This is a genomic window from Nitrosomonas aestuarii (assembly GCF_003046585.1).
In the GTDB taxonomy this organism is placed as follows: Bacteria; Pseudomonadota; Gammaproteobacteria; order Burkholderiales; family Nitrosomonadaceae; genus Nitrosomonas; species Nitrosomonas aestuarii.
The window spans coordinates 57,672-115,342 of the sequence record NZ_QAAE01000009.1; the positions used below are offsets into that span (position 1 = coordinate 57,672).

A 57,671-nucleotide genomic window follows, 5' to 3' on the forward strand; every position below is an offset into this window, starting at 1 on the left:
CTGGCTGTAAAGACCTGTTCTTGCGTTACCTTGGTGAGGACAGGCGCTTCTTGATGATTAAGTGAATTGAGGGCTTCCTGCCGCACCAGTTGCAGGATTTTTCGGCTTGCGTTTTTGTCCGGGTAATCTACGCGCACATGTAACAGAAATCGGTCCAGCTGTGCTTCCGGCAACGGATAAGTACCTTCCTGTTCAATCGGATTCTGCGTGGCCATTACCAGAAACAATGGTGGTAACGGATAACTTGCCGCGCCTACGGTGATCTGTCTTTCTTCCATTGCTTCCAGGAGCGCGGATTGTACTTTGGCGGGCGCGCGGTTTATCTCATCGGCGAGAATGACATTGTGAAAAAGTGGTCCTTTATTGAAAGTAAATGAACCGGTTTCCGGACGAAAAACATCGCTACCGGTCAAATCGGCGGGTAGTAAGTCAGGGGTAAACTGAATACGATGAAAATCAGCTTCAAGACCACTTGCCAGTGTTTTAATGGCACGTGTTTTAGCTAATCCCGGCGCGCCTTCCAGTAGCAAATGACCATCACATAATAAAGTCAACAGCAGACGTTGCACCAATGCTTGTTGACCGACGATTTGTTGTTCAATCTCGTGAGAGAGTCGTATAAATGTCTCTCTGCAGATTTTATTAGTTGTCATTATATTCTCGAATATTGTTTGCTGTACTTCAAGGTTTTTTTTGAATTTGCATGTTTCAATTAGTTCCCGATTTGCTGCTGTCCCGTTAATTTTCAAAACAAAGTCAATTGATTATTGGGCTTGAAATTATAGATGGTGTGACCGTCTTGCGACAGAACCATGAGATTGCAACTAATGATATAGATTGCGGTGTTGTTAATGTTAATTTACAGCCATGATTTTCCACAAATCAGCATCGAAAGATTATCAATATGCTAACAATTCTGGAAATTAGGTTATCGATAACGGCATGATTTATTGATAATAAATTGTTGCGCTTTGTCGGTGTCTATATACTGCTGTGAAAATAATTTAAACGTTGATTTCACCATTTTCATGGCAATTATTGCTTGATTATTAACACACTGTAAATCTGTTTAGTGTAATTATCTGTGTATATCTCATTTGATATGTTCTTTTGGCGAGTTAAGAAATCAAATATACCTATACCATTGGCCACTTAATCCAGAAACTTGCACTTATTAGATGTGTCCATGTTATATGAACATTGAATGACTGTGGAAGAATGCTTTCAAAAGAGTGAATAATCTACTGAATTTTTCTCATGTCTTGGAAGTTCTGGCATCAATCGGCCTAGAGACAACAGTTTCCTGCCCGGCACAGACATTAATTATTTTAAGTCAGTTACTCAAATTTTGCGTATATTTATAGAACAAGTGAAGTAACTTTGAAGCTGGCAGAACTAAGGAGAAGGTAAATGGATGAAGAATTTGATAAACCAATTGTGTTAATTTGTCTTGGCAACATTCTTGGGTCAGACTTGACTGGTGTAATGACTGTACCCACTATGCTTTCATGATCTATGGCTACAAGTCGTACTCCAATTCTTCCCTGGCTGCAGGCACAGGCCGAGGAGTGCCTGATTCATATCCGGGAAGCAGGCGAGATGATTACCCACTTGGGCTAGCATCCATTTTTGGCAATTGGATCTTTGTTGGAAACTCATCAGTATGATATTGGTGATATATTGCATGGAAATCGTTGGATCGCGAATGTAAGGTGCTGGCGAGTTACAAAGAATTGTTGTTTCTGATGGAGGATAAGTTTGTGATGCTTGAAGCGTGCACGCGCCGGTTGATCGCCGCGGAAGAACTGAACCAGGACGAGGTGGATAAATTGCTGCGCAGACCAAGTGCTGTAAAAATATTTCGAAGGAAAATCGATAACTATTTCATATTCCTTAAGTTTACGGTGTGGACACCATTGGCGCTAAAACTAAATATTGAGAGAGAATTATCATGATCGAAGAGCCTGCTCTTGGTTTTGGATTTAATGTTGGGAGCTCTTCGTCCAATGAAACTGAAACGTCTCTTTCTCTTCGAATTAAACAGCTCATGGACTCTCAGCCCTTTGCAGTGTTGTGTACACAAGGAGAGCAGCAGCCCTATGGGTCTCTTGTGGCATATTCGATGACTGACGATTTGACCGCAGTTGTCTTCGCCACTCCTGTCACAACAAGAAAATTTAAACTTCTGAACCAAAATGATCGGGTAGCACTTTTGATCGATAATCGATGTCAGCATCATGACAATATGATGAATGTGAGAGCCGTCACGGCGACAGGGTTTGCCAAACAAGTTGAAAGCGATAAAGAGTTCAAGTTTTGGTCAAGATTATTAACAGTTCGCCATAGCAATCTTTCCAATTTTGTCCACTCACCCACTGTCGCTCTCTTTTCTGTCGACATCGCCAGGTATTTTCACGTTGAACGTTTTCAGGAGGTTCAACAATGGATTCCTCAAAGAATAATACCTGGATAGTTTCTCTTGGTGATGCTCCAGGCCTTGATGTCAAGATGGTTGGGGGTAAAGCGGCTTCTCTTACAAGAATGATTTCCGCGGGTATTCATGTTCCATCTGGTTTTTGCATAACAGTAACTGCCTATGAATACTTTCTTGCTCAATCAGACCTGCAAAGTGTTATTCAACTTGAATTGGGACGAAAATTGCTGGATAAAATGCGCTGGGAGGAAATTTGGGACGCGGCTTTGCGAATCCGGTCAGCTTTTTTGAATGCTCCTCTTCCCTCCGATCTTGCACAAGCGATTTATGGGGCGTTACGTCAGCTTCATCCTCAGACTCGCCTCGCCGTAAGATCTTCGGCTCCTGGTGAGGATTCCGCTCAACGTTCTTTCGCAGGTCTTCATGAATCTATCACCAATGTTCGAAGCGAGGAATCGGTGATGCGTGCGGTGAAAACGGTGTGGGCATCACTTTGGTCTGATGCTGCTTTGCTATATCGAAGGGAACTGGCTCTTGATCCAATTAGGAGTCGCATGGCAGTCATTGTTCAGGAAATGATACCCGCCAAAACTGCCGGAGTGGTATTTGGGCGTGATCCACGAAACCAATCTGCAGACAAAGAAATCGTGGAGGCGGTCCCCGGTGCATGCTCGAATTTGGTTGACGGTATTTTGGAACCTGATCGTTGGATACTCCAACGGAGTTCAGGTCTGGTGCTTGAATGGGTGGCCGGTAAACGAAATAGCGAACAGCATGATTTGCCCCTGTTGACTGATTCCGCCCTCCAGACGCTTCATGACAGGCTTGGGCAAGTGGAGAAATTGTTTGGATGGCCACCGGACATGGAATGGGCAGAACAAGGTGATGTGTTGTCAATTCTACAGGCTCGCCCTATTACATCTGGTCTGTCCTCGGCCTCTCAATCGGATGAGCGTCGGTGGTACTTGACCCTTCGCCCGAAATTGCCACAACTTAGTCGTTTGGCTAAGAAAGTTTTGGAAACATTGATTCCTGAACTTGAACGCCTTGGACTACAGTTGGCTAGGGAGAACATTGAGAAGATGGGTGACTGTGATCTTGCGGGTTGCATCGAAAAGAGATTTACTACACTCATGCACTGGAGGGAAGTCTATAGAGAAGCGTTTATCCCGCTTGCTCATGGCGTTCGGTATTTAGGTGCTTACTACAATGATGCGCTGCAACCACAAGATCCTTATGAATTTACGATCCTTCTCAAGGGGCAGGATTTTCTTGCCTTACGCCGGAACACTGCTCTGCAGAACCTTGCACAACATGTTCAGAAAAACCAATCGCTTCTGAAGAAATTGGAGGAATGTGCTAAAGATCGTTCATGTACCTCATTCAAGTCTTGGCAGAGACTAAAAGTGCAAATCTCTGAGATACAAGGGGGAGCCGATTTTCTGGTACATTTCGAGCAATTTCTTTTTTCCTTTATGGACACGACCTACAATGGTGAACGTCTCCTTGATCGTCCGGATTCTTTGTTCAATCTGATATGTCAGGTTGGGACAATCGCGAGGAACGGAGTAGTGCAGGTGCAGCATGAAAAAACCAAAGCCAAGACGCTTCAACGGCGATTGATGGAAGCAGTAGGTGTGTCGCGCGAGGATGAAGCCCGGGAGGTCCTTGCCTTAGGTCAATTAAGCTGGCGTCTCCGTGACGATGACAATATTCTTTTGGGACGCATTGAAAGCCAGTTCCTTCGAGCGTTGCACCTTGGCGTCAAACGGTTACGCAAAGCCGGACGGTTGACCGGGAAAGATTCAGGTGAGAAATCTGCATCCTTGGTTGCTCAAGCACTTCGAGATTGTCAACACGCCCCCATTCATTTTGCCGACGATAAACCGGAAGTCATTGAGCGTTACACGAACAGGACTGATAAGCCAAGGCAGCTTATCGGGCAACCGGCTTCTCCAGGTTTGGCAGAAGGGCTTGCATGTGTCGTGAATGGCATCGAAGATTTTCGTGATTTTCAACGTGGCGACATTTTGGTTTGTGAATCAATACAGCCGACCATGACCCATCTGGTTTTACTGGCTTCAGCAATTGTAGAACAACGAGGAGGTATGTTGATTCACGGTGCGATTATTGCGCGTGAGCTTGGCATTCCTTGTGTCAATGGCATTCACAGCGCAACGAAGTGCATTAGTTCTGGTGAACAATTGACGGTGGACGGGTACTTGGGAATTGTGACACTGGGTGCTCCAGATTTCGAATTGGAAAACCATGCCTTTGCTAAGCACATTGATTAAATTAAGATCAAAATCAAAATTCGATAGTCTGAACATTCTGCAAATGTAAAATATTATGGTGCGGATATATTCAATATATTTTTGAAATTTTTTACAGTTTTGACTATTTATGAGCGATGCTGATCATCCCTGATTTTCCTGAACTGTAAATCTAGTAATTGCTATATACGGCCAGTTGAGTGTATCTCATTTGACATTCTGCTTAAACGAATAAAATGATCAAATATAACACTCAGGCGCATAACCCAGAAAATTGCACTTATGATACGAGTCCAAAGCAGGAGAAGTTGTCGTGTATGTTTTTAGTTATTGGAATCAAGCAAGTATATAAATAATAGGTTTGTGTGCTTCTTTTCTTTGCTTTCTTTTTTGCACGTTTCATGTATAAACTTTTCTGAGGGACAAACTGACTGACCTCGCGCCATACAGGTAATCGATTCAGATCGGCGGAGCATATATTGCAATACACTAACTTCAAGCGAGACTGTGTCATATACGGACATCGTGAGTAGCCAATTCATATGCTTTTTCTTTATTCGTTTAATTTCTAGTAATCAGTATGTTGGAACTTTTTTCTCAAGTAAATGCAGCAGCTATGATTTATTTTACAAGGTATTTGAATGCAGTACAGTAACTCCATATTCAAAATAAGAGTTCGAGATTTGAGGTTTGGCATGTATGTCAGTCAACTTGACCGCCCCTGGTTGGAAACACCTTACGCTATTCAGGGAATTTCTATTAAAACCATGGAGGATATATTAGCGCTTGAACGTTATTGTGTGTTCGTTTATGTCGACCTCAACAAGAGTGATCCCCATATTGTCAAAAAATATAGCCCCGGTGCATCAGGTGCTGTGAAAATCCAGGAAACAGTCAAAGTAGCTAAAGGCATCTATCAAACACCAAGAGCTGTGACCGAGAAAACACCGTTTCATGGTGGCCAGGTTTATGCAGATACGCGTACGGTAGAAGAAGAGCTTCCCGTTGCTAACCAAGTGCATCATATTGCACTGGATGTTATTAAAGAAATTAAAACAAACTTTGAACGCAGCGACACGCTTGAAGTGCGTGATGCGCGTAATGCTGTCTATGCAATGAGTGACAGTATTGTCAGAAACCCTGATGCGATGCTCCTACTCGCGCAACTCAAGTCGTCAGGTGAATTGCTTTACGATAGCGCTGTAAATAATTCAATTCTATTACTTGCTTTCGGGCGGCATCTTGGCCTGCCGCGTGCAGAGTTATCCTTGCTGGGTCTGGGTGGGCTGTTAATGGATGTCGGAAAATTACGAATACCTTCAGAAATAGTAACAGCAACAGATTTTCTGGGACCGGAAGAACTTAATCTCTTGAAAAAACACGTGAGATACGGTGAAGAAATTATCAAACAATCAGGTGATATTCCTGCAACAGTATTTGATATTGTTTCGCAGCATCATGAACGTGAGGACGGCAGCGGCTATCCGCGCGGATTGAATGCCAATCAGCTGAATACTTATTCACGAATGGCTGCAATTGTTGACAGCTACCAGGAGCTTGCCAGATTGCAACCACACTCACCGGCAACAAGAACGTTTCAGATATTTAATCAGCTCAAGGAACTGTCCCGTTGCGGCCTGAATGCAACACTGGTTGAACAGTTTGCTCATTGTGTCGGCGTTTTTCCTGTTGGCAGCCTGGTAGAGCTCAATACAGGTGAAATTGCTATTGTACTGACGCACAGTCGCTCAAAAAGGGCTTTGCCATCTGTCATGGTGGTGCTTGACGCCAATAAGCAGCCTTATGAAACACCGGAGACAAGAGATCTGAAATTACTGTTGCCAGGGCCTGATGGCGCTCCCTATACAATTACCCAGGACTTACCGTGTGGCGCTTATGGTGTTGATGTTAAGAAATACTACCTGTGAATTTTTCAATCAATTAATCGATGACAATGCATAGTTATCAGAATTTTCTGCAAACCGCTTCAGTCGCGTTATTAGATGCAAATAGCGTCAACGCGCATAGCGCTTTACTTGTAGTGAATCTTGAAGGATTGCCTGAACTTGACGGCATTCTTGGCTACTCAGAAGTTGACGCGATTCTGGACCAGCTGGTTCAGCAACTGAGCCAGGCTTTGAATGCAACAGACATAGTCGGTCCGTCCGGGCGTTATCAGGTTTGTTGCCTGCTTACCGATCTGTTAACAGATAACCACGCTTTATTGGCCGCACATAAAATCCTTCGGATTTTTGCTTTGTCCTTTCAATTTAAGAAAAGACGCATCACTTTGTTGCCGCGTATTGGAGTTGCATTAAATAGCGGTAATGTCAACCAACTCCAGCAGCTGATGTGTAACGCGAGTTCGGCGCTTCATCAGGCAAGATGCGATAAAGCACCTGTCCGATTATTCGACGAGAAAGAAAAAAATCTATTGCTGTCCGGAATCGATATCTGGTCTGAACTTGACCGGGCGATCGAAACGGGCGAACTGCAACTGGTCTACCAGCCGCAGTTATGGATTGCTACAGGAAAAATCCGGTCGACTGAGGCCTTATTGCGGTGGAGTCATCCGTCCAGAGGAAATATACCCCCCGATCAATTGGTGCATGTTGCTGAAGGAACGGAATTAATGATTAAGCTGTCACTCTGGGTTTTTAATACCGCACTGAGGCAATGCGCTGAATATCGCAGGGCAGGGGTAGACGCTGGTGTTTCAATTAATCTGTCGGCCGGTGACTTATGCGATCCTGAGCTGGTTGAGCTGATTGAACAGGCTGTAAATATATGGAACGTTGCTCCTAGTGATGTCATGATCGAATTGACAGAGACCGCTATAATGGAAGATCAGCCAGGTTCTTTGGAAACATTGCATGCACTTAAAAATATAGGATTCAAACTCGCAATGGACGATTTTGGAACAGGTTATTCCTCAATGGAACGTCTGCTGCAATTGCCGTTGGACGAAGTTAAAATTGATAGGATGTTTATCAGGGGTATGCTGAATCAGCCCACATATGAACGTATTGTTGAAACCATGATTAACATGGGTCATCAACTCGGTCTGGATGTTATTGCCGAAGGCGTCGAAGATCTTGCCACTTTTGAAAGGCTGCGGGCGCTGGGTTGCGACGTTGTGCAGGGATATTTTGTAGGAGCGGGCATGCCGATTGCAGCGCTGATCGAAGAATTTGCTGCGATGAATCAGAATTCTGTGCCATTAGAAAATATTTGACAGATTAAGTTTGAGCTAGTGCACATACTTAGCGAAATTTTCTGAATTAATTGTGTCACATTGTAGTGACTGGATGAACGAACTTATATTTCTTCAATTCACTACGCGCCTGCTGATAATCCGGGTAAATACTGGCGACCAGTTTCCAGAAGGCTTTTGAATGATTCATTTCGATCAGATGGCAGAGCTCATGTGCGACAACATAGTCGATCAAATACAAGGGTAGTTGAATGAGCTGCCAGTTCAGCCGGATTATGCTGCGGCTGTTGCAACTGCCCCAGCGTGTTCTGGCCTGCGATAATTTAAAGGATGGTTTGGGGACATTCAGTTTCTCCGCATAAAGCGCAATGCGCTCGCTGAAACAGGTAACCGCCTGTTGCTGGTACCAGGCCATGATCCATTTCCGGATTTGTTCGAGCCTAAAGAGTGTATCAAAGTCTGATGAAATTGTTGCAGCATTGTCATGCGCAGGTGTCATTTGAATTTGCCTGCACGCCGATAGTGCCGGTTTCCAGAAACCGCCCAGCAAAAGATATGGCCCGTTGACATGTTCTGTGCCGACGGAATTCAACGGTATTTTGTCATGCCATGTTGCGAGTTTCTTGAGTATCCAATCGGCTTTATTGCGCAGCACGGAATCGATGTCAGTAATGGGCAGGTTGAATGGGACGCTGACTTGCAGTCCCCGGTGGTTGATTTTTAGACCGATTGATCTGCGCCGGCTGCGTTTGAGCTGATAGTCGATATTCTTACCTGACAGGTGGATCTGGTGCAGCATGGTTATGCGTTGTTGTTATTCGTGCTGGGATCGGTGATTCTTTCAGCTGGTTGCCGCTGGCTGATGTGCGCTACTTCGTTTTCAATCCAGTTTTCGACCAGCAGGTTCAGTTCATTGGCTTCCATACCTGCCGGGTCAATCGGTTTGCCGATACTGACGGTGATGGTGCCGGGTTTTTTGGTAAAAGCGTTTCTGGCCCAGAGTTCGCCCGCGTTATGTGCGACCGGTACCACTAAAGTGTTGGTGTGCGTAGCCAGCCAGGCGCCGCCAATACGGTACCTGCCCTTTCGTCCGGGTGGAATGCGCGTACCTTCCGGAAAAATGACTACCCAGAATCCATTCTTCAGGCGGTCATGTCCCTGCTCAACAACCTGATCCAGTGCGCTCCTGCCTGCGCTGCGGTCAATGGCGATGGGGCTGGTCATGGCCAACCCCCAGCCGAAGAAAGGAATGCGCAAGAGTTCTTTTTTTAGTACCCATACCTGTGGCGGAAAAATCTTCTGGAAAGCGAGTGTTTCCCAGGCGGACTGGTGTTTGGACAATACGATGCTTGGTGTTTTTGGAATATTTTCCGCGCCCAGAATCCGGTAGCGCAAACCGCAGATATGGTGTAATAGAAACAGTATGATGTGCGTCCAGGTTGAAGTTACCCGATAACGTGCATGCGGCGAGAGTGGGAAGCAGGCCAGGGTAAAAATCGCATAAGGCGGCGTGATGATGACAAGTAACAGCATGTAGAGTGCAGAGCGAAGAAAAGCGATCATTAAGCCTGCCTCACTATGGCGTCAACTGCAGCAGACAGGTCGTCAAAAACCAACGTGCGTGGCGGCAGTTCGTTCTGTTCCTGAGTGATGGTTCCTTTGCCGGTCAACAATAGAATCGGCAATGCGCCCACGGCTTCGGCTGCCTGTAAATCGCGTAATGCATCGCCAACCGCGGGTACGTTTTTTAGTTCCGTACCGTAACGCTGCATGATTTCTACGAACATGCCGGTTTTGGGTTTGCGGCAGTTGCATTTGTCAGTGCCAGTGTGCGGACAGAAAAAGATGGAGTCAATACGTCCGCCCGCCTGGGCGACTGCTTTGTACATTTTGTCGTTAATCGCGTTGAAAGTCACCATGTCGAGTAGTCCACGTCCGATGCCGGATTGATTGGTGGCGGTAACAATGCGATAGCCGGAATGCGTCAGCCGGGCGATGGCTTCTATGCTGCCGGGGATGGGTTGCCATTCATTCGGCGTTTTGATGAAGGTTTCGCTGCTTTGGTTAATGACACCATTATGATCGAGAATAATCAGCTTCATGTCAGCCGGCCAGTTTGGATAGATCCGCCACACGATTCATCGCCTGGTGCATCAGTTTAAGCAGACTAAGTCGGTTTGTGCGTAAATTTGCATCGTCGGTATTGACCATGACGTTGTCGAAAAATATGTCGATCGGCTCCTTGAGTGCGGCTAAAGTTTGTAGTGATTGCGTATAATGACCGGTGTCAAATGCGCGGTCCGCCTGAGATTTTACGCTCTGCAGCGTTTCAAAAAGCGCGGCTTCTGCAGGTTCTTTGAGCAAACTGGTATTAATTGGTTCGTCGCTGTTTTCGCTTTTTTCCAGAATATTGTGCACGCGTTTGTTGGCGGCGGCCAGACTGGCTGCTTCGGGTAATTTTTCAAATGCACGTACGGCTTCGAGTCTTTTGGGTATATCCATCAATACTTTCGGTGACTGGCTTAATACGGCGTCGATTTCTTGTAACTGGAATCCCTGCTCGCGTAGGTTGCCTGATAGGCGATCGTAAATAAACTGTAATGGCGATTCCGCAGTAGCCGGATATTTGTCATCAAAAGCCAATCGGGCTTCCTTGAGCAAAAAATCCAGCGATAAAGGCAGTTCTTTTTCAATCAGCATGCGAATCACGCCTAATGCATGTCGGCGCAATGCAAACGGGTCTTTATCGCCAGTTGGAATCTGATTGATGCTGAACAATCCGGTCAGTGTTTCAAGCTTATCGGCCAATGCGACGCAAATACCGACTGTGTTGCGCGGTAATGCATCGCCGGCAAAACGTGGCTTGTAATGATCTTCAATGGCATGTGCGATGGCTTCACTGTGTCCGTCATGGAGTGCGTAATAATGACCCATAATGCCTTGCAATTCAGGAAACTCGCCGACCATTTCGGTGAGCAAATCTGTCTTTGATAATAGCGTAGCCTTCCCGGCTTCATCCGCGAGCGCTTCACCGCCCAATAATAATGCGATTGACCGGGCAATGACGCGCACCCGCTGGATACGCTCCCCCTGGGTGCCGAGTTTGTTGTGATAAACCACCTGATCAAGTCCCGAAAGTCTTGATTCCAGCGTTTTTTTTCGATCCTGGTCAAAGAAAAACTTGGCGTCAGCTAAACGTGAGCGCACCACCCGTTCGTTACCGGTTATTACCAGACCGGGGTCGGATGGCCGTATATTGGAGACCAGTAAAAACTTATTCGCTAGTTTTTCATTGGCACCCATCAGTGGAAAATATTTCTGATTGGCTTTCATAGTCAGTATCAGGCATTCCTGCGGCACTTCAAGAAATTCGGGTTCAAACTGCCCGATCAGCACATTGGGCAGTTCAACCAGCGCGGTAACTTCGTTTAATAGGGAATCATCCTGAAGTAACGTGAGGTTTGCCTGGGAAGCCGCAGCAGTGAGTTGGCGTGTGATTTCGGCCCGGCGGTCATCAAAACCGGGAATTACTGCACCCTCATCGGTTAGTTGCTGTGCATAGCTGTCAGCATTTTTTAGCTGAATAGTTCTGTTTTTTGCTTCAAAGCGGTGCCCCTGCGTTTCACGCCCTGAATCCAGCCCTAATGCCTGAACCGGCAGGATATCGTCGCCATGCAGGGCAACCAGGCCATGCGCGGGGCGGACGAAATGAACGCTTTCCCAGCCATCGGACAGTTGATATGTCATTACTTTGGGAATCGGCAACTGACTAATGACTGCATCAAGTGCATTTTGCAGGCCTTCGTTTAATTGTGTGCCGGTCACAATACTGTCCAGAAATAATGTTTCTGTTTTACCGTCCTGTACACGTTTGAGTCTGGGTATGGCGGAAGCGTCTGCGCCCAGACTGGCTAATTTTTTAAGTAACGGTGGCGTCGGTTGTCCGCTTTCATCAAGGCCGACTTTAACCGGCATGAGTTTTTGCGAAACAGACTTGTCCGATGCCTGTGTCTTGACATTCGCAATCCAGACTGCCAAACGTCTGGGTGAAGCAAAAACGGTTTTTTGTGTGCCGGCGTTAATCAAATCTTGCGTTTGCAGGTTTGTTACAATTAATTCAGCAAAACTGTTACCCAGTTGCCTGAGAGATTTGGGTGGTAATTCTTCTACCAGTAATTCGACCAGTAAATTTTTTGTTGTCATGCTGTCTCTGTTGATTCTTTAAGCACTTTGGATTTGGGCATTTGTGCGACCCATTCGCGCGGTGCCAGTGGAAATGGCGGATCGAGATGTTCGCGGCTGGCATAATAGGCGTGGGCGACGTTACGCGACAAGTTGCGGATGCGCCCGATGTAGGCTGCGCGTTCGGTAACTGAAATCGCGCCCCGCGCATCAAGTAAATTGAAAGTATGGGCAGCTTTTAAAACCTGTTCGTAGGCGGGCAATGCCAGCCGTTGCTCAATTAAATGCCGTGCCTGTGTTTCATGACTGGTGAAAGCGTTGAATAAATAATCGGGATCGCTTTGTTCGAAGTTATAAACAGACTGTTCCACTTCATTTTGATGATAGACATCATAATAAGTCAGTCCTTCTGTCCAGACGAGATCAAAAACATTTTCCACGCCCTGCAGATACATAGCCAGTCGTTCCAGGCCATACGTGATTTCACCGGTAATGGGCTTGCAATTAATGCCCCCTACCTGCTGAAAGTAGGTGAATTGAGTTACTTCCATACCATTTAACCAGGCCTCCCATCCCAAACCCCAGGCACCCAGTGTCGGGTTTTCCCAGTCATCCTCAACCAGGCGTACATCATTTTGCTGTAAATCGAAGCCCAGTTCGCGTAGCGAATCAAAATATAAATCCAGGATATTTTTGGGGGCGGGTTTAAGTGCGACCTGAAATTGATAATAGTGCTGAAGCCGGTTAGGGTTGTTGCCATAACGACCATCCTTAGGGCGGCGGGAGGGCTGTACATATGCCGTTTTCCATGGCTCGGGTCCGAGTGCACGCAAGAAAGTTGCGGTGTGACTGGTGCCTGCGCCCACTTCCATGTCATAAGGTTGCAGGATTGCGCAACCCTGTTTGCCCCAGTAACGCTGCAGGGTAAAAATAATTTCCTGGAATGTATGTGTGTTCATGAAAGGTCTGCGACAACTTTGATAGTGATTGGTTAGTCGAATTTTACAGGGTTTTGTGTCAGGCGCGAAAGACTGATGTTGCTCTAAAAGCAAAAAGTGGTTCAGGGTGTGCTCAACCTAGTTTTTAACGCGATTAAAAAATTTACTGCACAAAGTCAATGCGCGCTGATGTAGTTGAGAGTGGCAAATTTTGTCCACGTAAAAATAAAGTGGGAACATTATGCAACAGATAGTGGCAATCTTGTTGAAAAAATGAAGAAATTATTTGCGCGTTAAGTATACGTTCAGTATGCTTGACCTTGCATAAGGTATGGTTTTTGGCTCTGCGTACCTCGGTTTTACTCAGAATGTATACCTGCCATGCTCAAAAATAATAATGAAGTAGAATTATCAAATATGCAAATATGGAGGATTACGCTTTGGTTGCTCATAGGAAAATGAAAAAGAAAGGGTTGGCGCTGGCTGTGTGCAGCGCATTTTTTGTTTCATCATTGGTTCATGCTGACACCTCAGTCGATAAAAAATCGCTTTCGATTGATGTGGACTCGCTTATTGAGTCGTCAGGGGATAAGGGTCTGATTGAGAGCGTGACCGGCTATAAATACAATGAATCGTCGTTCATGAAAGCACTGGGTATAAGATTTGGTGGCTGGACTGAAATCGGTTTTGCGGGTAATACAGGTACTTCAAAGAGTTCCCATGGAAATGGTCCGGTTACTTTTAATGATGGTCCGAATGAATTTAAATTACATCAGGTTTATGGTTTTATTGAACGCGAAGTGGACACCACTTCAAATAGCATCAGTTTCGGTTTTCGTGCTGATCTGTTATATGGGACAGATGCACGTTTCACTACTGCCTCAAACTTTGATACGAATATCTTAGACAGCGATAATCAACGTAAGCTGGCATTTCCACAGGCTTATCTGGACGTGTTTCTTCCAATAGGTAATGGGGTTACTGCTCAGATTGGTCATTTTTATACGATTATTGGATATGAAGTAGTGCCCGCAGCCGGTAACTTCTTCTTTTCTCATGCGTATACCATGCAGTATGGTGAACCGTTTACGCATTCTGGCGCATTATTGACTTACCCGGTTAACAATAATATTACCCTCAGAGGTGGTGCCGTTACCGGCTGGGATGCGCATTTTAATCAGCCAGTCAACTTCCTGGGTGGTATCGCTTATACCACCGATGATGAGAGAACATCATTGACTGCTTCTTTGATCACGGGGAGTGTGGAAACAGCAAGCCCAGGCGCAGATCACAACCGTACTATGTATAGTGTCGTGTTTGAACATGACATTACCGATAGACTGCATTACGTGCTCCAGCATGATTTAGGAGTAGAAAGCGGTACGTCAACAAATAGCTCTGCCGAATGGTATGGCGTTAATCAATATCTGTTCTATGATATTCTGCATAACCTGGCTGCCGGGTTGCGTATGGAATGGTTTCGCGATGACGATGGTACGCGTGTGAACAGTTTTGCTGAAAACTATATTGGTGTAACAGGTGGTTTGAACTATACGCCAATAGCGGGTTTTACCATTCGTCCCGAGGTCAGGTACGATCGTACAACTGAAAATAAAGCCTTTGATAATTTCAAAGACAACGATCAAATCATGTTGTCTGTAAGTGGTATTTTCCGCTTCTAATTTTTGATTGTTTTTCTTAAAAAAAGAAGAAAAGAGATTATGTTTTCATAATCTTTTTTCTTCCTGTTAATGCTGCTTACGCATTTGTTGCATGTGACCGTTGGCGGCCATTCTAATCACGATAAATTGAGCTGTTTAATCGTATATTTTATTAGTACGCTTGAACGCGTTAGAAAAAGAGTATTTTCTTAAACTTTTCTGAACGTTCAATGCTTTTCTTTTTTGCTGCAGTTGAAAAGTCTGTCAAACTGCAGTTCATTCCTAATTCGCTGGGTTTATAGCTACTCTCGTTTCGTCAGAACGTTACAGAATTGCAGCGGGCGTTAAAAACATAAAAGAAAATGCGGTTATTAATGCCACAACGCCAATAATATTTAACAAAAGTAAGTCTGTCTTTTTTTCGGTTTTCATTTTCAGTCTGTCTCCATTTAACACTCGTCTTAACAATTATCAAAATGAATTAAGAGAGAGTAAGGGTTAAAAACACCTAAGCTCATCGTTCTATTGGGTTGACAATAGAACAGCTTGTTCATTACATTGAGGTGATGTTTAAATCGTTTATGAGAGTAGGCATTATTCGTTTTGTCCGTTGATAAAGACAATTGGTTCCTCAATAAAATTTGAGTGTTACCGGGAACTAATCATATAATCCCTACTCACAACCTCACTTTAGAGCGAATCATACAGACATAAATTTGATTCGATAAGTACCGCGAATCGAATTATGTTGTTTCCATATAGTTAACAATGTTATTGTGTTTTATAGATGATGCAGGATCTCAATCTTTTTGTAATTTTTGCGCGCGTTGTGGAGAGTGGCAGTTTTGCAGAAGCTGCGCGTCGAATGGATATTTCACGTTCTGCGGTCAGCAAAGCGATTTCCAAGCTTGAAAAAAATCTGGGCGCACAATTATTAAACCGCAGTACCCGGCACTTGAGTCTGACCGAAGCGGGTACAGTGCTGGCTGAACATTCAGCACATATACTTGATGAGGCTGAACAAGCGGAACGTTTTGTCAGTAGTTTACAAGCTGAGCCCCGAGGCATGTTAAAAGTCAGTGCATCTGTTGCTTTTGGCACGCTTCATGTCGCACCTGCATTGGCTGATTTTTTGTCGCGTTATCCTGAAATCCGCATTGATTTAACCATCACCGATCGTCCTGTCGATTTGGTGGGGGAGGGCTATGATGTCATGATTCGTGTTACCAATGAACCTGACCTGAATTTGGTGGCACGCAAGTTAGCGCCTGTAAGGCGTAAGCTTTGTGCCACGCCGCAATATTTTCAACAACACGGCATTCCGCAGACACCTGAGGATCTGATTGAATATAACTGTTTGGACTATACTCTTTCGGGAGAGCAAGGCTATTGGAATTTTACCGGGCCGGAAGGCGTGATCGCTGTTCCTGTTTCGGGAACATTACGAATTAACGATGATGATGCGTTGTCGCAGGCAGTGTTGGGTGGTTTGGGAATTGCATTATTGCCAACTTTTACGGTGGGGAAAGAATTGCAAAGCGGAAAGCTGCAAGCAGTATTGTCTGAATATATTGCCGTAGAACGCTATGTCTATGCATGTTATCTGCCCAGTCGTCATGTGCCGGCTAAAGTGCGTTCTTTTATTGATTTTCTGTTAAATCGTATTGGAAAGGTGCCTTATTGGGATCAGGATTTATGAGTTTGTCTGAGGATGTTCCCGAAGCAACTGCAGTAAATGCGCAAGATCGTCGGGCAATTCGGTATGCCAGTGCATGGTTTGTCCGTTTTCAGGGTGAATCAGCCCCAGCTGCCATGCGTGGAGTGCCTGTCTTGGAAACTCCATTAATAAATGTACAGTTTCAGGCGTTGTGTTTCGGGGTTTTCCGCCATAAACAGGATCGCCTACCAGAGGGTGATGAATAGCATGCATATGTACGCGAATCTGGTGCGTGCGACCAGTTTCAAGGCTGCATTGCAGAAGTGAACACCCTGTTAATGATTCGAGCATTTTATAGTGCGTGCGCGCAGTTTTTCCGCTGGTTGTTATAGCCATTTTAGTGCGATGAACAGGATGGCGGCCAACCGGTGCATCGACTGTTCCATTCTGAGTAATTTCTCCGAGTACCAGCGCGAGATAATCACGTTTAACAGTGCGTTGCTGCAGTTGCCGTACTAACTGTGTTTGCGCTTCGATTGTTTTTGCAACAACCAGCAATCCGCTGGTGTTTTTGTCCAGTCGATGCACAATACCAGCCCGAGGCACATTTTCTAACTGTGGTGCGTGGTGTAGCAACGCATTTAATAACGTGCCATGCCAGTTACCGCTGCCAGGATGCACTACCATGCCCGCTGGTTTGTTGATTACGATAAGTGCGTTATCTTCAAAAATGATGTCCAGCGTAATTGCTTCAGCGGTATAAGAATTAGCTGCTGAATCAAAATTGGGCGAGACCTGAATTTGTTCATTGCCCCACACTTTTTGTTTCGTGCTGCAGGTATTGCCATCCAGAATGATGCGTTTTTCACCGATCCATGACTGTATACGATTACGTGACCAATGCGGTAGTAATTTGGCAAGCGCCTGGTCAAGACGTAATCCGGCGTAATCAGTTGGAATAACTAAATTTATAATCGCTTCGTCTGTTTCATTCAATGTGGATAATGAGGGCTTTGCGTTATAATTATCATTTTGTTTCATGTTTTTTGCGGAAATATATTCATGCTGCATTATCTGGTTTTAGTATTGGTTTTGATATCAACGCTTTCTGCATGTGGTTTGCTGCCCGAGCAGAAAGAGGAGAATCATAACTGGTCTGCAAATAAATTTTATGCAGAGGCGAAAGAAAAATTAAACAGCGGTAATTATGCTGCTGCCATAAAATTATTTGAGGGACTGGAAGCACGTTATCCCTATGGCCGTTATGCGCAACAGGCGCAACTTGAGACTGCTTATGCGCACTATAAGGACCAGGAACAAGCGTCGGCAATTGCGGCGGCCGATCGTTTTATCAAACTGCACCCTAATCACCCCAATGTTGATTATGCTTATTATATCAAGGGGCTGGCTAATTATCATGATAATTGGGGTATTATGAGTTTTATGATGCGTGGTTTTTTGAAACAGGATATGAGCGAGCGCGATTCCAAGGCATCTCGTGAATCATTTGAAGACTTCAAAGAACTGGTAACACGCTTTCCTGATAGTAAGTATGCAGCCGATGCAAGGCAGCGCATGGCACATTTGTTAAATGTGATCGCCATGAACGAAGTGCATGTGGCGCGTTACTACATGAAGCGCAAGGCTTATGTTGCGGCTGCAAATCGAGCGCAATACGCTGTAAGGGAATATCCGCGCACGCCCGCGACCGAGGAAGCACTTTTTATCATGGCGCAAGCGTATAATGCATTAGGCATGAATGATTTGAGTGATGATGCCGAGCGTGTTTTAAAGCTAAATTTTCCGGAAAGTGAATTTCTGGAAGATATCTATGAAACTGAAAACCCATTCTGGTGGAAAATCTGGTAATTGAAGCGCTTCAATCGGAATTGCTTTATTGATTGTCCTGCAGATGCACAGTAAGCACATCGCATTCGGCATGAAAGATCAGATTCTTGGCAGTCGAACCCATTATTGCGGTTAATCCGTGTCGGCCGTGTGAGCCTACAATAATCAAATCAATTCTCTCCCGCAGAGCAAATTCAGTAATTTCCTGTTGCGGCGTACCCCATACCAACCAGCGATTGGCTGGTGGAACATTCATGTCATTGCAGATTTGTATGAATTTGTTTTTTTCAACCTGCAGCAATAAATCGGAGGATTGCGCATCCAGCGATATCAATGTGCCATAGGGCGTGTCGGGCATTGGAATATTGTCCAAAATATGGATCACGTTAAGTTCCGCATTAAATTTTTCGGCTAAATGCTGTGCCTGTTTGGCAACTAAATTTCCATAATCTGAAAAATCAATCGCAACCAGAATCCTGTTGTATGCATGCATAGTGTTTTTCTTTGAATATATTTTTGTTGATGCTGTGTTAAAGAATAGTACAACCCATCTTCCTCAGCTGTTATGTGTGCTGAGGCTATACTCTACTATATAACTTGCGTGTTTGTGGTGTCATGTCTTTCATGTCCTCGACAGGATGTCAACGTGGATTGAGATAATGTGACAGAAAGTCCAGCACTTCCTGTTCGTATGTTCTGCCAGCATAATCGTGCATATTGAAGTGTCCTGCTCCGGGTACAATCCAGAGTTCCTTGGGTTCTCTTGCGGCGTCAAACAAGCGTGCGGTCTCTGGGGGTGTCGTATGCTTGTCGTTTGTCCCGGAAATAATCAGTAGTGGTGAATTAAGATTATTGATGCGCTTAATGGGGCTCAGTTCTTCAATAGGGGTATCGGTAAAAAAAGAGATTTGAGCAAGTAATAGAGGGAGGAAAAATTTACCCGGTTCACCCAAAAACAGTTTCAATCGATTTTCAACAGCTTCTTCTATTGTTGGATGCAGCGATTCCACTACTACTGCACTCAGCTTCAGATCATGTTTTGCTAACACGATGGCTGCTGCGCCTAATGACACGCCAATTGCGGCAATGCGTTCATTGGGAAAAGTTTTGCGTAAAAAATTGATGGAAGTTTCAACATTTTCTGACTCGCGGGCACCGAATGTAATTCGGTCGCCGGGTGTTTCGCCATGTGCTTGCAAATCTATAAGAAGTACGTGGTATCCTTGTGCGGTTAAGAAGCGTGCACGGCTCAGCATTTCCACGCGGTTGCTGCGTATCGAATGTACGAGCAATACTGCGCCATTGCCATCTTGTTCCCCATGCACGAGCCAGCCATAGATATATGTACCATCAGAAGACGGGATTTTAACTGAATGTACCGGTAAGTCAGTCAATAAGGATTCTGTCGCAGTGGCAGCCGGGCCCGTGACTATCTCGCCGATAAGAAAGCCAATAATTATGCTGAGCACCACAAAGCCGGAAAAATACGCGAATATGGGTTTTAACATGTTCTTTTTGAATAGTTCTAATATTCTGAAAGTCCTAATGTTACAATTTAATTTGTAAACAAAGAATAGATAACTGAATGTTAATGCATGCTGATTCGCAGGAAAACTTCCCATGCAATGTAATAGATTTCAAAGTGGTGTCATAAAAAAAGGTACTTTTCAACCAGTAATCGTAATTTAAGTAACCTGGATGCAGTACTAGTATTCCATCAGTATTGCTGAAAGGAACTGCTCATCCTTGTTAAGTTGATGGAGTGTCAGGCATGCCTGCTTGATCGAGGCATTGATATAATCATTTTTTTACAAATTAGGTAACCTACCATGAATAGTTCTGTAACTGACTTTCAAGAAAAAATGCACCAGTTGGCAGATGCATTTATCAAAGAACTTCCAGAGAAGGCTGAAGATATAGAAACAATGTGGCAACAGCTTCAAAATGATTGGAATGTTGAGACACTGCAAATAGTGCATCGCAAAGTGCATGGTTTGGTAGGTTCAAGTAGGACTTTTGGATTTGAAGAGTTAAGTCAGATTGCAGATACGTTGGAACAGGCTTTAAAAATACTGCTGCAGAATAAAGCATCTGTAGATGAACCGCAAAGTAACGAGATACATTTGCAGTTGCAGGCGTTAAACCAATGGGCTCACAAACCAAAGAATGAGCATACGCAAATTATCGTAGAAAAGCTTAACAGCAGTCATCCCGACTCAGACGAAGTATGTCGTATTTTTGTTGTGGATGATGATCAGGAAGCTGCGCAGGAATTGGCTTTGCAGTTGAGTTATTACGGATATGAAGTTGAGGCTTTCGGTCAGTTGGACAAATTCCGTGCGGCGATCAAAGAAGATCCTAATGCCATTGTGTTAATGAACGTCGAATTTTCGGATGATCCTATGGCCGGTGTCAGAATCATGAAAGAAATTAAGCAGGAAATGACTGATCCCTTACAGGTTATGTTCATCTCTCCAAATGATGATTTGGCGACACGCTTGGAAGCGGTGCGGGCAGGTGGCGTTGCGTATCTTACAAAACCGATCAATTCTGCTGAGCTTATCGATCAACTTGATTCATTTGCTGTGCCGCAAACTCAGGAACCTTTTCGTGTATTGATCATCGACGATAGCACAACAGTCCTGGAATATCATGCTGCGGTGCTTGAGCTGTCTGGCATGGTTGTGAGAGCGGTTGAAAAGACGGATGCAGTCATGAAAACACTGCTGGAATTTAATCCGGATTTGATTTTAATAGATGTTTATATGCCTGAATGCAGTGGTATTGAGCTTGCGAAAGTGATCCGTCAGATAGATGGCCTGCTGAGTGTGCCGATAGTTTATTTATCATCAGAAAATGATTTTAATACGCAATTGGAAGCGATGTGTCTGGCGGGTGATGATTTTCTGGTCAAACCTATTGATCCAAAACGGCTGGTTTCCGCTGTTACCATGCGCGTGCGGAGAGCACGTTTGCTGCGTGGATTAATGGTACGAGACGGATTGACTGGCTTGTTTAATCATACTGCGATTAAAGAGCAACTCGGGCGAGAAATTGTACGTTCGAATAGATTAAAAACCCCGTTATCATTCGCTATGATTGATGTCGATTTTTTCAAGAAAGTGAATGATACTTATGGACATGCAGCAGGTGACCGCGTTCTAAAGAGTTTGGCGCGATTACTCAAACAACGGTTGCGTGGCACAGATATAGTTGGCCGTTATGGCGGTGAGGAATTCGCAGTTATTATGACAGACACCAATGCGCCAGAAGCTGCCAAAGTGATCGATGAGATACGTAAAGTATTTTCGCGTCTGCTTCATATGAGTGATAACAGGGAATTTAAAGTCACGTTTAGCTGTGGTATTGCGGATATTAAGCATTTCCCGGATGTGAAAAGTGTCAGCGAAGCTGCCGATAAGGCGCTTCATGATGCAAAAAGGAAGGGGCGTAATCAGGTAACGACCAATGCAGATGATTGATCGAAGCTTGTTCAGAAATTCGTCGTGTGATTATGCACTGTAAAACAGTAATCTTGACTTGAAATGAATGCGCAGTTCGGATTTTTCTGACTAACGTCATTCTTTTCGCTCATATTGCCAATAATCGCAGTGTTTGGCATCCAGATGCCGATTCATCAGCATTGATCAGCATTGAGATAAACCTCCTCATATTTTACGCTGCGCCACAAACGCTCGACAAACAATTGTCTCTGCAGGGTTCCCTTGCCATCCATGCTGGTTCAATGCTGTGATCCTTCGATACCTTGGTGAAGGCCTTACTGGTATACTGGGAACCTTGGTACGTATTGAATATGTCCGGCGCTCCGGTGTCCAAGTATCTGTGGCTACTTCTCACTGGTTACTGTGCCTTTGGACAGTTTACTTGCTTACTACAATCTATTAAGATAGATATGGTAGCAATTAACGATTGCAAAACAATAACAAATTGATTCATTTATAAATTAATTTTTTTTAATTTCAAGCAAAAGCCTGCAAGGTTGCATTATGGAAGAAAGGCGCAACTTATATCGGACACTCTGTGCACAACCGGATGCACCGCTGGCGGTTATTAAAGTAAATCACCGTGTATTGATGCAAAAGTTGAAATTGCATCCCGATCAAAGTTTGGCAGATTTGCAGGCTAATGTGCTGAATACTGCTTATGCAGTACTTCAGGATCCATTAAGTCGCGCTGATTATGATCGCGGACTGCAAAAGCGTTACCCGATCAGGAAATTAAGCTTGGGGCCATTCGCTGCAGGTACAGTAAAAAGCTTTCCAGACCGGTCTGGAAAAACAGCGAAAAAGAATCGCCGAAATTATTATCGCATATTGCAGGTACAGCCTGATGCGCCTGTGGCAATCATTATTGCAAGCTATCACGCATTAACGAAGTATCCTTACCAAGACCTGGAGTTACTGGACGAAGCCTATTCGGTACTTGTAAATCCGGTTGTACGCAGTCGCTACGATACGTTGCTAACTGGTAGCTTGTTATCTTCCACAAAAAATTTGCTTCCAGTAAATGAACATGCAAATGACTTCAAACCAGTTGTCAGTGATAAGGTTGTACTTTATTCTGAACTGAATGCTACAACCGACAAGCATTATTGTATTTTCTGTCATACTCTTTATACAGAGCAATTGAGCCCTTATCAGAATGATATATGTCTCGAATGTGCTAGTCCGCTGCCTGTTGCCAACAATGAGCCAGTCGAACAAGCGCATCGTGCAATCATGCGGGTTAGCGTACAAGGTGAATTCAGATTTTATTTGTTTTGGCCGGATGTGCCCTATGATGGAATTTTCCAGGATTTATCGCCGATGGGTATGCGATTCCTGACCGATGTCTCACTGAATGTGGATGACGTTCTCAAAATAGATGCACCAAATTTTCAAGCTGTTGTTGAAGTCGTGCATAAGCAATCCGATGAAGCCTATATTTCTGTAGGCGTACGCTTTCTGACAATCAAATTTGAACAGGAACGCGGTAATTTTCTAACAGTCAGTGCATGACACATTGCCTGATATGTCGGGTGTAAAAATTGATGCTTGAGTATTTAAACTTGGGCGCGATTGCGTTCACCCGCATGGCGGATTGCAGCTTATCAAAGCCACGTTCAACACTCAACTGCAGTTCTGGAATTCAATTTGTAATTGATCCAATGCTTTTAGGTGATTGGGTTCTAAAAATTAATTTGGTGTCGGGGAGACCAGGATTTTGAAAGTACAGTATTATCGTTGTTGCGCAATACTGTGTTTTTTCATGAATAAGCCCCGTAAGGTTTTGTAGCACAGATGTGGCAGCAAAATATACAGTGGCATGCGTATGAAATGACTGCGTAGGTAGAGTAAGTGGCGAGCTAATGCTGCTGATTCCATCGGCTTGTCTGGATGCTGGGGGAATAGCGCGAGTGGAACCAGCCAGCGCATTGCCCAACGTTTCATGAAATTTGGTTTGGAATGCAATCGATCAACGACCCCTGTGGGAACAGGTGTTTTGAATATATTTTGACTGAAATACAGGCCATAAAAAAGAATATGACCCAATTGCAACTGGTTGGCGCGATCAGTCAGTTGCATCCAGAATTCAGGCTCTTTTGTGCCTAAAAAAACGATTAAATCATGTAAATCCAACAAGTCTCTAAGATCGTTTGCAATTTCGTTATTCTGGAATAAATTGACTGCACAATGAATGACCATGTCAACCGGGCAAAGCGTTTTGATTCTTGTGTTTTTGATCGGTATGGCAGCATCAAATAGTAGTTTGATGTCAATTTTTAAACGACTTGTCAAAGGTGTCAGTGTATGATGTATGTCTACTTCGGTTGCGCGTTCAGCGTGAACAAGTGGAGGAATTTCATGGCTCCATACTCGATAATAGTGCTCATCGTATGCTGAAAGTGTTCGATGTTGCCAGCCCTTTATCATGAGTAAAGATTCAATGTCAGCTAAATCATTTTTAGGCACCAGAATGTCAAGATCGACGGATAATCGTCCTTCAGAATAAGGTAAGTTAGCCAGTCCATAAGCCGCACCTTTGAGTACAATAATGGATGTATCGAAATCCTCCAGTGCCCATAAAATCCTGTTTAATTCCCAATGAGCCAGTTGCTGCATTTTTTTAATCTGTACAAGTGCGGATTTCAGCTGGCTTGCAATTCGAGGCGGTACTTTTTCCCAAAGTCCATTTGCTTTTAGCGTTAAAGCCAGGCGGCCAAGCAGCTTTACACGTCTTGCGAGTCTAATAAGCAGTTCCCACTCTGCATCACTATAACCAATGAGGCGTTCAGGATATAATAATGCCTGCTGCAAGATTTGATGATGTCGTATTTGATTAGACTTCATCGACCAATTTTTTTAGGGCTGCTATCACTTCATCAAAATCGGAATAAACCAGTTTGTAACTATTGCAGCTTGAAATCAGATGCGTTACAGCCTGGAATGCTGTGGCGCCCAGCACTTCATAATTAAATGCGTTACTCGCCAGCAACATAAATGCTTGTGCATCAGATAAGGCTTCAATTTTCAAAGGTGCATTAGCAATCCATTTAGGAAAAATAATCCACTTGGCCTTTGCGACTTGTTTTGACAGCTGTATGCTTTCCTTCGACGGACAGACGTGCGCAACCGTGCCTTTCTGTGTATTAGGTATGAGCTGGCCCATGACGACCTCGGGGAGATAGTTCCGGATTGCTTCAATAGATTCGTTTTTGAGTGGCATCAAGCGAGGTATCGGATAAAAAATCCCTTGATGCGGTTCCATCAACCCGAATTCATCGGAAAACAAACGAAACCCTCGATGCGTCAGCACCGTGCATAATGTGGTTTTTCCACTTCCAGGCCAGGCGGGCAGCAAAATAACATGACCATTCTTTTCTACAACAGCAGAATGCAGTAATAATAAATGATTGACGCGCACGGCTATGGCTAGGTTGATTCCCCATTCCAATACCGCAAGTGCTTGTTCCAGCGGAAAGCTTTCAAAAGGAGATTGTCCATCCAGAAGAAAGCGCACTTTTCGTGTTAGCGGGTTGCTAAAGGAACGCTCAATGACAATACGCACATGAAACTCTGCGATTTCATCTTGTGCCAGCCGGTAATGCCGGTAAAGCATGTAGAGTTTGGTAGCGAGCGGCTTATGCGTTGTATGAATACAAATATTAAAGGGGCCAACTGCTACTCTGAGCCCTTGTTTTGAAAGCAGCATGTGGAATTCCTCAAATGGAATTTGATTTACCATCATGCCTGAAACTCCTATTTCACCTTCTTAATGAGACCTAATGCATCAAGATGATAGAGTATTTTTTGAATGTTTTGTTGAAATTCTTTATCGGAATTCTGTTCAAATTGTTCACCCAGATGGCTGCTGATGTCGAACACTGAGGCCGAATGTTGATTCAAGAAAGAAAGTATATGCATGCTCATCTGATTAAGATAATGTGTTTTACCCGAGTCGGGTTGAAACACTGTATATTCACCCCCCCAGTCCTCAATCAGTAAGGTTTGAAAATTGTTTGATTGCCAGAAAGAGTGCGTCGACATAGTGAATGAGCGAGTGCTATTTCAAAAAGAAGGTTTACAGGATTGGACGTCTATTCTGAGTTCACTGTCTATGTGGCTACCATGTTGTATCAATTGTAGCTCCACTTTTGCTCAAGATAGACGTAAATGCGGTAGCTGAAACTGCGATACCGCCATTATTTGTCTGACAATTCATTGCCTGTTCAATGTCAGAAAACGGTTGAGTATCTCCATTCGCATCGACATATGAATTGTGTTCCAAATGACCACTGGGTGCTGGTCCAAGATCGTAAGGAGGCGCATTGCCCCCCAATTCCTGTTCAGCTTTTGCTGGATTGGGGTGCATGCAAACTACGCGGTCGCCACGTCCATCACCTAAATTCTGTTTTGCAATATCATCACCGGGGGCCGCTGGTCCGGCAAGATTGCTCGTTCGGGCCAGAGCTGCGCCGCTATGTAAGGTCATGATTACTGGCAACGCAGCAGTACCTTTCAACAGCATTCGTCTTTTTTGTTTACGAAGATTGTTGTCTGCGGGTGCTTTCTGCTTTGCCGCCGCATCAATTGTATGATGCTCAAATGGTGGTTTTTTGCTCATGCTGATTTAACCTCTTTGGTAAAAAGAATTGTTTGCCTTTCATTATCAACTATGCGCTACGAAATAACAGAATGCATAGCCCTGATATAGTATGTTGATATGATCAGTTAAACTTCGGCAACATTCATTCAAGGTAATTAAGTTTATCAGTTATCTCGGTTGACGATACGATATCATACCGAAATTAGTTTTCACTATAAGTAGAAGCAAATTTCAGGCCAATTTTGAAAAATTATTTTAATACAATAAATACAATTAGTTATTGTGTAGATCAGAGCCTTCGTGAATCGTTGCAATGTTAAGTGTAAATTATTTCGACAAAAAAAGAATGAATTCTCGTACCCTGTTGTCCTGTTTTTTAAAACGTGTTAGGGAAAACACAGATTAATTGCTTATGTCAGCGGGTTGCAGTTTAGGCAAAGCGTTGTTATTCGTCAGCTAATGGATTGATCAGGTTTCGCGTATGTCATTTTTCTGATACTTTAACTTGCGCGGTGAATCAAGCGGTCCTTTTTTGAGAATCTTCTTCCGGTAAGTAATTTGATACAAGACTGGCAGCACCAGCATCGTTAAAGCTGTTGAAGTAAATGTGCCGCCAATGACAACAGTGGCTAACGGTCGTTGTACTTCTGCGCCAATACTGATAGCCAGAGCCATTGGCAGAAAACCAATAGCGTCAGTGAGATCCGTCATCAATACCGGTCGCAGGCGTGTCAGTGCGCCTGTTTTAATGGCATCGTCCAGTGTGTAACCTTTTTCCCTTAAATTTCGAATAAATGTTAACAGTACCAAGCCATTTAATACGGCGATACCTGACAAAGCAATAAAACCGACAGCAGCAGATATCGAGAACGGAATATCACGCAGCCACAGTGCTAAAATGCCACCCGTAAGTGCAAAAGGTACGCCTGTAAAGACCAGTAACCCATCCCGCAGATTCCCAAACATCAAATAGAGCAGGATGAAAATAAGGCCCAGTGCAACGGGTACTACAATGACCAAGCGCTCCGTTGCAGAAACCAGCTGTTCGTATTGGCCACCCCAGGCGATCCAGTAGCCGGATGGAATTTTTATTTCTTCTGCAATACGTGCTTGCGCCTCATGCACAAAAGTACCGAGGTCTGTGCCGCGCACATTCGCGCTGACAATTGCCCTTCGTTTGCCGTTTTCACGGCTGATCTGGTTGGGTCCTTCGATGACATTGAAATCAACAACATCCCCCAGTGTCAGATAAGCGGGCGGCGTAGCCTGGCCCTGCTGTATGTTCAAAACAGCGTTGGGCAGTTGAACCGGCAGGCGTTTGAGCGCCTCGATATCGCCGCGTAATTGCTCCGGTAAGCGCACAACCAGATTAAAGCGGCGATCACCTTCATAAATTAAACCGGTCGGCATGCCGCCAATCGCGATTGCAATGACATTTTGTACATCGGATACGTTTAAACCATAACGTGCCATTTGGGCGCGGTCCATTTGAATTGACAGCATGGGCAATCCGCTAAGCTGTTCAATTTTTGCATCTGCAGCACCTGGGATTGTTTCAATGAGTGCAAGAATTTCATCGCCGACATCACGCAATACATCCATGTCATCGCCAAAGATTTTGATGGCCACATCTGCGCGCACACCGGATATCAATTCGTTAAAGCGCATTTGTATCGGTTGGGTAAATTCATAGTTATTACCCGGTACATCGTTGACTGCCTTTTCCATGGCGGTGATCAATTCGGCCTTGGTGCGATAAGGGCCTTCCCATTCTTTCTGATCTTTGAGAATAATGAAAATATCGGCGACACTTGGTGGCATGGGGTCGGTTGCAATTTCGGGTGTGCCAATTTTGGAGAAAACACGCTCGACTTCAGTAAACGTTTTGATTTTTTCTTCAAGACTATTCTGCATTTCGATTGCTGTTGTCAGGCTGGTACCGGGAATACGAATAGCATGAAGTGCAATATCGCCTTCATTCAAGCTGGGTACAAACTCACTGCCCAAGCGAGTTGCAAGTAATGCCGAAAGAATGATGACTGTAAGTGCCAGTGTGATCGTCAATGCTCTATTGCGCAGTGTCCAAGTGAGCATGGGCAAATAAATTTGTTTTGAACGTTTGACGATCTTATTTTCCTCGTCCTTGATGTCACCTGTTAAAAAGAGTGCAACTGCGGCCGGAACAAAGGTAATGGAAAGAATAATCGCGCCGAGTAGTGCCATGACCACGGTAAATGCCATCGGGTGGAACATTTTCCCTTCTACCCCCGAGAGCGCAAAAATCGGGATGTAGACAATCATAATAATGAGTTGGCCAAATAACAGTGCGCGCCGGGTTTCTTTGCTGGCTGAAAAGGTAATGTCCAATCGTTCTTTTAGCATCAAACGTCTGCCGAGCCGTTTTTGTTCCTGGGCCAGAAGGCGGATACAGTTTTCGATAATAACAATTGCGCCGTCAACAATAATACCGAAGTCCAGTGCACCAAGACTCATCAGGTTCGCACTGACGTTATTGGCGACCATGCCGGTCAGGGTGAACAGCATGGACAGCGGAATCACGAGTGCAGTGATCAATGCTGCCCGTAGATTGCCGAGGAACAAAAACAGTACCACAATGACCAGAATCGCGCCTTCGGTCAGATTGGATGCAACGGTTTGAATGGTTTTGTCGACCAGCGTTGTACGATTATAGACGGGTATGGCAACAATACCTTCCGGAAGATAGCGATTGATTTCCTGTAGTTTCTGTGCAGCGGCTTCAGAAACGATCTGGCTGTTTTCGCCGATCAGCATGTGAACGGTGCCGAGCACTACTTCCTTGCCGTCTTGCGTTGCGGCACCGTTACGCAGTTCCTTGCCGATAATTACGTCAGCGACATCTTTAATGCGTATGGGCACGCCCTGCCGGTTTCCCAGAATAATTTCTCCGATTTCAGCCAGGTTAACTACTTGACCAGGCACTCTGACCAGATATTGTTCGCCGCTTTTTTCAATGTAGCCGGCGCCAATATTCAGATTGTTGCGCGCTAACGCTGCAACCACGTCCTGTATGGTCAAGCCCACAGAAATCAGTTTCTCTGGATAAGGTGTGACGTGAAACTGCTTGACATAGCCGCCGACCGAATTGACTTCTGTTACACCTCTGACTGTCAGTAACTGCGGGCGAATAATCCAGTCCTGGATTTCCCGCAGATCCGTTGTCGTATAAGCAGTACCGTCTGGTTTTCTGGCACCCTTTTGCGCATCCACTGTCCACATGAAAATTTCACCCAGACCGGTTGAAATCGGACCCATGCGCGGTTCTATACCGGCAGGCAATCGTCCTATTACCTCCTGAATGCGCTGGCTCACTAATTGACGTGCAAAATAAATATCGGTGCCGTCTTTAAATACCACGGTCACTTGTGAAAGACCATAGCGGGAAAGCGAGCGCGTGTAGTCTAGATGGGGAAGTCCCATCATAATGGTTTCAATCGGAAATGTGAGTCGCTGCTCGGCTTCCAGGGGTGAATAACCCGGCGCTTCTGTGTTGATCTGCACTTGTACATTGGTAATGTCCGGTACGGCATCAATCGGTACTTTCTGATAACTGTAGATACCGAGTAAGGCCATGGCAAAAACTGCCACCATAACCAGGCCGCGATAATGTATGGAAACTTGTAAAATACGTTCAAACAAAGCGTGATCTCATGTATTAGTATTTAAATTATCCGCGCGTGCTTATCTGAACGATCTGTGCGTCAGTCGGTAAACCGGGCTAATGATCATGTTCAGCACCGGATTTGCCTAATTCCGCTTTGACGGCGAAGCTGTTGCCTGCGGCATATTGTTCGCCGACAGATAAACCATCAAGTACTTCGACTATTTCACCATCGTTACGTCCCAGTTCAAGTGGGCGCGCCTCAAAGTAATTGTCGTAACGACCAAAAACAACCGTCCAGTCAAAAAGCGTTTGCAATGCATCCATCCTCACCGCCACTGGCACTTCGATTTCTTCGGTACTGACAGCGCCATTTACAAACATGCCGTCACGCCAAAGCCCCGAGGTGTTATCCAACGTGATACGTGCCATAGCTGTACGTGTCTGCGCATTTAACATGGCACTGATATAAGTAATTTTGCCGGTGCCTTCAATGTTGGTTGCTGTTGATTTGATCACAGCTTTTTGCCCGAGCCGGATAATGTCAAGATCTCTTGGATAAACCGTTAACTCAGCGTACATGGTGGAGGTGTCAACTACGGTAAAAATTTCTGCATCTTCCTTGATAACCTGGCCTCGCGCAATGGATTTGGTCGTAATCAGGCCTGAAATAGGTGACCGGATTTCATAACGTGTCAGATTTTTAAATGGACCGGTTGCTTCAGGTTGTTCGCCAATTGCGTGCAACTTTGCAGCGGATAGTTCTAATGCAATTTCTGCTTCGCTTTGTAATTGTTGTGTGGTGAGGTATTCTTGTTTCGCGGTGATTTTTTCTTCCCAGAGCTTTTTTTCACGTATAAAATTGGCGTTTGCTAATGCCAAACGTTTTTGTGCAGCCAGATACTGGCTGCGTAAATCAGCCAGCAACTGACTCTCAACGACTGCCAGAACAGTGCCTTCTTCAACATGCTCGCCCAGATGGCGCGGTACTTCAATGACGATACCCGGCGCCCGGGGTACAACCCGTACGATATTGTGGTGGTTAAACACAATGATACCGGGTAATTGAACTTTGGGTTTGAGGGTGGCTGGCCCTGCAGTTTGAATTTGAATACCGGTGCTGGCCAGGGTGTCTTCTGTCATCTCGATACGCGCTTCAATCTGGCTATATCCCCAATGAAACACTTTGTCCCGCCATTCTACGGCGATTGCGGCGTCAAATGAATGCGGTTCTTCTACTACCTGATCGCCGAGCAGATAGTCGCCCAATGGGTTGAATGAAAATAATTGGGCGGGCCTGCCAAGGCGCGATAAAGTAATAGCTGCTTTAGCGTCAGCCGGAGGAATCGGTTTGCCATTTTCATAAAGGTACAGGCGGAATTGCGGTTCAACGCCTTTTTCAAAAATAGTGACCTCGACACTGAAATTGCCGGTAGTAAAAATCTTGCCGCCTTTCGGGCCGATTTCGTCTTCCATATGATCATCGCCGATGTCGGTTCCAGATGCGTTATGTTCTGCTTCTTCAGAGAAGCTTGTTTTTTCAAGGTTCAGAATTAATCCGGCCAGAATTATGCCAATGATGATCACAAGAATAATCGGCTTCAGATTGGTTTTGCTCACTATTGACTCCTTAATCCATACGGCAGTGGTTATTTTATGGTTTGCTGATATTTTCAATGGGCTCGGCAATCAAGCGCTCTATTTCATTAATCAGTCGCTGGTAGTTAGTTAACGCTTGTAAATAGAGTGTCTGGTTTTGAAATAATGTGCGCTGTGCATCTAGCAATTCCAGAAAGCCGAATCTGCCAAGGGCATAACCTCTGCTGGCCATTCTGAATGCTTCTCTGGCGCCAGGTAATATTTCATCACGCAATATGCTGATTTCGGTGTCCGCGGCAACTAATGATTCGTAAGCTTGCGTCAACAAAGCTCTCAACTGCAAATCAATTGCGGCCTGTTCATCCATAGCTTTGTTCATGCGCTGCTGCGCCGCCATGAGATTGCCCTGGTTACGATCAAACAAGGGCAAAGGAATCGAAAGACCTACCAATGCAGTGGTGTCGTTAGGTATGTCATGACCATATCGCCGAATACCTGCGCTGACAGTGACATCAGGAATCCGGCGTGCTTTTTCAAGTGTTAGTAATGCCTGACGCTGTTCCAGGTTTTTTACGCTGCGTAATGCCAAAGGGTTTTGTTGTATGCGTACTTCAAGTGATTGAAAATCGGGTATTGTAATAAATGTTTCTAAATTCCCGAGAACGCTTTCATAGAACGGTTTGGGGTTTCCCCATAACAAAGCCAGTTGTTTGCGAAATGATGCCAGGCTGCGCTGTGCCTGCTTGACTTCGATATCTGCAGTGGCTAAAGCTACGTTTGCACGTGTTTCTTCAATAGGCGGGGCTTTTCCTGCCTTTACTCTTTTTGCTGCCGTATTAACCACTTTTTGCGCCAATTCCTGACCAGCCAGCGCAAGTCGCATGCGTTCCTGGCCGGCCAGCACATCCAAAAAAACATTGGCGACGGTCGCTATCAAGTCCAATTGCCTTGCCATGTAATCCTGTTCGGCACTTTCTTGTCCAAGTAATGCAGCGTGCTGGCGTGCAGGTCGCTTTCCACCCGTTTCGAATAACTGGCTGATACGAATAGATTCAAATCTTGCACCGGGTCCGTTGGATCGGGAACTGACGTCTTCGCTGTCATACTGGATGACAGGGTTGGGCAACAATCCGGCCTGAATTGTCAGGCCCTGTAAGGCGCGTGCCTCCTTTGCAAAAGAAGCCAGTTCGGGATTGTGTTGTAATGCCAGCCCGATTGCGTGGTGCAATGAAAGCGCCTTTTCCTCTGCAGGCAGGAAAATGACGGCGTTACTATGTAAGGGTGGTTGCGAAAAGGCGCTGGGTATTGCGTTCTCAGCTTTTGAAATTGCAACCAGTCCAAAAGCCAGTGTCATCATTGCAAGTAGTCCATTTAAGTTGCGTCGCAACAATAATCCTGTCAGCAATCCATTAAAATTCATGTGCGAATCCTTGCAAGATTCATGATAAGTTAAAAAAGTGCTATTCTATAATCTCTTAGACCACTTCAACGCCTTCATTTTCAAACATTTCGATGAGCGCGATCAGCGGTAAGCCAATTAATGCATTGGGGTCATCACCCTGCATGCGCTCAATGAGCGCAATACCCAGGCCTTCAGATTTGGCACTTCCGGCACAGTGATAGGGTTGTTCTTTGGCCAGATAATTTTCAATTTGTTGATCACTCAATTGACGAAACTTAACATGATAAGGAACCATCTGAGTTTGCAACTGGTCTGTGTAGCTGTTTAATAGACACAAAGCCGTAAAGAATGTAACTTCTCTGCCACGTATCAGTTGCAGTTGCTTGACAGCATTGGCATGTGTCAAGGGTTTGCCCAGACGGATACCATCGAGTGCTGCAACCTGATCAGAGCCGATAATCAGAGCTTGTGAATATGTCTTCGCCACAGAACGTGCTTTTGCTTCGGCCAGGCGTTGAGCGGTTTTCTCGGGCAGTTCGTTCAATAAAGCCGATTCGTCAGCTTGTGGACTGGCTGTTTCAAATGGAACTTGTAATCGCCGTAATAATTCCTGGCGATAAATTGAGCTGGAACCGAGGACAATTTTTTGAGTAATTTTCGGTATTTTCAAAATTCTTTTTTGCATTTTTTGACACTGAAAGATAAAAAATATAACATGCGCGCCTTATGTCTGTACGATTTGTAATAGACCTTCTTGATTTTGTGCGCAAAGCGGGAAGGCATCATGGTAAAATACCGCTCTCAGATCTTGCGCGCATACAGGACTTTCTATATGAAAACGAAGGTGAAGTTTTTTATTGGATCAATGGCATCATTGATCAGGAGGATAAACATTGCCTGCATATACAAGTAGAAGGTGAATTACGTCTTTGTTGCCAGCGTTGTCTCGGAAGTCTGCCGCATACGCTGGATATCAAAACATCCTTGTTAGTGGTTGAAAATGAAAGTGAACTGATACAAACTGATACAGATGATAGTGTTGATGCTATTTTGGCGACCGTAGACATGGATGTGCTGAAGTTAGTTGAAGATGAGATTATACTGAGTTTATCAATATCATCGCGCCATAATGAAGGTGAATGTGAAATACATAAACCAGAATATTATCAGCCTACAGAAATTTCAAGTTCTAAAAAAAATCCATTTGCAGTTTTAAAAACGCTAAAAAAGACACAGCATTGATTAAGGAGTAAAAGAATATGGCCGTTCAACAAAATAAAAAATCACCCTCAAAAAGAGGCATGCATCGATCACATGATGCTTTAAAGAATCCACCGTTAGCAATTGAGCCCAGCACAGGGGAAGTTCATTTGCGCCACCACATCAGTCCAAATGGTTATTATCGAGGCAAAAAGGTTGTTGACACGAAGTCTGACGATTAAATAATTTTTGCGGTAATTCATGGTCTGCTTTACGTTTTAAGTGTTGATAAACGACATGCCAAAAAGGCCTCGAAATTGGATATCACTGTAGCGATAGATTGCATGGGGGGGGACCATGGCCCTCATGTGACTGTGCCCTCGGCGATTGATTATCTTCGCCAAGATCCTGAAGCTAATATTATTTTAGTCGGTATTCCAGACGCTATTGAAGCGGAATTGCAAGCTGTAAAATTCAAATCTAGCACTCGAATCCGAATTCATCCTGCCAGTGAAGTTGTCGGCATGGATGAATCACCCGCACTGGCATTACGCAATAAAAAAGACTCGTCCATGCGTGTTTCGATTAATCTTGTCAAAACAGGAGAGGCGCAGGCCTGTATCAGTGCCGGAAATACCGGGGCTTTACTGGCTACTTCACGTTTCGTTTTGAAAACAATTCCCGGAATAGATAGACCGGCTCTGGCCGTAATTCTCCCCACCATTGCGGGGCATACCTATGTGCTTGATTTGGGTGCCAATGTCAATTGCACAGCTGAGCATCTGTTGCAGTTTGGTGTGATGGGCGCATCGCTGGTAGCTTCTGTGGAAAATAAGAATGCACCTAGCGTGGGTTTGCTGAATATTGGCGAAGAGGACATCAAAGGCAATGAAGTCGTCAAAAAAGCATCCGACCTGCTTCGTGGCAGCGGGCTTAATTTTTATGGTAATGTGGAAGGTAATGATATCTATAAAGGCACTACAGATGTAGTTGTCTGTGATGGTTTCGTTGGGAATGTTACCCTCAAAACATCCGAAGGATTAGCACAAATGCTTGCAACTTATTTGCGCGAAGAATTCAAGCGCAATTTACTTACAAGACTTGCGGGTGTTTTTGCGATGCCGGTGATCAATGCATTTAAACGCCGTGTAGATCACCGTCAGTATAATGGTGCAAGCTTTTTGGGCTTAAAAGGTATTGTGATTAAAAGTCATGGATCTGCTGATGTTTTTGCATTTAAATCAGCCATTAAACGTGCTGCAGACGAAGTGCGTGGCGGTATGTTGCGTCGTATCAGTGAGCGAGTCTCCGATCTTTCCAAGTAATTACGAATGACACTAAAGATAACTGTTAAATAATAATGTACTCAAGAATCGCCGGAACAGGCAGCTATTTGCCGGAAAAAGTTCTTACCAATCAAGACCTGGAAAAAATGGTGGAAACAAGTGATGATTGGATACGGACACGTACTGGAATAACCCAGCGTCATATTGCGCACTCAGACCAGGCAGCAAGCGACCTGGCTTTTCATGCCAGCCAGAATGCAATGAAAGCGGCCGGTGTTACCAGTAAAGATATTGATCTTATTATTGTTGCGACGACAACACCGGATATGGTGTTTCCGAGCACTGCCTGTATCCTGCAAGACAAACTGGGTGTTGAGAACTGTCCCGCATTTGATGTGCAGGCGGTCTGCAGTGGCTTTGTTTACGCATTGGCTACCGCAGATATGTTTGTTAGCTCTGGGAAATGCAGAAATGCATTGGTTGTGGGCAGTGAAATTTATTCGAAAATAGTGGATTGGAATGATCGCAGTACCTGTGTTTTGTTTGGGGATGGCGCAGGGGCTGTCGTGCTTTCTCAAAGCGAGACGCCTGGTATTTTATCGAGCCATTTGCATGCCAACGGCAGTTATAAGGACGTTCTTTCGGTTCCGGGCAGTATTGGTGGCGGAGTTGTCCAGGGTAATCCTTTTATCAGTATGGAAGGTGGGACAGTTTTCAAGTTTGCAGTAAAAGTTTTGGAAGATGTTGCGCAGGAAGCAGTAACTGAAAGCCAACTAAAAACTACGGACATAGACTGGCTGATTCCGCATCAGGCGAATATTCGCATTATCCGTTCAACAGCCCAAAAACTGGGTATACCTTTGGAAAAAGTTGTGGTTACTGTTGATAAACATGGCAACACTTCGGCGGCATCAATTCCGCTGGCGTTGGATCTTGCGGTCAGGGACGGACGTATCCAGAAAGATCAACTCGTACTGCTGGAAGGTGTTGGCGGCGGTTTCACTTGGGGAGCGGTACTACTCCGCTGGTAATTTATGAAGTTTGCGTTTGTATTTCCCGGGCAGGGTTCACAATCAATAGGGATGATGGCGGGTTATGATGACCTCCCTGTTGTTCGGGAAACGTTTGCTGAAGCGTCCGATATCCTTGGACAAAATTTCTGGTCAATGGTGAGCGATGGGCCTGCTGACGATCTAAATCTTACTATCAATACGCAACCGTTGATGCTTATAGGCGGGGTGGCCGTATATCGAGCCTGGAAAAATCTGGGTGGCAATATGCCTGCGCGTCTGGCGGGCCACAGTCTGGGTGAATATACGGCACTGGTAGCATCGGGTGCACTCAGTTTTGCAGATGCACTTAAGTTGGTGCGTTTTCGTGCACAGATTATGCAACAGGCAGTACCTGACGGCACAGGCGGCATGGCGGCTATCCTTGGACTGGATGATGCTGTCATAACGACAATATGCCAGGAGGTTGATGCATTAAACGATCAGGAATCTCTTGAGCCTGCTAACTTTAATTCACCCGGTCAGGTTGTTATCGCCGGACATAGAAATGCAGTATTAAAAGGCATCGAACTGGCTAAGGAGAGAGGTGCAAAACGTGCTGTGATACTGCCTATGAGTATTCCGTCACATTGCCGACTCATGAAACCGGCCGCCGAGAAAATGCGACAACAGTTTGCACAAACAATACTACAAATGCCCGAAATTCCTGTTGTGCATAATGTTGATGCACAGGTTCATGATGATATAGATTCGATTAAAGAAATTCTGGCTAGGCAGCTATTCAGCCCCGTACACTGGGTTGATACAATACGTGCTTTTGCGGCAGATGATATTACACATATTGCTGAGTGCGGACCGGGAAATATTTTAACCGGGCTCAATAAACGAATTGATCGTAATTTGCAGTACTTGTCGTTTACCAATAGTGATGCAATCCGAGAGGCACTTGCAATTTTAAAATAAGCGGATGAATAAATGTCGTATCAACACACGCGAAGCCGTGATTCGTTTCATGGAGGCATAATTGGATAACAAAATAGCATTAGTAACGGGTGCCAGCCGTGGTATCGGTCAGGCGATTGCACAGAAACTGGGGCAACATGGTGCGATTGTAATTGGAACGGCGACTATGCAACATGGTGCAGAAGCGATTAATCAGTACCTCAGCAAAGCAAACATACAGGGCATGGGTATTGTTCTCAATGTAAATGACACTGACCAAATAAACAGTGTTATTGCGAGCATTCGCGAAAAATATGGTGAAATTGAGATTCTGGTTAACAATGCGGGTATAACCCGTGATAATCTCCTGGTGCGCATGAAAGATGAGGAATGGGACGATATTATGGAAACCAATCTTAAGTCGGCCTTTCGTTTAAGCCGTGCAGTTCTTCGTGCCATGATGAAAGCGCGTTATGGACGTATTATTAATATTTCTTCTGTAGTTGGCGTAATCGGAAACATAGGGCAAGCAAATTATGCTGCCGCCAAGGCGGGTATGTTTGGTTTTAGTAAATCATTGGCACGTGAAGTCGGGAGCCGTAATATCACGGTCAACTGTATTGCTCCCGGATTCATCGATACGGACATGACTCGGGCGCTCAGTGACGATCAGCAACAAAGTCTGATCCAGCATGTTCCTTTGGGAAGGTTGGGACGGTCCGAAGAAGTCGCCTCAGCGGTTGCTTTTCTTGCGTCATCCGCCGCGGGTTATATCACCGGATCGACATTGCATGTGAATGGTGGAATGTACATGGATTAATTGATTGTTGAGAAATTGAATTTAGACAATCTTTTTTTATGAAATCCCTGCAAAAATACCTGGTTGCAAGGATTATGAAGCAAAATATTATTGTTTTGCAGATTTTTAAAATTTGTTAATATATAAACCTTTTTCTTACCTTTGAAGGAAGCATTTAAATGGAAAACATAGAACAGCGCATTAAGAAAATCGTAGCTGAGCAACTTGGTGTAAAAGAAGAGGAAGTCAAAAACGAATCATCATTTGTGAACGATTTGGGAGCGGATTCGCTGGATACAGTGGAGTTAGTGATGGCGCTAGAAGAAGAATTTGAATGCGAAATTCCAGACGAGCAAGCTGAAAAAATAAATACCGTCCAGGAAGCGATTGATTATGTTAATTCAAATGCAGGCAATTAGTCATTTCAATTAATTCATTGGAGTTATTTTGTCCAAACGCAGGGTGGTTGTTACCGGGATGGGAATTGTCTCACCCGTTGGAAATACAGTTTCAAAAGCATGGGATAATATCGTAGCAGGCAAGACCGGTATTACCCGTATTACCCGTTTTGATGCATCAGCATTTTCTTCGCAAATAGCGGGAGAAGTGGAAGATTTTGATATCAGCGAATATCTTCCTGTCAAAGAGGCGCGTCGAATGGATGTTTTTATACATTACGGCATGGCCGCTGCCACGCAATCCATTAAAGACGCCGGTATAGAAGATATCTCCGGCCTGGAGGCCGAGCGCATAGGTGTTAATATCGGTTCGGGTATTGGTGGATTGCCCATGATTGAGCATATGGACGACGTTTATCATAAAGGTGGTCCTCGAAAAATTTCCCCATTTTTTATACCCAGCACAATCATTAATATGATTTCGGGCAATTTATCCATTAAATATGGCTTTAAAGGGCCCAATCTGGCAATAGTCACCGCCTGTACAACAGCAACGCACAGTATCGGTAACTCCGCACGAATGATTGAATATGGCGATGCGGACATCATGATTTGTGGGGGTGCAGAATCATGCGTTACCCCGTTGGCGATTGGTGGTTTTGCGGCTGCCAAGGCTTTGTCGGTGAACAATGATAACCCTGCAGCAGCCAGTCGGCCTTGGGATTTGGCACGAGATGGTTTTGTACTTGGTGAGGGTGCCGGCGTACTGGTGCTCGAGGAAATGGAGCACGCCAAGCGCAGAGGGGCAACTATTTATGCTGAATTGGTGGGTTTTGGTATGAGTGCGGATGCTTATCATATGACAGCACCGAGTGAAGATGGTGAAGGTGCAGCGCGTTGTATGTCAAATGCACTCAAGAATGCAAAAATTAACCCCTCTGAAGTTGATTATGTCAATGCGCATGGTACATCAACACCTTTGGGTGACATTGCAGAAACAACTGCGGTTAAACGTTGTTTTGGTGAACATGCCAGTAAGCTTGTAGTGAATTCGACTAAATCCATGACAGGACATTTACTGGGCGCTGCGGGCGGAGTGGAAGCTATTTTTTCCACATTGGCTATCTATCATCAGATTTCGCCGCCAACGATCAACCTTGAAAATCAGGATCCACAATGTGATCTCGATTATGTTCCAAACGAAGCGAGAAAAATGGATATTAATGTTGCATTATCTAATTCTTTTGGATTTGGCGGTACCAATGGAACGCTAGTGTTTCGTAAAGTGTAATTATTAATTGACGGCGCATGCTTACGCTAAAACGCCTTTTTGTCATTTTTCTGATTTTCTTTCTAACGGCCATCCTGGGTGCAGGATGGCTCTATCATCACTATCATCGCGATATCGTTCTACCTACTACGCCTTATGAATTTTCAATTGAACCGGGCAGTAATTTAAAACAAATTACACGGCAATTGGTTGACAAGGGCATTCTTCCCGATTCCTGGTCTTTTGTACTATTATCGCGCTATCTAGGCAAAGAATCGGCGCTCAAAGCGGGCGATTATCGTCTAACCGAAAATCTTTCACAGATTTCTTTACTTGAGTATCTGATCAAAGGCGATATCCGGCAAAATGAAATCAGGTTTGTGGAAGGTTGGACTTTTTCTCAATACAGAAAAGCGTTATATGATCACCCGGACATACGCAATACGACTGTTGAGATGAGCGAGGAGGAAATACTGCAGATTATCGACGCCAACGAAAAGTCTGCTGAAGGCCTGTTTTTTCCTGATACCTATTATTTTATAAAAAATACTACCGACATTGAGATTCTGCAACGCGCTTACCAAACCATGCAGAACCACATAAAAACAGCCTGGTTGGAGCGAATGGAATCCTTGCCGCTTGCTTCGCCTTATGAAGCACTTATTCTGGCTTCTATTGTCGAGAAAGAAACCGGTCTGGAAAGTGACCGTGGCGAAATTGCCGGTGTTTTTATCAATCGCTTGCGATTGGGTATGCGTCTGCAAACGGATCCGACAGTGATTTATGGAATGGGAGATCGATTTGACGGCAATTTACGCAAAAAAGATCTGCAGACTGACCAGGATTACAATACCTATACCCGAGCCGGATTGCCACCTACTCCGATTGCTATGCCGGGTCTTGCATCTATACACGCGGCGTTGAACCCTGTAGCAACTGATGCTTTATATTTCGTAGCTAAAGGTAATGGGGAATCAAAATTTTCGACTAATCTTGCAGATCATAATCGTGCAGTTGCCAAATACCAGAAACGGCAGAAAAATTAATCGTGTTTTTCAAAGAAAACATAAAATAAAAGTCAACAAATCTGCATGACACAATTTTCGATCGTAGTACCCACATTAAATGAATCAGAAAATATTGATTTACTGTTAACCCGAATTTTTGCACTGAACATTCCGTTCGATAAGTTTGAGGTCATCTTTGTTGATGACGGTTCAAATGACGGTACACCCGAGAAAATACGCACTTGGCAGAAATATAGCAATATACATCTCATTGAAAGACATGGAAAACCGGATCTGGCAACTTCCATTTTGCAGGGTGCCGGAGCTGCGCGCAGCGATATCATTGTCGTAATGGATGCTGATTTGAGCCATCCGCATGAGCAGCTGAACGCTCTGGTGATCCCCATTTTAAAAGATCAATATGATGTTGTCATTGGCAGTCGCTATATTAAAGGCGGTCGTACGCTTGACTGGCCTTTTTATAGGCGCTTGTTGTCCCGGGTGGGTGGGTGGCTTGCTCGCCCGTTTTGTGATGTCAGTGATGCGACCTCAGGTTTTTTTGCATTTCGTCGGGAATTGGCCGCGACTGTTTCTGAACAGGCGCATGGTTACAAGATTCTGCTCGAAATCTTGATGGCCAATAATGGCACGCTACGGATCAAAGAAATTCCGATTTGTTTTCGCGACCGTGCGTACGGAACTTCAAAACTTTCATTTCCGCATCAACTGGCTTATTTGCAGCGACTATTGACATTGGCCGGCGGCACGGTGTCCAGGAATACTGCAGGACGTTTTGCTATAGTCGGATTATTGGGCGTGGTGGTTGATGCTCTCGCTTTTCAGTGGATGATCAGTCGCGATGCCGGACTTGCGCTGGCGCATTTTGTCAGTTTTTTTCTCGCAGTGAGTGTGAACTATGCATTGAATTCAAAGTGGGCTTTCAACGAGCACCATACCGGTCATCTACAATGGCTTCAATTCAGCCGTTTTCTAACTGTTGGCGCGCTGGCACTGTTGCTGCGCGGAGGCGTGTTGGCATTGTTTGTTTATATAGGTCATATGCCGCCTTCTTTGGCAATTTTTCCTGCCATTATTGCAACCGCCTTTATCAATTATCTTGGCTCAGCTTTTTATGTTTTCCCCGCAGAGAAGAATCCGCCTTCAAGCAATATGCGCTGGCGGGTTGCAGCACTGGGCGTTGTTTTGTTTTGCATATTGTTACGGTTGATCTATCTGGGGCTTGCACAATTGATTCCGGATGAAGCTTATTACTGGCAATATGCACAACATATGGATCTGAGTTTTTATGATCATCCACCGATGGTTGCTTGGCTTATTTGGCTGGGTACTGCAATACTGGGCGATAATGAAGCAGGTGTCCGTGCGGGTGCATTTATATGCAGTCTCATTGCCATGGGCTATCTTTATGCTTATGCAAAAAATTTACACGACAAAGCAACTGCACTCCGCACACTGATGATATTTTCGGTATTGCCGCTGGGTTTTGCATCCGGATTTTTCATGACACCGGATGCGCCACTGGTAGCTGCCTGGATTGCCACGCTTTATTTTATGGAACGTGCTTTGGTTGCGGGTCAGCGATCCGCATGGCTGGGAATGGGAGTTGCATTTGGTCTAGGATTGCTATCCAAATATACGCTGAGTTTACTGGGGCTGGCTGCGCTGGTTTTTGTCATCATTGATGCGGGCGCGCGACGTTGGATTTGGCGCCCGCATCCTTATCTGGCGGCCACCCTGGCGTTGTTTATTTTTTCACCCGTTCTTATCTGGAATTTTCAGCATGAATGGGTCTCCTTCATGTTTCAATCGACACGACATGTAACGAATGACAGTCAATTCTCGGTTCATTATCTGTTGATTTATATCATGATTCTGTTGACACCCGTCGGTTTTATTGCCGTTATGCAGTTTTTCTTTTCAAGAAATTATCGCGATATGGGTGTATCGCAGCATATGTTAAAAGACAGGAAACGCTTATTTGTACAGATTGTCACCGGCGTGCCGTTTTTTATCTTTCTGGTATTCAGTATATTCGACCACCCCAAATTTCATTGGACCGGACCTGTCTGGCTGGCGGTGTTGCCTACAATTGCCTGGATGATTGGACAAACCGGTAATCTGGAGAAATTTACCAAATGGTTACAAAAAGCATGGCGGCCAACCATTGTCGCATGTCTGTTTGCTTATGCGTTTACCTTGCACTATGTCGTACTGGGAATACCCGGCGCTCCCTATCACCTGTTTACCGAACATTATTTCTGGCGTGAAACAACACGTGAGGTAGAACAAATTGCCGAAGAAGTCCGCCAGCTGACGGGACAGGAGCCTGTTATTGTCGGTATGAGTAAATGGTCAATCGCCAGCAGTCTTTATTTCTACAACCATGCGCGCGGCAATCTGGATATTCGTTCACGTAATCTGTTTGGAGACAGTGGTGCGATGTACAATTTCTGGTTTCCAGTACAATATCCTATAAATCGACCGATCATACAGGTTGGAATGAAACCCGTTCATCTTGAGCAAATTCGGGAAGGTGATAATCTGAAGCAGATGCTCATTCATCCTGATGAGATTAAATATCGAAACATCTACAGAAACGGGATCTTTCTTAGGCAGATATATTATCGTATTTCAGCAGGGCTTCATTAGTGATGTGGCATTAATATAATCTTATAGATCTTTTCGATTCTTAGATTCAGTCGTTCAGATTTTTCCAGATACATTGATTATTACTTTCTTTCGAAATACATTCTAACTGCCGGGTGTGCTGTTCAAGTTCTGCCGCGGTTGCAGGTAAAACACGCAAGGTCAAATCTTTGATATCACAAACTGTGCTCCCGTCGACCGGATTAATGACGTCAAGGTCCATCAACAGGCTTTCTTGACCGCGCGTCATGGCCAGATAGACTTCAGCTAATAGTTCAGCATCAAGTAACGCGCCATGCAATGTTCTTTTAGAATTGTCAATTTTATAGCGATCACACAAGGCATCGAGATTATTACGTTTACCAGGATGAAGGTCTTTTGCCAGTTTTAGTGTGTCGGTTATTTGTAGACAATAAGTATCCAGCGTTAACAGCTTTACGAGACCCAATTCATGATTCAAAAAGCCTACATCAAATGGTGCATTATGAATAATCAATTCGGCATCATAGACGAAATCGAGAAAATCTCTCGAAATTTCCCGAAATTTAGGTTTGTCTTCAAGAAAAGTCCGCGTTAACCCATGCACCTGCAGCGCACCTTCGTCGCTTTCACGCTCCGGATTCAGATAATGGTGAAAATGATTTCCCGTTAATTGCCGGTTACATAATTCTACTGCGGCTATTTCGACAATGCGGTGTCCAAGTTTGTATTCCAACCCGGTTGTTTCAGTATCCAGTACAATTTGTCGCATATTTAAAAATCCGGTGTTTTATTCTGTCTGATTCTCGGCAACAATTTTTTCTACACCGTAGTTTGCCAGCAGATCCGCCCGTTCATTTTCCGTATGACCGGCATGTCCGCGTATCCACAGCCATTCAATCTCATGTTGTTGCGACAATTCATCCAACAGTCGCCACAAATCTTCATTCTTGACTGGTTTTTTATTGGCTGTTTTCCAGTTGCGTACTTTCCAGGCGTGCATCCACTGGCTGATACCTTTATGCACATACTGTGAGTCCGTATATAAATGAACTTTGCAGGGACGTTTTAACAGTTCCAGTGCACGGATAGCGGCAAGCAGTTCCATTCGATTGTTGGTGGTATGTTTCTCGCCGCCAAAAATTTCCTGTTCACGGCCGCTATATTTTAATAATGCACCCCAGCCACCGACACCGGGATTACCTTTGCATGCACCATCAGTATAAATTTCGACAATATTTTCTTTATTTTCTTTCGTCATACTTTCTGATAATGTGGAAGAGTTATAATAAAAAAATCAATCAATCCACCTTAGATAAATTGTAACTATCGTTTGATTCTTTGCGTTGCTGCAGCTATTTTTTTCTTGCCGACCAGGCTGGTTTTCCAGCCAGGCTTAATAATATGCATGCCGCATTTATGCTTTATTGCATGCAAAAAATAGACGCCGCCGGAGATAGGCCACCAACGGTCGCCTGCATCTTCCATGAAATTGAATCGCTGGCGCCAGTTTTCTTCTTCGAAAGGTGGCGCATAGCAACACAGCTTGCCACCTTTTATTTCAAAGTTTAACAATTTCAACCAATCCTTTAACCGCGGCAATGCGATAAAATGTCCATTCCAGGGAAATTCATTTTTATTCGATACAAAGTGATGATGCAGACCCCACAAACTGATAGGATTAAAACCTGAAATGACGATGTGGCCTTCCGGTATCAATATGCGATAAACCTCTCGGAGAATTTGATGCGGATCTTTATTAAATTCAAGCACATGTGGCACAATTATCAAATCAATGGTTTCACCGGTAATGGGCAGGTGATTACACGCGGATCGCAAAGTGTTATCGTGTTCAGTACCTGCAGTGAAACGTAACGGCATGCGGTTTGTTCTTAGAAAATCATATTGTGGCATACCCATTTGCATAGCGTTGTAGCCAAAAATATTGGCGACAACTTGATCAAAATATTGAAACTCATGGTCGACAATATACTGTCCCAAAGACGTTGAAAACCATTGTTGATCTGTTTGTATGGCCATGCCTGCAGATAAAAAAGTGTTATTGTAACGATGGTCAGAAAAAAATTTTTAATTTAAGCTAAGCTGCATGATTCAATTCTACATTAATAAAACTGCATGATGGCATTACAAATCCACCCGATACCGGCATTCAGAGACAATTATATCTGGATTATCCATAATACCGAGCATGCGGTAGTCGTTGACCCGGGAGATGCTTCCCCCGTCCTTGACTATCTGCAATCCCATAAACTAGAGCTTCACGCAATCCTGATCACACATCATCATAGTGACCATACTGGCGGTAACCCGACATTGATTGCCAAGTTTAACGTGCCTGTTTATGGTCCGGAACAGGAAAATATTGCAACGGTAACGCATCCGGTTCGAGAGGGTGACAAAGTTCATCTTGCAACGTTACCGCTCATACTAGAAGTAATTGACATACCAGGCCACACGCACGGACATATTGCTTATTTTGGATCGTTACCGGCGTCGCACGGAAAAAACATTTTGTTTTGCGGTGATACATTATTTGCAAGCGGTTGTGGGCGCGTTTTTGAGGGAACGCCGCAACAAATGTATCGCTCATTGCAAAAGCTTGCAGATTTGCCCGATGATACACTGGTTTATTGCACGCATGAATATACATTGGGTAATATCAACTTTGCCAGGACTGTGGAGCCCAGCAACGTTGATTTGCAGAGAGAGGAACATCGCGCAAAACAATTACGTAGCGAAAATATACCTACGCTTCCCACCAGTATTGCCAGGGAAAAATCCTGCAACCCGTTTCTGCGTTGTCATTTGCCGGAAATTAACCGAATTGCCCGTCTTTATGCAAAAAAGAAACTGGAACAGCCGGTAGAGGTATTTGCCACATTGCGCGAATGGAAAAACAATTTTTAGAAATTTAAGAAAATCAGTGGGGAAGCAAATTACAATTTAAAGCGGGGAACCGGTTGTGTTCCGGATACCCGCTTTTTTATTTGTTATTATTAATCGAATAACGATTGATGGTCTAAATCGTTACAGGCTTATGGTTTGGCTGCACGTAATACTGGATAGCCCTGGGTGAACACCTGATCCTGTTCTGCATGTTGTTGATGGCATGCGGAACATGCTGAGTCTTCCTGGATTGCGCCATGTCTGGATTCACCATCAAAGCCAAAGTATGCCCAGTTTCCAGGTCTGTTGGGATAGCGCTTTTCACTCTTGACCATTGCAGCAATGCCATTAAATTCACCCGGAAAATAACCGTTTCCACTGGGCGATTCTTTGCCGCGAATGCCGACAAGTTCTTTCACGATCACAGTATTATTACGGAATTCGCCGGTTTTTTTCCAATGTGCGAAGCTGCCTGGATCAATATAAACATTGTGGAATTCAGGGAAGGCGGCTGCACCGTCATTCATATCATTAGGTGTTACACTTGAACCAATAAAGACCCATTCACGATAATTTCTAGGGGTATACAGTTCGTTATCTTTCGTGAATCGGCCGTATAATCTTTCATCAGAGGCCACTGCTTGTGTTGTCAAACCTAACATACTGGTTAACAGTAGTGGAGCTATACCGCATAATAAAGTTTTTTTAAACTTTGACATAAATAAAGCCCTTTAAATGGTTAATGTGGTTAATGAAAAGCATGGAAAACAACTTGACATAAGTCTGTTTTCCATCGTTATGTTAGTCAGACAAGCAATGCGCGTCAAGAGGCAAGCGTGCTCAGCGAACAAAGTGATTAATTCTGGTCCGCAAAAAAATCCTTGGTGCCATTCACCAATAACCACTTATCCACGATGCAGAGTCGGTTTCAAGCAATTCTTATAGTAAAAAAAGTGTGGCCAGACTCAGGAAAATAAAAAATCCGCCGCTGTCGGTTACCGCGGTAATCATGACACTCGATCCCAATGCGGGATCACGTCCGAGTTTGCGCAGAGTAAGGGGGATCAGTACCCCCAGCAAAGCTGCGAGCAGCAGATTCAGTAACATTGCCATCATCATGACGAAACCAAGTTCGACATTCTGATATATAGCAAAGGTAAACATGCCGACAACCGCGCCCCAAATCAGGCCATTGACGGCGCTCACGCCAATTTCCTTGGTGATCAGCTTCCATGCGCTGCCTGTATTGATTTGCTCCAGTGCGAGCGCACGCACAATCATGGTAATGGTCTGATTGCCGGAATTTCCACCGATACCGGCGATTATCGGCATCAGTGCCGCCAGCGCCACCAGTTTTTCGATGGAATCTTCGAATATGCCAATTACGCGGGAGGCTATAAAAGCAGTCACCAGATTAATGGCAAGCCAGACCCAGCGGTTTCTAACACTTTTCAGTACTGGCGCAAAAAGATCTTCTTCTTCACGCAGGCCGGCCAGATTCAATGCTTCGCTCTCTGCTTTTTCGCGTATAAAATCAATCACCGTGTTGACAGTGACGCGCCCAAACAGTTTTTTATTCTGATCAATAACGGAGGCGGAAACCAGGTCGTAGCGTTCAAACGCATGCGCAGCATCTTCAGCATTGTCATCTGGGTGAAGCGTTATCATTTCCTTGGTCATCACATCACTGACCAACATGTCGGGATCGCTCACCAGTACGCGGTTGATGAGCAATACGCCTTTTAGATGTTCGTCCCTGTCCACCACAAACAACTGATCCGTATGGTCTGGTAATTCATCCAGTCGGCGCAAATAGCGCAACACAACCTCTAGGCGCACATCTTCACGAATGGTGATTACATCGAAATCCATCAATGCGCCCACTGAGTCTTCCGGGTACGACATGGCGGCGCGCAAATGCTCGCGTTCGGCGATCGGCAGCGAACGGAACACATCTTCCATTACATGCTGTGGCAAATCGGGTGCAAGGTCAGCGATTTCATCAGCATCCAGCTGCTCGGCTGCCGCGACCAGTTCATGCGTACCCATGTCGGTAATCAGTGTTTCCCGGACTGCATCGGATGCTTCCAGCAATACTTCACCGTCATATTCCGACTTGACCAATCCCCAGATTAACAACCGGTCTTCCAACGGCAAAGCTTCAAGAAGATCTGCGATATCAGCCGGGTGCAGGTTATCCAGCAATACCCGCAACTCATCTAGATTTTCTTTTTGTACAGATGATTCAGCAAGTGCTTTGTTCATCTCGTCTTGCAAGTTGACAAAGCCTTCCAGTAGCTTGTATTTATTTAATAGCGTAATGACACGCTGCAACTGTGTGCGCAGTTTTTCATTTACTTCTTTGTTATTTTTTTCTTCACTCATGATTGACTGTTTATAATCGTATTAGAAACTGGCTTTAGACAACTACAAAAAGAGCAAAGCTGCTGTTGCGGCTGGGTTATTTATTCGCCGAATTAATGTTACTAGCATAAACCGGTAGATGTAGATCAAGCAAATGTAATAATCGAAACAACAAACATACTCCCGGGAAGCTACTCTGAAATAGAATGATGTGCGGTGAAATAACTATTCGGCTGGTACGATATTACAGAAGAAGTGTCAGCATGTGCCACCAGAATATCAGGGTACATTCGCAGAATGTAATCGATTGAGCAGTACTTGTCTTTTTTTAAACAAGTGTTGCGAGTCTCGATTATCATCATAAAAACGCGGATTAGTCACCATTGCTGCCAGTAAGGTTGCCTGGTGTTGCGTCAATGACACAGCAGAATGTCCATAATAATGCTGTGCCGCTGCTTCAACACCGAAAACACCGTTTCCCCATTCGATCACATTCAGGTAAATTTCCAATATACGCTTTTTTGACATGATTGTTTCCAGCATCACGGTGATAATGGCTTCCTGAAATTTGCGCCAAAGTGATTTTTGTTCTGACAGAAAAAGATTTTTAGCCAATTGTTGACTGATGGTTGATCCGCCGGCTGTTATTTTTCCTTGCGCCAGATTCTTTTTAAAAGCACTCTGAATCGACGCATAATCAAAACCATTGTGGTGAAGGAATTTGCTATCTTCAGCAACAATAATGGCACGCTTCATCTCGTATGAAATTTTCCGGTAAGGCAGCCAAGTATGCCGTAGTGTGGCTGCCGGATCTTTTTCACGCAGACTTTGCAGCTGACTTTGCATAAATGCACTACTCGGTGGATTGTTGTGTTTCCAATAAAGTACGTGACTCAACAACCAAAGCTGATATAAAAACAATGCATAAATAACCAACAATAACATCCGCCAAAACCACCGGCCAATGAAGCTTGTCTTGCTATTTCTATATATTCTTCGAGTTGTTTTATTTTTCTTCTTTTTCATGAAAGCTTGTTAGGCGAAATCGGGATGTGCTCTCAGATGACCCGTAATAAATTACAAAACGATACCAGTTCTCTCTAATTGATCGCTTTAAAACTACGGTACGCTTGAATATGGCAAGTTTTAGCAACAATTAGTAACCACTGCATTTCAAGAAAGAAAATACGCATGCCGGATTGATTCTTAATGTCCACTTTATCTATACAATAGAATTTTAACAACTTGTTGTCGGGATAACACCGAAAATTTAAGCAAGTGTAGCTGTCAATGCAGAATTTTCAAAAATTTGATTACAAACCATTTTGGTATTAGTGCTCAAATCAGGTATAATTCCCGACTTTGTTTTGGGTCGTTAGCTCAGTTGGTAGAGCAGCGGACTTTTAATCCGTTGGTCGTGAGTTCGAGTCTCACACGGCCTACCAAATAAAACAGTGACTTACAGAAATGTGAGTCACTGTTCCGAGAAATTAGTAGCCCCATAGTAGGCTATAAAATAAAAAACTGCCGGGTTTAACCTGCGGCATTCTTCTGAATCTGGTATCGATTTTCGAAGCGTCAATAAAAACTTTACTCTTACGCAAGACAGGAAGTCGGGTTGCTGAGTTTAGAAACAGAGTGTCAATTAATTCGTAATCAGTAGGTACACGGTTATATTACGCGCAAAAATATCATAATTTCAATAGGCTACATAAAATAATGAAAAATATCCTATTTGTGTAGACGACAAGTAGAAGGAATTTAGACCAGAAAAGAATTTGTGTGCTTTGGTACCTGCAGGACTTACGCAGCAAGCAAAAAAATATTAATTATTAATTTACTTGCACAAGACCCAAGCTCTCGTCATATAAGTAGATGTTTAAAAGTTTACTGCAAAGCGGGTCTTTTTCTGATGATTGATAGACTAGGCTTATTATCATTAGCTTGCAATTACTCAAAAATAGTATAATATATTTTTCAGTTATAAATTAATTTCATTAGACTGAATAGCATACTGACACTTTTGTTCTTTTTGCTTGTTTTACTCTATCCTCTCAAGAAATAGAGTTTCCTATAAACCCGGTACGATTCAAACAATTCTAGCGAACAAGCTTATCTATTAAAGATTGAATAGAAGTGCTTATAATACCTTGAGTAACAAAGTCCTTAACTTCATTTTCTTTGTTACTGCATAGTCTGAATCCGGTACCTGCTGACCCTTTAGAAGGCTCTTTGTGAAGATAGTTTTCATTTTCCAGAAAGGTTAAGTATCTTGATAAAATAAGATTGTGCTTTAGGGATGCGCATTGCTGCTTATATAATCCCTCGGACTTCCATACAAATGAACTCTGTTTAAAACCAACCTTGAAAATCTTTACTAAATCTGATCTGATATTAAAGATTTGTTCTTGTTTTGATTGCTCACCTGAATTTATAACGTTTTTTATACCATCAGGTAATACACAGTTATTAAAATTAACGTTAGAGAGTAAATTCTTGCCGAAATTTGATTCATCTAAGTTTCTAAATTCGCAATCAATAAAAACTGTTTTATCCTCAGGTATTATAGATTTTGCGAGATTTGTATATCCACTAAAATAGCCATCAACCACAGAAAAATTTCTAAAATCAAGTGGAAAAAAGTCTCCGAAAATAGATAAGAATTTTATTCTTTCTCCAGGTTTTGTCCCAAATAGAGAATGCAAAATACTTGTAAGCTCTTCTTTTGTAGAATTTTCGCTTGACATTGCTAGATAAAGTATGCTAGAAATTGTTTTCCGAGCTTTAGATATGTCAATATTCGAACTTATATTAATATTCGATTTAAGCAGTTCTTTAGAAATATCTTGTATGATTGACTTGAAGTAGTCATATTTGCTTGATTTTATATAGGAGTTAATTTCTTTAACTAAAGCTCCTCCTTGATAACATTCTTTAGAGATCAAATTTATAACATTATTACTTACTTCTCGATCTTGTGTTTGAATTTGGTGAATTATATATCTAGCCTTAATCCAGAACTCCAAAGAATCGTATTTTATTTTAAAGTTATCGCCCACCCTTTGAAATAAAGGTGAGACATAAAAATTGGTATAGTTTTTTTTGTTGTTCCCATTTGATTTATTATTAGATCCGTTTATTAACGATAATTCTATTAACTCATCGAAATCGTTTTTTGAAATAAGACAGTTGTTATCAAAGACAATCTCTTTCATGACCATAAAATATTCATCACATGGGATATCAATCTCTTGCTTTATTATGTCCCTATTAATTATTTGATAGACTACTTTGTCTAGGGCACTGTTCATTTGAAAGTATTGACTTTCATCACTATCTTTTATTGATTGATTATCTCCTTGAGATTCTACTAATTCGCAAAGTAAGCGCATTATTAGAGGTGTGACTTTTTTATTGTTATCCAGAGAAAGACTTGAAATGTAGCTTAAAACTTTCGCATCATATCCCTTTCCTACGTGTTTGCTCTTGTGGTCATATCTAGTTTTTAAATACTTTTCAATTAGTTGGTTATCAAAGCCTAAGAGTTGATAGACATTGACTTTCTTTCGATCAAACTTCTCAGAATTATTATCTCTTGAGGTTATTATTACTGCGCAATTCAGATAAGTATCGTTCAGTTCAATTACTGAATTGATAAATGATTCAAGGTTAAATCTTTCCTTGAGTTTAGACTCTATCTCGTCAAGACCATCAATAATGATTAAGATATTTCCTGAGCTTATGTTTAGGCCCAAGTTCTGTGAATTCAAAGTTTTGTCTGGATCATCTTGCAAAACCCTATATAAGGATTGAATTGAGTCGATAGCTTCATCCGAATTATTTAGTTCTTCGGGTAAGTCAAAAGATGATAAAAGCAGTGCTTTCTTTTTTGCTCCTTGAGCTAGAAGTTGATCAATCTTTTGAACGGCTTGAGCACAAAAGGTGGTTTTTCCAACACCACCATCGCCAATTATTATATATATGGGTTTTTCATCGTTTGATGTATTTTTAATTATGTCATCTATGAAATCTAAGCTAAGTTTTTCTGTGTTTTCTTTATATAACCATTGATCAATAAAAAACTGCTCTGTAGTTACATTACTAGCTGCTTTAAGTGAATTAATAAGGCAATGATCCCATATGTAATCCTCAATAAATTCGCATGTAAATGCAACTTTTGGATGAGAGCTAGTAATAAACCTTTCACATTTAGACTTAATATTTCTTTTTCTGTTTTTTACTTCATTTCCTGTTGTTCTACTAATTTCTTTGGGGAATAAGAATGTCAGGCTAATCAAATCGTTAATTGCTGATTCATTATTTGTAAAAAGATCGTGTAACGATTCAGAAAAGCTTATATTTCTACCGAGAAATACAAATCCAACTTTTTTATGGTTTACATCTGGTATTGTATAAAACTGAAAATCTTTATGTTCTTTAATCTTTACTATATCTCTATTGGGGTATACAAGCGATATTATTTTATCGCATCTCCAGTTCTCATTTTCTGTTATTGATTTTTCTATATACGTATATATCGATAAAGGAATTTTTTCATCTATGTCAATATATTCTTTGCTGTCAAATACATTTCTAAGAAGGTTCTTAACTGATCTGTTAATTGATTCTAAATCACTTATAGTTAGCTCCGCATGATTATCATGTGAATCTATGTTTCCTAGGTCTTGTATGATTCTAAGATCGGTTTTGATCTTCTTTAAATGATTCTCATCTTCTTTCAGATTGCTCTTGCTAATGGATTCTATCAGTTCTTGGTATTTGGTTTTATTACTCAGTTCATTTGTAGATTTGTTCTCAGAATTTAAAAGAATTACCCGGCATATTGCTTCACCTATTTTTCTAGCGTCGTTTGCTTTATTTGTTTTTTTGTATTCATCAAGGTAACTTGCTATTCGCCCTAATGCCTCAGAAATGGTTTGCATTACGTTGCCTTTTCAAATGTGATATTTTTTGTATTTTACAAATGTACTCAGGAATAACACCTAAGATACGTATCAAATTTTGCATTGATTTAATTCAGTGACTATTTATGGTCGGGGTTCAGAAAGAGTATCCCAATTAATTTTTAACTTAAAAGATATAGAGAGTGTATTACAGTACAGAATTCTAGATTGCTTATTTAGATCTACATTTACAAACCATAGTATACGATTGCAAATATTTTCTTAGCTATTATGTAAATTCTCGTCGAGTTGTCGCTAATACTTCCCCGTATGTTTCTTTTATATTTCCTTTTGAAAATCTAATTTGTTGTATGCCATATACGTTAGAAAAATCATCCAACCCTTCCTCAACAAGCATTATTGCGCGAGAGAAACCAAGGCGACCTTGTAATATCCCGGCTTCATGAACTACATTTTGCCTCGCTCGCAGTTTACCATCACCTTGCTCATCCTCCCCCGTAAACACCAAAAGTGCAAATGAGCTCTTATTTGCCATGTCTTCGAGAATATCTCTTATAGAATGACCTGCTCTAGCACCAGTTTCATAGGCATTTATTTTTATGTCATGTTTATCTTGAAGATGATCTTTTAAATCGCGCCATTGAGAGCTTCTTCCATGGCCTATGAATATGAAAGGCTCATATTTGGACGTACCTGCTTCTGGCAGAGAAATTAACTGACATTTTTCCGCAGATTTCTCAAACTCTTCAAAAACACGTTCAATTGCAATTCTTGTTGGAGCTGCTACAGAAATATTTACATACCTAGAATATGCGTGAACGGTTAATTCGTAGTCAGAGCCGCTATAGATTGAGAACAAAGCAAAACCATTGAACTTGCGATAATCCGCTAAAAATTCATCAATGGAATCGTATTTCCACACAGAATCATCATGTTCAACAGTAAATTGATTGATGACTATATCACTATCGCTCGTATTTGCTTGTTCACGAAACATGCCAGCCGCTTCTTTGAGGACTTCCGCAGTAAATCATATGTCATGAAATGATTTTGTCTTATTCATAATTGTTAATATCAATTTATAAGACTAACAAGTAATTATTTAGCTTGTACGTATCTACCATACCTTCAGAAAGGAAGTAAAGAAATTATGATGTTAGCTCTTTTTTTAACTGTATATCACTTAACAATAGCAAGTTATGCAGTTTATGAATTCGTGGCAAATTGATTTGCACGCTCAATCTTACCTGAGAATTTCAATCATATTAAATTAAATAAATACCTTGTTAGTCAACAATATATCTTTACACAGACTAATTTTTGAAATATTTCGTACAGTTATTAACAGAACTCCAAGGCGGCTGCGCCGCAAAGTCGCCTTCGCGGTCGCATCCGCCGTCGCTCCCATTCGGGAATTTAACTTTGTCCAGATTAGTTGACGATTTATCAACAACACATTTTTCAATTTTCCAGCGTAAGCAACGTGTATATAGTTTCGTGTCTTCGGTCATCACGCCGCTTATTCTCTGTTTGATTGGGTCGCCATACTTACCCAGTTCTTCGCTGTCTTCTTTCATCAGCTTAACGGGGTGATCCTGCCGTTTGGCATTAACGCCACCCATGAGCCGGATAAACTGTGACCACTTGCCTTTATCTGCTGCATGAATGAATTGCTGTATAGGCAAGGGGAAATCGCACTGTGCACGGCGTAGTTCACGCCAGATTGATACAGGTGGCCCACCGATCTGTTGAAACTGCCGAATCCCCCAGGTTGAGGCCCAAGCTTCTACACGTTCAGTGGCAGCTTGTGCGGGATTGCCTTCCAGGTCATGTTCCAAGCCAAAACCATCAATATTTTTGGATATGTATTTGGCGATATAGCCAATAGCCGTGCCTTTGTTTTTGTCGATGGCAATAGCGGCAAAACGATGTTCAGCAGCGCCTTTTTCATCGCCATCGGTTTGCAGTGCATAATGGCGCATGATTTCACGCACTCCTGAGACATGCTCGGGTGCCATAAAAAGTAGAAAATGACAATGTGGTGTGCCATCATGTTGCGGTTCTGCAATGCGCAAGCCATACACAACCAACTTTTCCCGTTTTAATTTTGCCCGGATTCTTGCCCAGACAGTATTGAGATACTTTTGAGCCTTATCTGGTGTGGTTCCGTCATATTTTGGGTTTACCTGACCACTGACAGATAGACGCGCATGCATGCGGGATGGACAGGTGATGGTATAAAACTCCCCGGGATGCTTCAGTTCATTGGCAATTGCTTCAAAGCCAAAGATACGCACCATTAACTCACTGCGCCGAATACGTGGATTGGCCATTCCTTTTTCCGCTAATTCACTGAGTGTAAAGTTTTGACCGAGTTCGTTAGTGGCCAGCAGGCCATCAAGAATGCGGCGATGACGTTTTTTTTGTTCCCTGCGTCGTGCCAGTGTTTCGTCACTGACATAGGCATTTGCATGTTTATGTACAAAGCCTAAATCAATGGCTTGCTGTTCCAGCATTCTTGCATGAATTCTGCGTAAAGCATGCAACCACCAGAATGTGTCTGTCAATCGGGTGAAGATGCCTCTGATGGTTATATTTGGATTATCCAACGTAGGTAATTTAACCGGATATTTCAGTGCACGTTTTAACATGCTGGCAACAGCAATTTCCTGGTTGGTATAGATGCGGCTGACGCTTTGCATTTCCCTGACGATGCGTTTAGCAAGTTCAGTCAGGTCATCGTCACTCGCATCCAGCGGAATACTGTTTGCTGAGACTGGGCCCAATGATTTGAGCAAGGAAAGGTTAGCTTCACGCCTGCCATCGAAGATATAGGTTTCCTTGTAGGCATAAGCGACTTCTTCAGCAAAGCGCGCGGGTAGTTGACTGAATAGCGGCGCACGCCAATGCCGGTCACTGGCATCGGGTTCATCAAGTAATTCCAGGATGGTTTCAGCAATGAGTTCGCTAGGGGAAAGCAGTTTTCCGCTGCATCGTACTGACGTGTGCATAGCTCACCTCAGTACTGACTGGTGGAATGAAACGAGCACGAATCAATATAGGCGAGCAGATCGCTATAGCGATAGCGAACTGCCCGGCTGCCGATTTTGATGAATGGTACGCGCGCACCTGCCCAGCGATCCCGTTCCAGAAAGGCGACGCTGACGCCTAAAATCTGTGCTGCTTGTTTGGTGTTGAGTAGCTGATCTTGCATAATTGACTCCATTTCATTGAAATTGATGGAGACAATTTGCAGCAATCTACATGTTATAAAAAGAGGCTAAAAAAAGAGATAGGTAATTATTTTTTTAAAAAGGGTTTTATTTTTATTAACCTGATGATTTCTTTCTTCTTCCACCTTTCTTGGCTTGGTCGGAAGCAATGTTTTTTGCCCAATTTCGGAATGATTCCGGAGTAAAAACAGAGGGGTTTCCATATTGTTGCATGACGGTATGGGAGCGAATTTCATCATAAGTTTGGTTTGGATTTTCTTCCCATAACTTTTTGGCAAGTTCAAGGCAGCCCGTTATTTGTCTGCGTCTATCGGTCAGTTCGTAATACCAATTTTGGTTCTCATCATCTTTCTTTGCTGTTGTATCAGTGGTTTGAGCAGTGTCTGTTATTTGATTCAGTGACCAGCAAGGCGGGGGATTAAGCAAAGCTACTTTTTCGCACCAATGGATTACTTCATTTCGTTTTACATACAGATTATCCAGGTAATCTTTGCTGATGTTGTTATGCATGATGAATCGATAAAACCGTATGACGTGCCTGAAGTCAAAAATAAATGAAATGAAAGACTCATCGAAAAAAATGCGATAACCTTTCCACCTGCCAGAAATTTCCTTGCCGCCGATTGCACGTATCAGGCGATCAATAGCAATTCTCAGTTCAGGAGAAATTGCACTAGCATCGGTTTTGTCGGCTTCTTCGCCTGTCCAGTCATGTGCCAGTTGCCAGACA

49 protein-coding genes, 1 tRNA gene and 1 pseudogene (2 of these 51 cut by a window edge) are annotated in these 57,671 nt (G+C 43.5%); 22 read left to right on the forward strand and 29 right to left on the reverse strand.

Annotated elements, in window-relative coordinates:
* Positions 1–653, reverse strand: the 5' portion of a protein-coding gene (locus tag C8R11_RS09260) for an AAA family ATPase (RefSeq protein ID WP_107795509.1). 331 nt of this gene lie to the left of the window's left edge; the window shows 653 of its 984 coding nt (coding positions 1–653); the start codon lies at positions 651–653; its stop codon lies off the left edge, out of view.
* 1,041 nt (positions 654–1,694) lie between these two features.
* On the opposite strand from C8R11_RS09260, the gene C8R11_RS17065 reads away from it, so the two are divergent.
* From C8R11_RS17065 to C8R11_RS09285, 5 genes are all read left to right on the forward strand, one after another.
* On the forward strand, positions 1,695–1,955 hold the full coding sequence (locus tag C8R11_RS17065) for a hypothetical protein (protein ID WP_342352466.1): 261 nt from the start codon (positions 1,695–1,697) through the stop codon (positions 1,953–1,955).
* Positions 1,952–2,473, forward strand: coding sequence for a pyridoxamine 5'-phosphate oxidase family protein (locus tag C8R11_RS09270; protein WP_107795510.1), 522 nt, complete (start codon positions 1,952–1,954; stop codon positions 2,471–2,473). Before C8R11_RS17065 ends, C8R11_RS09270 begins: the two co-directional genes overlap by 4 nt.
* Complete coding sequence (locus C8R11_RS09275) at positions 2,443–4,728, forward strand: PEP/pyruvate-binding domain-containing protein (RefSeq protein WP_107795452.1); 2,286 nt, start codon at positions 2,443–2,445, stop codon at positions 4,726–4,728. Before C8R11_RS09270 ends, C8R11_RS09275 begins: the two co-directional genes overlap by 31 nt.
* 620 nt (positions 4,729–5,348) lie before the next feature.
* Positions 5,349–6,635 carry a cyclic di-GMP phosphodiesterase gene (locus C8R11_RS09280; protein ID WP_107795453.1) on the forward strand — a complete coding sequence of 429 codons (1,287 nt, stop codon included), beginning with the start codon at positions 5,349–5,351 and terminating at the stop codon, positions 6,633–6,635.
* A gap of 20 nt (positions 6,636–6,655) precedes the next feature.
* The gene (locus tag C8R11_RS09285) at positions 6,656–7,942 is read left to right on the forward strand and encodes a putative bifunctional diguanylate cyclase/phosphodiesterase (RefSeq protein WP_107795454.1); all 1,287 of its coding nucleotides are present in this window, start codon (positions 6,656–6,658) and stop codon (positions 7,940–7,942) included.
* 55 nt (positions 7,943–7,997) lie between these two features.
* On the opposite strand, the gene C8R11_RS09290 is transcribed toward C8R11_RS09285, so the two are convergent.
* The 5 genes from C8R11_RS09290 to glyQ are packed head-to-tail and all read right to left on the reverse strand — an operon-like array spanning position 7,998 to position 13,062.
* Positions 7,998–8,720: a M48 family metallopeptidase gene (locus C8R11_RS09290; RefSeq protein WP_107795455.1), complete on the reverse strand. Its 723-nt coding sequence runs from the start codon at positions 8,718–8,720 to the stop codon at positions 7,998–8,000.
* A 2-nt stretch (positions 8,721–8,722) separates the two neighbouring features.
* Positions 8,723–9,484 (reverse strand): lysophospholipid acyltransferase family protein, encoded by a 762-nt coding sequence (locus C8R11_RS09295; protein ID WP_181258217.1) that lies wholly within the window; start codon positions 9,482–9,484, stop codon positions 8,723–8,725.
* A complete protein-coding gene (gmhB, locus tag C8R11_RS09300) occupies positions 9,484–10,023 on the reverse strand; it encodes a D-glycero-beta-D-manno-heptose 1,7-bisphosphate 7-phosphatase (RefSeq protein WP_107795456.1) in 540 nt (179 codons plus the stop codon). Before gmhB ends, C8R11_RS09295 begins: the two co-directional genes overlap by 1 nt.
* A 1-nt stretch (position 10,024) precedes the next feature.
* Complete coding sequence (gene glyS, locus C8R11_RS09305) at positions 10,025–12,124, reverse strand: glycine--tRNA ligase subunit beta (RefSeq protein WP_107795457.1); 2,100 nt, start codon at positions 12,122–12,124, stop codon at positions 10,025–10,027.
* Positions 12,121–13,062: a glycine--tRNA ligase subunit alpha gene (gene glyQ, locus C8R11_RS09310; protein WP_107795458.1), complete on the reverse strand. Its 942-nt coding sequence runs from the start codon at positions 13,060–13,062 to the stop codon at positions 12,121–12,123. Before glyQ ends, glyS begins: the two co-directional genes overlap by 4 nt.
* A 437-nt stretch (positions 13,063–13,499) precedes the next feature.
* On the opposite strand from glyQ, the gene C8R11_RS09315 reads away from it, so the two are divergent.
* Positions 13,500–14,723, forward strand: coding sequence for a porin (locus C8R11_RS09315; RefSeq protein WP_090699314.1), 1,224 nt, complete (start codon positions 13,500–13,502; stop codon positions 14,721–14,723).
* A 769-nt stretch (positions 14,724–15,492) separates the two neighbouring features.
* Positions 15,493–16,401 carry a LysR family transcriptional regulator gene (locus tag C8R11_RS09320; RefSeq protein ID WP_090699464.1) on the forward strand — a complete coding sequence of 303 codons (909 nt, stop codon included), beginning with the start codon at positions 15,493–15,495 and terminating at the stop codon, positions 16,399–16,401.
* Here C8R11_RS09320 and rluD read toward each other — a convergent pair.
* The gene (rluD, locus tag C8R11_RS09325) at positions 16,396–17,400 is read right to left on the reverse strand and encodes a 23S rRNA pseudouridine(1911/1915/1917) synthase RluD (protein WP_107795459.1); all 1,005 of its coding nucleotides are present in this window, start codon (positions 17,398–17,400) and stop codon (positions 16,396–16,398) included. The two genes, C8R11_RS09320 and rluD, sit on opposite strands and share 6 nt — an antisense overlap.
* 21 nt (positions 17,401–17,421) lie before the next feature.
* Between rluD and C8R11_RS09330 the strand changes: the two genes are divergently transcribed.
* Positions 17,422–18,228: an outer membrane protein assembly factor BamD gene (locus tag C8R11_RS09330; RefSeq protein ID WP_090699462.1), complete on the forward strand. Its 807-nt coding sequence runs from the start codon at positions 17,422–17,424 to the stop codon at positions 18,226–18,228.
* 25 nt (positions 18,229–18,253) lie between these two features.
* Here the strand turns inward: C8R11_RS09330 and C8R11_RS09335 are convergent, their stop codons facing one another.
* Both C8R11_RS09335 and C8R11_RS09340 read right to left on the reverse strand, forming a co-directional pair.
* On the reverse strand, positions 18,254–18,700 hold the full coding sequence (locus C8R11_RS09335) for a universal stress protein (RefSeq protein ID WP_107795460.1): 447 nt from the start codon (positions 18,698–18,700) through the stop codon (positions 18,254–18,256).
* A 148-nt stretch (positions 18,701–18,848) separates the two neighbouring features.
* Positions 18,849–19,715, reverse strand: coding sequence for an alpha/beta hydrolase (locus C8R11_RS09340; RefSeq protein WP_107795461.1), 867 nt, complete (start codon positions 19,713–19,715; stop codon positions 18,849–18,851).
* A 321-nt stretch (positions 19,716–20,036) separates the two neighbouring features.
* On the opposite strand from C8R11_RS09340, the gene C8R11_RS09345 reads away from it, so the two are divergent.
* Positions 20,037–21,689, forward strand: coding sequence for a diguanylate cyclase (locus C8R11_RS09345; protein ID WP_107795462.1), 1,653 nt, complete (start codon positions 20,037–20,039; stop codon positions 21,687–21,689).
* A 167-nt stretch (positions 21,690–21,856) separates the two neighbouring features.
* Here the strand turns inward: C8R11_RS09345 and C8R11_RS16715 are convergent.
* Positions 21,857–22,035: pseudogene (locus C8R11_RS16715) on the reverse strand (IS3 family transposase); the annotation flags it as partial.
* Positions 22,036–22,214: 179 nt separating this feature from the next.
* On the opposite strand from C8R11_RS16715, the gene C8R11_RS09350 reads away from it, so the two are divergent.
* Positions 22,215–23,225 (forward strand): PilZ domain-containing protein, encoded by a 1,011-nt coding sequence (locus C8R11_RS09350; RefSeq protein WP_107795463.1) that lies wholly within the window; start codon positions 22,215–22,217, stop codon positions 23,223–23,225.
* A 219-nt stretch (positions 23,226–23,444) separates the two neighbouring features.
* On the opposite strand, the gene C8R11_RS09355 is transcribed toward C8R11_RS09350, so the two are convergent.
* From C8R11_RS09355 to C8R11_RS09390, 8 genes are all read right to left on the reverse strand, one after another.
* Positions 23,445–24,557, reverse strand: a complete 1,113-nt coding sequence (locus C8R11_RS09355) for a nucleotidyltransferase domain-containing protein (RefSeq protein ID WP_107795464.1) — start codon at positions 24,555–24,557, stop codon at positions 23,445–23,447.
* Complete coding sequence (locus tag C8R11_RS09360) at positions 24,547–25,455, reverse strand: HprK-related kinase A (RefSeq protein WP_107795465.1); 909 nt, start codon at positions 25,453–25,455, stop codon at positions 24,547–24,549. The genes C8R11_RS09355 and C8R11_RS09360 overlap by 11 nt, the downstream gene beginning before the upstream one ends.
* 11 nt (positions 25,456–25,466) lie before the next feature.
* Positions 25,467–25,754, reverse strand: coding sequence for an HPr-rel-A system PqqD family peptide chaperone (locus C8R11_RS09365; protein WP_107795466.1), 288 nt, complete (start codon positions 25,752–25,754; stop codon positions 25,467–25,469).
* A 76-nt stretch (positions 25,755–25,830) separates the two neighbouring features.
* Positions 25,831–26,331, reverse strand: a complete 501-nt coding sequence (locus C8R11_RS09370; protein WP_107795467.1) for a hypothetical protein — start codon at positions 26,329–26,331, stop codon at positions 25,831–25,833.
* A gap of 450 nt (positions 26,332–26,781) precedes the next feature.
* Positions 26,782–29,991: an efflux RND transporter permease subunit gene (locus C8R11_RS09375; protein WP_107795468.1), complete on the reverse strand. Its 3,210-nt coding sequence runs from the start codon at positions 29,989–29,991 to the stop codon at positions 26,782–26,784.
* Positions 29,992–30,070: 79 nt separating this feature from the next.
* Positions 30,071–31,573, reverse strand: a complete 1,503-nt coding sequence (locus tag C8R11_RS09380; protein ID WP_107795469.1) for an efflux RND transporter periplasmic adaptor subunit — start codon at positions 31,571–31,573, stop codon at positions 30,071–30,073.
* A gap of 34 nt (positions 31,574–31,607) precedes the next feature.
* The gene (locus C8R11_RS09385; protein WP_107795470.1) at positions 31,608–32,972 is read right to left on the reverse strand and encodes a TolC family protein; all 1,365 of its coding nucleotides are present in this window, start codon (positions 32,970–32,972) and stop codon (positions 31,608–31,610) included.
* A gap of 55 nt (positions 32,973–33,027) precedes the next feature.
* Positions 33,028–33,639: a Maf family protein gene (locus tag C8R11_RS09390; RefSeq protein WP_181258218.1), complete on the reverse strand. Its 612-nt coding sequence runs from the start codon at positions 33,637–33,639 to the stop codon at positions 33,028–33,030.
* A gap of 41 nt (positions 33,640–33,680) precedes the next feature.
* Between C8R11_RS09390 and C8R11_RS09395 the strand changes: the two genes are divergently transcribed.
* The 10 genes from C8R11_RS09395 to C8R11_RS09440 all read left to right on the forward strand — a co-directional run bounded on the left by C8R11_RS09395 (position 33,681) and on the right by C8R11_RS09440 (position 43,536).
* Positions 33,681–34,196, forward strand: coding sequence for a YceD family protein (locus tag C8R11_RS09395; RefSeq protein WP_107795471.1), 516 nt, complete (start codon positions 33,681–33,683; stop codon positions 34,194–34,196).
* A gap of 17 nt (positions 34,197–34,213) precedes the next feature.
* On the forward strand, positions 34,214–34,396 hold the full coding sequence (gene rpmF, locus C8R11_RS09400; RefSeq protein WP_090702718.1) for a 50S ribosomal protein L32: 183 nt from the start codon (positions 34,214–34,216) through the stop codon (positions 34,394–34,396).
* Positions 34,397–34,471: 75 nt separating this feature from the next.
* Positions 34,472–35,479, forward strand: a complete 1,008-nt coding sequence (plsX, locus tag C8R11_RS09405) for a phosphate acyltransferase PlsX (protein ID WP_107795472.1) — start codon at positions 34,472–34,474, stop codon at positions 35,477–35,479.
* A gap of 35 nt (positions 35,480–35,514) precedes the next feature.
* Positions 35,515–36,471 carry a beta-ketoacyl-ACP synthase III gene (locus tag C8R11_RS09410; protein WP_107795473.1) on the forward strand — a complete coding sequence of 319 codons (957 nt, stop codon included), beginning with the start codon at positions 35,515–35,517 and terminating at the stop codon, positions 36,469–36,471.
* 3 nt (positions 36,472–36,474) lie between these two features.
* Entirely contained in the window at positions 36,475–37,413 is a 939-nt protein-coding gene (gene fabD, locus C8R11_RS09415) for an ACP S-malonyltransferase (protein WP_107795474.1), read from the forward strand.
* Between the two features lie 61 nt (positions 37,414–37,474).
* Complete coding sequence (gene fabG, locus C8R11_RS09420; RefSeq protein WP_107795475.1) at positions 37,475–38,212, forward strand: 3-oxoacyl-ACP reductase FabG; 738 nt, start codon at positions 37,475–37,477, stop codon at positions 38,210–38,212.
* A gap of 158 nt (positions 38,213–38,370) precedes the next feature.
* Complete coding sequence (acpP, locus tag C8R11_RS09425) at positions 38,371–38,610, forward strand: acyl carrier protein (RefSeq protein WP_090702731.1); 240 nt, start codon at positions 38,371–38,373, stop codon at positions 38,608–38,610.
* 28 nt (positions 38,611–38,638) lie between these two features.
* Positions 38,639–39,880, forward strand: coding sequence for a beta-ketoacyl-ACP synthase II (fabF, locus tag C8R11_RS09430; RefSeq protein WP_107795476.1), 1,242 nt, complete (start codon positions 38,639–38,641; stop codon positions 39,878–39,880).
* 17 nt (positions 39,881–39,897) lie between these two features.
* A complete protein-coding gene (gene mltG / locus C8R11_RS09435; RefSeq protein ID WP_107795477.1) occupies positions 39,898–40,905 on the forward strand; it encodes an endolytic transglycosylase MltG in 1,008 nt (335 codons plus the stop codon).
* 45 nt (positions 40,906–40,950) lie between these two features.
* Entirely contained in the window at positions 40,951–43,536 is a 2,586-nt protein-coding gene (locus tag C8R11_RS09440; protein WP_107795478.1) for a glycosyltransferase family 39 protein, read from the forward strand.
* 46 nt (positions 43,537–43,582) lie between these two features.
* Here the strand turns inward: C8R11_RS09440 and dnaQ are convergent, their stop codons facing one another.
* The 3 genes from dnaQ to C8R11_RS09455 all read right to left on the reverse strand — a co-directional run bounded on the left by dnaQ (position 43,583) and on the right by C8R11_RS09455 (position 45,552).
* On the reverse strand, positions 43,583–44,284 hold the full coding sequence (dnaQ, locus tag C8R11_RS09445) for a DNA polymerase III subunit epsilon (RefSeq protein WP_107795479.1): 702 nt from the start codon (positions 44,282–44,284) through the stop codon (positions 43,583–43,585).
* A gap of 18 nt (positions 44,285–44,302) precedes the next feature.
* On the reverse strand, positions 44,303–44,773 hold the full coding sequence (rnhA, locus tag C8R11_RS09450) for a ribonuclease HI (protein ID WP_107795480.1): 471 nt from the start codon (positions 44,771–44,773) through the stop codon (positions 44,303–44,305).
* Between the two features lie 65 nt (positions 44,774–44,838).
* Entirely contained in the window at positions 44,839–45,552 is a 714-nt protein-coding gene (locus tag C8R11_RS09455; protein WP_107795481.1) for a class I SAM-dependent methyltransferase, read from the reverse strand.
* A 96-nt stretch (positions 45,553–45,648) separates the two neighbouring features.
* On the opposite strand from C8R11_RS09455, the gene gloB reads away from it, so the two are divergent.
* Entirely contained in the window at positions 45,649–46,440 is a 792-nt protein-coding gene (gene gloB, locus C8R11_RS09460) for a hydroxyacylglutathione hydrolase (RefSeq protein ID WP_244907619.1), read from the forward strand.
* Between the two features lie 128 nt (positions 46,441–46,568).
* On the opposite strand, the gene C8R11_RS09465 is transcribed toward gloB, so the two are convergent.
* From C8R11_RS09465 to mtgA, 3 genes are all read right to left on the reverse strand, one after another.
* Positions 46,569–47,138 carry a cytochrome P460 family protein gene (locus C8R11_RS09465; protein ID WP_107795482.1) on the reverse strand — a complete coding sequence of 190 codons (570 nt, stop codon included), beginning with the start codon at positions 47,136–47,138 and terminating at the stop codon, positions 46,569–46,571.
* Positions 47,139–47,358: 220 nt separating this feature from the next.
* Positions 47,359–48,804, reverse strand: a complete 1,446-nt coding sequence (gene mgtE, locus C8R11_RS09470) for a magnesium transporter (RefSeq protein WP_107795483.1) — start codon at positions 48,802–48,804, stop codon at positions 47,359–47,361.
* A 258-nt stretch (positions 48,805–49,062) separates the two neighbouring features.
* Positions 49,063–49,809, reverse strand: coding sequence for a monofunctional biosynthetic peptidoglycan transglycosylase (gene mtgA, locus C8R11_RS09475; protein WP_107795484.1), 747 nt, complete (start codon positions 49,807–49,809; stop codon positions 49,063–49,065).
* Positions 49,810–50,152: 343 nt separating this feature from the next.
* On the opposite strand from mtgA, the gene C8R11_RS09480 reads away from it, so the two are divergent.
* Positions 50,153–50,228: transfer RNA gene (locus C8R11_RS09480), tRNA-Lys, on the forward strand.
* A 654-nt stretch (positions 50,229–50,882) separates the two neighbouring features.
* On the opposite strand, the gene C8R11_RS09485 is transcribed toward C8R11_RS09480, so the two are convergent.
* From C8R11_RS09485 to C8R11_RS09505, 5 genes are all read right to left on the reverse strand, one after another.
* Positions 50,883–53,726, reverse strand: coding sequence for an NACHT domain-containing protein (locus tag C8R11_RS09485; RefSeq protein WP_107795485.1), 2,844 nt, complete (start codon positions 53,724–53,726; stop codon positions 50,883–50,885).
* Positions 53,727–53,976: 250 nt separating this feature from the next.
* The gene (locus tag C8R11_RS09490) at positions 53,977–54,705 is read right to left on the reverse strand and encodes a TIR domain-containing protein (protein WP_107795486.1); all 729 of its coding nucleotides are present in this window, start codon (positions 54,703–54,705) and stop codon (positions 53,977–53,979) included.
* A 316-nt stretch (positions 54,706–55,021) separates the two neighbouring features.
* Positions 55,022–56,719 (reverse strand): replication endonuclease, encoded by a 1,698-nt coding sequence (locus C8R11_RS09495; RefSeq protein ID WP_107795487.1) that lies wholly within the window; start codon positions 56,717–56,719, stop codon positions 55,022–55,024.
* An 8-nt stretch (positions 56,720–56,727) separates the two neighbouring features.
* Positions 56,728–56,922, reverse strand: coding sequence for a helix-turn-helix transcriptional regulator (locus tag C8R11_RS09500; RefSeq protein WP_107795488.1), 195 nt, complete (start codon positions 56,920–56,922; stop codon positions 56,728–56,730).
* A 115-nt stretch (positions 56,923–57,037) separates the two neighbouring features.
* Positions 57,038–57,671, reverse strand: partial view of a hypothetical protein gene (locus C8R11_RS09505; protein ID WP_107795489.1) — the 3' portion only. The gene runs 32 nt beyond the window's last position; the window shows 634 of its 666 coding nt (coding positions 33–666); the start codon falls outside the window, past its right edge; the stop codon is at positions 57,038–57,040.

Coding starts and splice junctions, on each gene's coding strand:
- C8R11_RS09270 (WP_107795510.1), top strand. CDS start 1,952: ATGATCGAAGAGCCTGCTCTTGGTTTTGGATTTAATGTTGGGAGCTCT.
- C8R11_RS09275 (WP_107795452.1), top strand. CDS start 2,443: ATGGATTCCTCAAAGAATAATACCTGGATAGTTTCTCTTGGTGATGCT.
- C8R11_RS09280 (WP_107795453.1), top strand. CDS start 5,349: ATGCAGTACAGTAACTCCATATTCAAAATAAGAGTTCGAGATTTGAGG.
- C8R11_RS09285 (WP_107795454.1), top strand. CDS start 6,656: ATGACAATGCATAGTTATCAGAATTTTCTGCAAACCGCTTCAGTCGCG.
- C8R11_RS09290 (WP_107795455.1), bottom strand. CDS start 8,720: ATGCTGCACCAGATCCACCTGTCAGGTAAGAATATCGACTATCAGCTC.
- C8R11_RS09295 (WP_181258217.1), bottom strand. CDS start 9,484: ATGATCGCTTTTCTTCGCTCTGCACTCTACATGCTGTTACTTGTCATC.
- gmhB (WP_107795456.1), bottom strand. CDS start 10,023: ATGAAGCTGATTATTCTCGATCATAATGGTGTCATTAACCAAAGCAGC.
- glyS (WP_107795457.1), bottom strand. CDS start 12,124: ATGACAACAAAAAATTTACTGGTCGAATTACTGGTAGAAGAATTACCA.
- glyQ (WP_107795458.1), bottom strand. CDS start 13,062: ATGAACACACATACATTCCAGGAAATTATTTTTACCCTGCAGCGTTAC.
- C8R11_RS09315 (WP_090699314.1), top strand. CDS start 13,500: ATGAAAAAGAAAGGGTTGGCGCTGGCTGTGTGCAGCGCATTTTTTGTT.
- C8R11_RS09320 (WP_090699464.1), top strand. CDS start 15,493: ATGCAGGATCTCAATCTTTTTGTAATTTTTGCGCGCGTTGTGGAGAGT.
- rluD (WP_107795459.1), bottom strand. CDS start 17,400: ATGAAACAAAATGATAATTATAACGCAAAGCCCTCATTATCCACATTG.
- C8R11_RS09330 (WP_090699462.1), top strand. CDS start 17,422: ATGCTGCATTATCTGGTTTTAGTATTGGTTTTGATATCAACGCTTTCT.
- C8R11_RS09335 (WP_107795460.1), bottom strand. CDS start 18,700: ATGCATGCATACAACAGGATTCTGGTTGCGATTGATTTTTCAGATTAT.
- C8R11_RS09340 (WP_107795461.1), bottom strand. CDS start 19,715: ATGTTAAAACCCATATTCGCGTATTTTTCCGGCTTTGTGGTGCTCAGC.
- C8R11_RS09345 (WP_107795462.1), top strand. CDS start 20,037: ATGAATAGTTCTGTAACTGACTTTCAAGAAAAAATGCACCAGTTGGCA.
- C8R11_RS09350 (WP_107795463.1), top strand. CDS start 22,215: ATGGAAGAAAGGCGCAACTTATATCGGACACTCTGTGCACAACCGGAT.
- C8R11_RS09355 (WP_107795464.1), bottom strand. CDS start 24,557: ATGAAGTCTAATCAAATACGACATCATCAAATCTTGCAGCAGGCATTA.
- C8R11_RS09360 (WP_107795465.1), bottom strand. CDS start 25,455: ATGATGGTAAATCAAATTCCATTTGAGGAATTCCACATGCTGCTTTCA.
- C8R11_RS09365 (WP_107795466.1), bottom strand. CDS start 25,754: ATGTCGACGCACTCTTTCTGGCAATCAAACAATTTTCAAACCTTACTG.
- C8R11_RS09370 (WP_107795467.1), bottom strand. CDS start 26,331: ATGAGCAAAAAACCACCATTTGAGCATCATACAATTGATGCGGCGGCA.
- C8R11_RS09385 (WP_107795470.1), bottom strand. CDS start 32,972: ATGAATTTTAATGGATTGCTGACAGGATTATTGTTGCGACGCAACTTA.
- C8R11_RS09390 (WP_181258218.1), bottom strand. CDS start 33,639: ATGCAAAAAAGAATTTTGAAAATACCGAAAATTACTCAAAAAATTGTC.
- C8R11_RS09395 (WP_107795471.1), top strand. CDS start 33,681: ATGTCTGTACGATTTGTAATAGACCTTCTTGATTTTGTGCGCAAAGCG.
- rpmF (WP_090702718.1), top strand. CDS start 34,214: ATGGCCGTTCAACAAAATAAAAAATCACCCTCAAAAAGAGGCATGCAT.
- C8R11_RS09410 (WP_107795473.1), top strand. CDS start 35,515: ATGTACTCAAGAATCGCCGGAACAGGCAGCTATTTGCCGGAAAAAGTT.
- fabD (WP_107795474.1), top strand. CDS start 36,475: ATGAAGTTTGCGTTTGTATTTCCCGGGCAGGGTTCACAATCAATAGGG.
- acpP (WP_090702731.1), top strand. CDS start 38,371: ATGGAAAACATAGAACAGCGCATTAAGAAAATCGTAGCTGAGCAACTT.
- mltG (WP_107795477.1), top strand. CDS start 39,898: ATGCTTACGCTAAAACGCCTTTTTGTCATTTTTCTGATTTTCTTTCTA.
- C8R11_RS09440 (WP_107795478.1), top strand. CDS start 40,951: ATGACACAATTTTCGATCGTAGTACCCACATTAAATGAATCAGAAAAT.
- dnaQ (WP_107795479.1), bottom strand. CDS start 44,284: ATGCGACAAATTGTACTGGATACTGAAACAACCGGGTTGGAATACAAA.
- rnhA (WP_107795480.1), bottom strand. CDS start 44,773: ATGACGAAAGAAAATAAAGAAAATATTGTCGAAATTTATACTGATGGT.
- C8R11_RS09455 (WP_107795481.1), bottom strand. CDS start 45,552: ATGGCCATACAAACAGATCAACAATGGTTTTCAACGTCTTTGGGACAG.
- gloB (WP_244907619.1), top strand. CDS start 45,649: ATGATGGCATTACAAATCCACCCGATACCGGCATTCAGAGACAATTAT.
- C8R11_RS09465 (WP_107795482.1), bottom strand. CDS start 47,138: ATGTCAAAGTTTAAAAAAACTTTATTATGCGGTATAGCTCCACTACTG.
- mgtE (WP_107795483.1), bottom strand. CDS start 48,804: ATGAGTGAAGAAAAAAATAACAAAGAAGTAAATGAAAAACTGCGCACA.
- mtgA (WP_107795484.1), bottom strand. CDS start 49,809: ATGAAAAAGAAGAAAAATAAAACAACTCGAAGAATATATAGAAATAGC.
- C8R11_RS09485 (WP_107795485.1), bottom strand. CDS start 53,726: ATGCAAACCATTTCTGAGGCATTAGGGCGAATAGCAAGTTACCTTGAT.
- C8R11_RS09490 (WP_107795486.1), bottom strand. CDS start 54,705: ATGTTTCGTGAACAAGCAAATACGAGCGATAGTGATATAGTCATCAAT.
- C8R11_RS09495 (WP_107795487.1), bottom strand. CDS start 56,719: ATGCACACGTCAGTACGATGCAGCGGAAAACTGCTTTCCCCTAGCGAA.
- C8R11_RS09500 (WP_107795488.1), bottom strand. CDS start 56,922: ATGCAAGATCAGCTACTCAACACCAAACAAGCAGCACAGATTTTAGGC.